A 40,391-nucleotide genomic window follows, 5' to 3' on the forward strand; every position below is an offset into this window, starting at 1 on the left:
GGCTGCACACCTACAATCACCACCGCGGACACACCGCGCTGAAGGGCCAACCACCCGCCAGCCGCGTCCCCAACCTCACGAGGCAATACACCTAGTAGTCGGATTCCGTGCACAGGACATCCTCGACGGGTTTCCCACCGAGCTGGGTGATGCCCCGCGCGGTGAGGGAGGCAAGGATGCTGCTGCGCTCCGCGGCGGTGTGGCACACGATCCTGCTGGGGGCCTCGGCCCCGAGCAGGTCGATGCCGTTTCGGAACATGATTTCGTTGCTGCCGCCCGAGAACTTGGCGATCTTCATCGGGTCCCGGGTGATCGCCCCCGCGTTGTAGTTGTGGTGCGCGGGGTTGATGGCGCCGTAATGGTCGCTGTTGTAGGCGTAGTAGTCGCTGCGCTGCATGAGTACGCTCGGGTCGTCCCAGATCAGTCGGCCCCCGCCCGGGGAGCTGGGCGTCTTCTTGACCCGCAGGAACACGCTGTTGGCGCCGCCGGTCATCTTGTCGGCCTGCTCGCTCAAGCCCAGTCCCCCGCCGATGCCCATCACGGCCCGCTTCTCCGTGGAGGCCAGGACCCCGACGCCGAGGAGACTGGCGAGATCGCCGCCGTTGAGGTTGTGGCTCAGTGACCGGCCCTTGAATGCGCTCTGGATCTCCGCCTTCTTGCCGGTCACATCGAAGCGGGACCAGGTCAGCCACTTCCCTCCGGTGGAGGGCGTCGGCTCGTAGCCCGGGCTGGCCGCGAGTTCCGCGCCGCTGGAGAACCCGGAGGCCTTCGCGACGGCGTCACGGACGACCTCGACCTTCATCGGCAGCACCTTGTGGGATGCCTCCAGGTGGATTCTCTTCATGGCCGTCTGCAGCGCGTCGCTGTCGAGCCCCATGAGGGACTCCATGCGCTGGTGCACGATCTCCTGGACCTGGAGATCCTGGAGTCCCTGGGCCGTCTCCATGGCGGCCTTCATGCCGGCGGAGCCCTCCAGCCCCTGGGCCTGGATGTTGTTAGCCAGGTACGTCCACTCGCCCTCGGCCGCGGTCATGGGCTTGTTCATCAGGTGCAGTTGTTCCAGCCGATCCACGAGGTCCTTGCCGTGGCCGGCGCCCGCAGGGGCGTGGACTTCAAGCTGTCCCCGCAGCGAGAACTCTGTGTTCGCCGGGTCATTGTCCTTGTAGGGACGGTAGACGGCCTTCCAGCCGTCGCCCATGTCGATCTCGTACTCCGTGCCTTTGGCGGAAGAGCGGCTGACACCGTCCCAGGACGTCTGCCCGGTGGCCGGGTCGAGGTTCGCCTGGATCCTGCTGGCCTTGCGGACCGTCGCGGCGAGCGTGCCGGGCTCCGGATCCCCGTCGGGCACCGGTATCTGCTTGGTGACCATCTTGGTCGCGGTGACCTCGTAGGCGTCCATCCACGGCATGACCGACCCGCCGTTGTCGATCTTGTCCTTCACGACGTCCAGCTGGTCCATGTAGTGCTGGGCCATGGCTTTCTCGTCGTCGCTGATCGAAGGGTCGTTGAGGACGGCGGAGACCGCGTCGACGGCCGCCTGGTGCTTGGCGATCGACGCGTCCGACATCGGCAGGCTGCCCTTGAGCTTGTGCTGCACGGAGGTGATTGCGGTCTTGGTCAGCTCGGCCAGCTTCTTCTCCTTGTCGAGGTCGAGGCGTTCCTTGACCTCTTCCTCGACCTGGATCTCTTCCATGTGCGTGCCGGGGATGCTCAGCGCGTCGAGGAGCTTCTCCTCGGCCTCCTCGGATATGTGCGTAAGCAGCACCTCCCGCGGGCCGTCCGGCGAGTCGTAGGCGACCAGGGTTGCTTCGGAGTTGATGAAGTCGTCCCCGCCCACCAGAATCGGCGTCCCGGTGGGCTCGCCCACCGGAGGCGCCGCTGGCACCGGGGTCAGCGGGGGGTCTGTCTCCTCCTCTTCCTCGTCGACCTCCTCGATGTCCTCGGCCTGGAGCAGCACGTCTTCCTCCGCCGAAGGCTCCTCACCGCTGCTCTGCAGCTCCCCCTCGGCGGACGCCTCCTGGGCCTCTTCCTCAGACGGCGCGGCGGCCGCAACAGGCTCGGGCTCGGATTCGGTGCCCAGGAGCCCATCGAGCTCTGCCAGCGGGTCCTCGTCGACAGGAGGTTCCGCAGGGGAAGCCGGCTCGACAACGGGCTCAGGCAGCTCGGGCACCTCGAACGCCGCCTCCCCCGAAGCCCCCGCGGACACGCCCGCCAGGTCGGTCCCCTCACCTGCTGTCGGCGCGCCGGTGATGTCCAACGGGGCGGCAGGGGCCTCGGCGAGCGCGGTGGGGCTGACCGCGTAACTCTGGTGGCTCGACTTCGATCCGGTTCCCATCAGCTACCACCGCCGTGCTTGAGGGAGGCGCCGGAGGGCAGGCCCAGCTGCTGGACGAAGAAGTCGGAGAAGTTCTCGCGCAAGTTGTTCTTCCTCTCTACGGCGTGGTCCAGGAACGCCGTGGCGATCTGGTCATGCGTGACCTGGGATTGCGGGATCTTCAGGGCTTTGGCCGCTCGGCTGCGCATCTGCGGGACCCAGGCCACACCGGTTTTGGCGCCCTCGTACGCGGTGGAGTGCAGGACGGAGCGCAGCTGTGCGTCCGGCATGGACTCGAACTTCTTGATCACCGGGTGTGCGGCGGCTGGATTGATCTTGACGCCGTTAGCAAGGCCGCCCGAGAGCGCCGCCTGATAGAGCTTCTGGTGGATGGGAGTGACCCCGTTGGGGTCGTAATTGACCGAGAGCTTGTCCGCACCGAAGAACTTGTACGACTGGCCGTGATCGATTTGCACCAGTCCTCCAGATGGCGTCTGGAGCCAGTTGTCCTGGTAGCCGTCGTGATCGCTGATGAGCCACGAACCCACGTGAGACCGCACGATGGTGTCCACCTGGGTCTGTGTCCACTGGCTCGGGCTGGAGGTGAACGGTTTGGCGCCCTGAAGCAGCGGCTGGACCGAGCCGGCTGTGCCGTCCTTGGTCTTGTGGTGGTAGACGGGCACCGACGGGACGCCGCTCAAGGCCAGGATTTGGGATGCGGCGGCCTCGGTGTGGCCCAGTGCGCCGCCATGGTTGTGATCGGCCTTGAACATCCACGGCGATCCGTCCGGGGCGGCATGGATGGTCTTGGCGTGTATCCCTCCGAGGTGGGACGCCGTCGTGCCGGCGCCGAAGGTCCAGCTGGCGACCTCCTTGGCGTCGACGCGGGCCGGCAGGTCCTGGTTGGTCGCCTTGGCATGCTGGACGGCAGCCATCATGGCCTGGACGTTGGCGTTGAACGAGCCCGGCTTCGGTGCCTTCACCGGCTTCGCCGCAGGCGCGGCCGGCTTCGCCGCCGAGCCGGTGCCCTTCGGCGGCAGATTGCTCGCCAGAGCCTGGACAGCCTCGTCCGACGCCAATCCGCCATCGGGCTTCGTCGAAGGGGCCGCGGCGGCTGCCGCCTTGGCGGCCTTGGCCGCCTCCTTCTTCGCGACGTCCGCGTTGACCTTGTCCTTGATGGCCTGCTGGTCGTACTTCTTGTTGAAGCTCGCGGCTATGTAGTTCTGGACCTGGGCACGCGTGGCCTTGGCGTTGTTGTCCATGCCCAGCTCGCCCGCGACGGTGCGCAGGTCGTCGAGCTTCTGCTTCGCGGCCCACGACTTGAAGTCGCTGGTCAGATCACCGGGGTGAAGGTACTTCCCCGGTCCGAGAGCCGGGTGCTCTGCGTACGGGGCGTCGCTGGCACCGCCTTGCTGGGTGTAGGCGTACCAGGCGTTCACGTCCGTCTGCATGTCCCGGACGTCGCCGGCGTTCTTCGCCCACGCGGCGATCGCCTGCGGCGCGCCCGGGTCGCCCGCCGGCGGCAGGTTCAGCGGCTGGTCGCCACCCGGAGCCATCGCGACGTGGGCGGCGTAGCCGGCGTCGAGGTTCGCCAGCTGCTCCTGCCGCTTGACCGCCAGAGCCTTGAGCGACTCCACTTCGCTCTCGGGTGTGCTCGGCCGCATCAGCGCCACGAGCTGGTGACCACCGAGGTGCATCGCCTCGGTCTCGCTCAGCTGCCCCGAAGCGAGAGCCTCCTGCACCAGGGGCTGGACGTCCTTCGCGTGCACGTGCGTGTGGTTGAGAGCTTCGTCGACCGCCGACTTGGCCTCGGCCTTGGCCTTGGTCAGGTCCGCGCCGAGCTCGGGACAGTCGGCCGACGCCAGCTTCTGCTCAGCCGCGAGCATCGTGTGCAGGGCCTCGGCCCTCTGTTCCTGCGATTGAGGCCCGTAGGTCTTCTTCGCCTCGTTCCAGGCGTCGATCGACGCGGTCACCGCATGGGCGGAAGAGGCGACCTCGTCCGGCGTGGCCTTCCAGGCGCCGCCGCTGACGGGCGGCTCGGTGCCCTCAATCTCGTGCAGGTCGGCGAGCGTCATTCCGCCGACCGTCTTGCCGGCGAGCAGCTCGTTGTACCGGTCGAGTGCGGCGGCCTGGATCTTGGCCTTGGACGGAATGTCGCCCGGGTATGCCGGGTCGAGCCAGTGGACCAGGGGGTGCTGGCCCTTGCCGGACAGGCCCACCAGCGCGGGGTGCTCGAAGCCCTTGGCCTCGGCGATCTCGCGCAGGTCGTCCTCGTCGAGCGAGTTCAGATAGGCCAGCGTCTGCGCCTTCAGCGCCTTGGTGTGGGCCTCGATCTCCTCGTCGGAGGCGCCCGCCTCCTTCAGCTTCTCGATGGCCTCCTGAGCCTGCTCGACCTGGCCGACGAAGAGGTCGTACCGCTCGACGGGATCCGTCGGGACCTCGTCTTCGGGGTCGACGCCGAACGGCGGGTCGGCGATCTCCTCCATGAGGTTCATCGCCACCAGGAGGTCGGCCTTGGCCTGGACCTCCTCGTCGGACATCGGCTCCGCGGGCGCCTCGGCAACCACGTCGTCCGCTTCGGACGCCGTGGTGGGCCCGACCGCGTAGGAGGCGTGCGAGGACTTGCTGCCGGTGCCCATCAGCCGTCACCCCTCGGCGGGAGCGCAGGGATGACCTCGGCGAGCAGTCCGTCCAGAACAAGGTCGGCTGCGTGCGTGAGGTCGAGCGCACCCTCCGGAACGTCGGCGGGCTCGAGCGAGCACGCGCCCCCGGACTGCGCGATCCAGCGCTCGATGTCCTCGCTGCTGGTGGTCTCGCCCAGGCGCTCGCGCCACGGATCGGCCTGCTCGTAGACAAGGGGGACCCAGCGCACGACCCGCTCGGCCGGCTGCCGGCCCTCGTCGAGGCCGAGCACGGCGACGGGGTCAACGGGGAGGCCGAGTGCGGGGTGCCAGACGAGCAGGATCCACAGGCGCCAGGCCGGAGCGGCCGGTGACGGCTCCGCCGTCTCGGCATCGGTGGGGTTGGGTTCAGTCGTCACGGAGGCTCCTCCCGAAGGTGCTTTCACCTGCTACAGGTGTGGGAGGAGCCGCCGGTGTGACAGTGCGGGCGAAGAAGTTTCAGCGGCTGGGCAGGAGCGAGGCCATGTACTGGACGGTCGCGGCGAAGGCGTCCTCGGTCCGGGCGTGGACGTCTTCGCGCCCGTTGGCGGTCATGACCGCGCCGTGCAGGGCGTATTGATGGGGGTTCTGGGAGATCAGGGTCAGCCTGGGGCCGAAGATCTGGGCCATCTCGGCGATGCGGTTGGCCCGGGACAGGCCGGTGAGGATGACCGGCATGTCGTCGGGGAGGTTCTCGGCCAGGAAGTGCAGGCCGGGCCGCTCCCAGCTGTCCCAGTCGGCGTTGTCGCGGACGGTCTGCACGTTGATGGCGATGCCGGCCGGCTGGGTGTCCTCGATCCAGGAGAGGTAGCGCTGGAGGTCCTCGAGCCGGAACCAGTACACGTTCGGCACGACGTTCACGCCGGCCTCGGCGAACTCCTGCGCGAGAAGCAGCGATCGGCGCATGTTGAGCAGGTGCTCGGTGCGCGGCCAGTCCCCGTAGATGCTGTAGTTGCACGAGAGGACCAGGTCCCACTCCTGCTCCGCGATCCGCTCGACGAGCCTGTCGCGGCCGCGGCGGGTCCAGAAGGCCTCGACGAGCGGGTCCTCGCCGTAGCCGACCAGCACGGCCTTCTGGTGGTCCCCGAGGGCGAGGGCCTGGCGGGCGGTCTGCTCGGTGAACCGCTTGTAGAGCGTGTGGGTGTCGGGCGAGAACACGCGCCGCAGACCGACTCCGTAGGCAGGCCAGTTCAGGCTGGCGTCGAGCTTGGTGACCGCGGAGCCGTCGGTCATGGGGATGAAGGCAGGCAGGCCGTCGGGCAGCGTGCTGTCGACGGTGATGTCGTCGAAGGTCAGGGTGCCGCCGACGTCCGCCATCCACCCGGCTATGTCCGTCCGGCTCCCGCACCGGATCGGGCACTTGCGGGTCACGCACGCATTCGCCGGAGCGTCCGCCTCGGCCGCCGAGCACCCGCAGAACCGGCAGTCGGAGTTCTGGCCGGTGCACAGGGGCTCGACGGCCGCCGGGCCGCCCCGGCCGTCGGGCCCGGCGTAGAAGGCGCAGCTGTTGCAGTCGCAGCCTCGGCCCGGAAGGGGCACGCCGACGGTCGGGATGGGCAGGGAGACACTGGTCATGCTGCTTCGCTTCCTTCGGTGGTTGCATCGTGGTCCGTCGCGCCGTCGGCGGTGGCGCCTTCGAGGTGGTCGTGGAGCTCGCGCAGGGCAAGGCGCAGGGAGCCGCGGTCGTACCGCGCGATCTCCTTGCCGGCCCGGACCTCGGCCAGCAGCCCGCGGATTCCGTCCAGGGCGGTACGGATCGTGTTCGACTCCACCGCCGGACGACTCGGGGCGGTGTCGGCCGGCGTCGCTTCTGCGGCGGCTTCCGCTGGCGCCGTCGGCTGCATCGGATGGCCCAGCTCAGCGATCTCTGCGCCTTCATCCGCGCCGAGGGCCGACGGAACAGCAGCGTCATCGCCTTCGTCGGTCTCCTCCTGGTCCTCAGCGCGGGTGGGGACCCGGGTGAGCTTCGCCCGGCGGTCGGCGTTCGCCGCGTCCTGCCGTTCCTCGGCTTCGGTGATGATCTCTTCTGGTCCGAGCTCGGGCTCCTCCAGGCCGACGTTCACGGCGGTCGGGAGCAGGTGGAGCCGCTTGGAGGACTTCAAGGCTGCCCAGATGCCCTCGGCAGCCTGTGCCCGGCCGTTGCGGAGCTCAGCGAATCTGATCCTCGTGTTCAGGCGGATCGCGGCTTCGTCCATCTCCTCGGTGAGGTCACGCGGCAGCGCGCGGAAGGCCCGTACGAGTTCACTGGCCTTGCGCTCGTTGAGCTGCAGCCCCAGGCGGTCCAGCACCTCGCTCCAGGGGGCGGCGCAGGAACTGTCGGTGCCGCGGATCTTCTCCAGGGCAAGGAAGCGTTCGGCCGGGTCGGGGATCGCGTAGACCTCTTGCGGCACGGGCTTGCCGGCCTTGAGGAGCTTGCCGACGAGGATGGCGCACCGCTGGTACAGCAACGCGGCGGCCTGCTCCCCGGGCCGGAGGGGCTCGCGGGCGAAGTTCTCGACGAAGCGCCACATGTGACGCTCCTCCTCGGACAACGGGCCCGGGCAGACCACGGCCGGCAGCGCCTGGAAGTGCGGGTTCTCCGGCCGGTTGACGGCGCCCCAGCGCATCGCGCGCAGGCGGCGCTCCCCGGTGACCAGGCGGATTGTCGGCGCCTTGCCGTCGACGAGGATCTCCTCGGCCAGGACCGGCTCCAGGAGGCCGATGACGGACATGGAGGAGATCAGGTCGGCGAGTTCGGACGGTGGCAGGGTGTCGGAGGGGTTGCGGGCGTGGGGCTCAGTGAAGGGGGCGCCCTGGCCACGTAGCGGCAGCATCTCGAATCGCCGCTGCCGCAGCTTGACGCTGCGGTGCAGGATCTCGGTGAGCCGGATCATGCTCCCGCCGTCCGGCGGAGCCTCGAACGAGGTACTGGTCATGGCGCTGCTTCCTTCAGGGCCGCGGGGAGCGGCCGGTCACTTCGTGGCGAGGTAGAGGTCGGTGGGGGCGGGCCGGGTGGCCGGAGTGCCGCGCAGCAGCGGGGTGAAGATCGGGGCGAAGGGCCCGTGTTCCTGGAGCTGCTGCAGGGTGGTGACGCCGATGTTGATGTCGCCCTTGAGCCGGCTGAGGCGGACGTCCGCACCGGCGCGCGTGTAGAGGTCCTCGGTGCGCGCGGCCAGCCGTTGCGGGCGCCGGTCCGGCTCCCCGGCCTTCGGCGGCGCCGCGTCGAGAACCACCAGGACCCGGGGAAAGACCGGGTAGTTGTACATCCACGCCGGCCTGGTCGCGTTCGGGGTGCGTCGCGTGCGATCCGCGCTCTGCGGGACGTACTCGTACAGCCGGCCGTACGCCTGCAGCTTCGCGGCGAGCCGCGCGGAGGTCATCGTGGCGCGGTCGAGTTCGACGAAGAAGCTGAGCATGGTGCGCCGCCCGTTCTCCACGTGCACGTAGTTGAGGACGGCGTCGCTGATGACGTGGTCGTCCTCGAAGCGTCGTTGGCCGTCGCGGATCCGGTTGGCGACTTCGGGGGTCCAGTCCAGCGGCCCGCACTCGTGCCCCAGCCGACGCGCCCACTCGACGAAGGCGACCCCGACCTCGTTCACCGCGAGCGTGTGCGCCTGCCGGGCGCCAGCGACGGACTCGGGCGTCACCCGGTACGGCCGCGCGGGCAGTTCGCCGGCCTCCTCCACGGACTCGGCGCCGGCTTCGGTGAGGAACCACAAGAACGGCTGGCTCTGCACCCGCCCGCGGCCGCCTGGCCCTTGGGCCCGGATCCGGTCGACCAGTCCGGCCTGGAGCAGCTCGGCGAGCTGCCAGCGCAGGTACACGGGGCGGGCCGGCCGCTTCTCGGGCAGGGTCAGCAGCACGTGCAGCTGGTGGGTGGAGAGCACCCGGTGCTGGTACAGCAACTCCAGGACCTCGCCGCCGATCGCGTGGAAGCTGCGCGTGGGTGACACGAAGCTACGCGTGGGCGCAGCCGCGGCGGCCGCCTCGACAGGGGGCAGAGTCATCCGAGCCTCGACTGGTTCTGGTGGGGGTTGATCGGGTGGACGTTGCTGGGGGCTTCCTCGGCCGGGTCCGGCTCCGCGCCGCTGATGACGGTGCCTTCCCTGTCGTGGACGCGCGGCCTTGCCGCCCCGCTGCCGGACACGGTGGCGTCGACCGGTCCGTCCGGGCCCTCGGGGTCGGGCGGTGCGGCCTCGTCGAAGTCGGGCTCGTCCGGCGGCAGATCGGCGCCGGCCGGTTCGTCGTCGTCCGGCGGAACGGGGAGGGTGACGATGAACCGGCGCAGCCGCGAGTCCAGGCGGCGCAGGTCGGTGAGGATGTCGCGGACCGAGCGCCGCTGCAGGTTCTCGTCGATGGCCCGCGCCAGCCGCTCCTCGTTCTGCGGCCGGTAGTAGTCGCCGTACAAGTCCTCCACCGAGGCGCCGCGAACCCGGAACGGGTCGGTCGAACCCGACTCGAGCGTCACGGACATCACGTAGCTGTACCGGTTGAGCTGGACGACCGTGTCAGGGGCGACCTTCTTGCCCCAGCGGCGGGTGACCAGCGTCGCCTCGTCGACGTCGGACGCGGTCGTCGACAGGATGGACAGGTTCTGCAGCAGGCCCTGCCTGGTAGTGGCGCTCAACCGCTGCGCCATCTGCGTCATGGCGAGCAACTTCACGTTGTACTTGCGCAGCTGCTCGGTGATCTGGGCGAGGGTGCCCTTCGATGCGCCGTCCACGCTGGTCAGCTCGTCGATAAAGGTGTAGAAGTCGCGCCGCTGGTCGGGCGGGGTGTCCCGCCGCGAGAGGCCGGCCCGGAAGAGGTCGTAGATCAGCAGGGAGCTGATGATGCGGTCGACGTCGCCGGTGCCGGCGGGGCAGACAAAGACGATCTTCCCGGTGTCCATGGCGTGCCGGATGTCGTACGTCGACCGGCTCGACCCGAGGAACGCCTTGATCGCGTTGGAGGAGGACAGCCGCTCGATGATGTTCGTGACGACCGGGATGGCTTCCTTGCTGTAGCCCGGGAAGACGTTCTCCCAGAAGTCCCGGATGTCCTTGGGCAGGTACTGCAGCACGTTGGTCCGCCAGACGGCGTCCGTGAGGATCGTGCGGATCTGGAAGACGGTGGGCGCCAGGTCGGGCCGGCCGGCGCGGCAGACGTGCCACGACAGGTACACCAAGGACTCGACCGCGCGCGTGAGGATGGTCTTCGCACGGCCGGCCGAGTCGGACCAGTTCAACGCCGCGGCGAAGCCGGTGACGATGTACTGGACGATGTCGGGGATCTCGGACTCGCGCCGGCGCTCCATCGACAGCGGGTTCCAGGAGCCGACCATCTTGTCGAGCTCGGGGCTCGTGAGGTCGATCTCCCAAATCCGGTCGGCCAGTTCCTTGTGCGCCAGGTACGGCCGGGCGCGGGTCCAGCCGTCACCATGGGGATCAAGGAAGAGGACGCCGAACCCGCCGTGGGCGATCGCGATCGCCTGCACGAGCGACATCTCGGTCTTTCCGAAGCCGGACTTGCCGAGGAACAGGGCGAAGAGCAGGTACTTCAGCGGGACACCGGCGAGGCGCTCCCCGCCGCCGGACTTCGCCACCCACCCGAGAGGCAGCAGACCGCGCTGTCCCGTCCACGTCGGCAGCGCTGCGGGCGGCGGCGGGACTACTCCGCCCGAGCGGGCGATGTTCGGGGCCATGTTGTGCTTGGTGGGCGGCTTGAGCAGCCCGGCGATCTCCTGGGCGGTCACCCAGGAGTGCCGGCGCGGTACGAAGAGCCCGGTCTCGAAGCGGCGGTCGAACCTGCCCCGGTAGATCCAGTGGTCCGCCCGGACGCGGGTGACTCCGAGGTGGAGACCGACGGGGCGCAGGTGGTTGTCGCCGGACCACGGCTCCAGGGCGGCGAGGACCTGGTCCAGCAGCATCCGGGCCCGGTACTCGTCGCGAGCGCAGGTGCGCGCGAGCAGCTGCATGGAGAAGACGGGCTCGGCCCCGGGGACGAGCTTGCCCATGGCGGCCTTCATGTCCGTGATGCGGTAGGTGGTGCGCTGTTGGTGGTGTTGCCGCTGCCGTGCGCCGCCACCCTGGTTGCCTTTCATCTCGGTGGCGATCTCGGACATCACCGCGCCGAGGTCGAAGCCGAACCGGTTGGTGCGCTGCTGGGGCATGCCGGGTATGGCCGGCCCGTCGGAAGGGTTGCGGCGGGCCTGTGCCAGCAGGCGCCGGCGGCGGCTGCTGACACGGTTCGGGGAAACGGGCACGAGGTCCAGGACGACGTCGGCGCTCTCACCGAGGTCCTCGCGGACGTCGGCTACCGCGTTGGCCAGGGCCTCGAGCGGATCCGGGGTGAGCGGCACTTCGCGCAGGGCGAGGTGGTCGGGGAGGGCCAGGGCGAGCTCGGCGCGGGCGTAGTGCATCTCCCGGGTGGCCGGCCTGCCGCGGCCGTCTGTTTCCGGCTTGGCGAGGTCGACCGGTTGGGCGACGGTCGTGTCTGGTGCGATGGTCATGATCTACCTGTCTGTGGTGAGCGTAGGGGCGTCAGGAGCCGAGCCGGATCTGCGGCCGTTCGCGCGCAGCCCGGCCGTCGGCTTCCACCGGCCGCATCTCCACCTGGGCGTAGCCCTGATGGCGCAGTACCGACATCGCTCGGTCCGGGCCCTCGACCCTCATGGACAGCGATCCGTTGGAGCAGGTGAAGCGGACACGGAGGGCGCTGGTGCGGGTCGAGGAGACGAGCCAGCGCGACACGCTCTTGTGCGCGCGGGCCATCTGGTGTCCGAAGCGGATGACCTCTTCAGGCTTCGGGTCGAAGCCCGTGGTCGGCAGCACCTCCAGAGTCGTTCGCTTGGCCATCGGGCCGCGGGACAGGGCCCAGCGGACTGCGGCAGCGCCGCCGCCGGCAGCAAGAGCGAGCAGCGCGACCCACCAGGCGTTGGCCATCACCGAGTCCGCCAGCCGCTCGGCGTGACCCGGAAGGTCCCCGATGAAGCCGATCGCGCCGTCGACGAGGTCGTTCGTGGTCATCGCCCACCGCCCGAGAACGAGGCGCGCGGCGGCGCCGCGGCGGCCGGAGCGGGCACGGGGGGAGTCGGGAGCACGGCGGCACCTCCAAAGAGCAAACGGGCCTTTCACCTGCTACAGGTGTCGGGATCCGGCTCGGTGTGACACTCCGCTCCGAATTTCTTCGCGGTGTTGCGTCGGTCGGCGTCACGGCCCCTTGGAGGGGCACGTGACGCCGGCTGAAGGGTCAGATGTCGACGCCGTGACCGCGGAGGTAGGCCAGCGGGTCGATGTCCGATCCGTACTCCGGTCCGGTGCGGATCTCGAAGTGGAGGTGCGGACCGCTGACGTTGCCCGTGGCCCCGGAGTATCCGATCCGGTCGCCGCCCTTCACCTTCTGGCCCACGGAGACGTTCAGCGAGGACTGGTGCGCATACTGCGAGTACTTGCCGTCCCCGTGCTTGATCACCACCTGGTAGCCGTACGCGCTGTTCCAGCCGGCCGTCACCACGGTGCCCGGGCCCACCGCGCGGATCGCGGTCCCTGTGGGCACCGGGAAGTCGATCCCGGTGTGGTAGCCGCTCGACCACATCGACCCCGAGACCCGGTAGCCGGTGCCGATGTGCTTGTCGGCGACCGGGGTGACCCACGAGCCCGAGGTGCTGCCCGAGCCGGGCTCGGTGTAGATGGGCCGCTTCATGATCAAAATCCGGCCTTTCCAGAACGAGAGGGGCTTGATCCGGACGCGGGCACCGGTATGCGGCGCGTCGATCACCTCCCCGCCGCCGATGAACATGGCGACGTGCTCCGGGCTGGAGGCGCTGCCGCCCGAGAAGAGCAGGTCGCCGGGACGCAGGTCCTTCTGCGAGTTCACCTTGGTTCCGATGTCGACCTGGTCGTACGTGACCCTGGGGAGGTTCACGCCGACCTTGCTCCAGGCGTACTTGACCAGGCTGGAGCAGTCGCACCCGTTGGAGCCCTGAAACGGGGGCTTGCAGTTCCCGCCCAGGACGTAGGGGGTGTTGTAGGCCTCCTTGGCGCCCGCCACGACCTTGGCCAGACCACCGGACGTCTTGCCGTCCATCGGTGCGGACCACCGCTCAGCCCGGTCCCGGATCTCGCGGACGTACTTGCGCGTCTCCTCGTACGGCGGGATCCCGCCGTACTTCTTCACGTTGTTCCCGCCGGCGTTGTAGGCGGCGAGCATGTTGTCGACGACGTCACCGGGCACGCTGCGGATCTCATCAGCGAGCTTGCAGTCGTAGGCCACCATCGACGGAACCGCGTCCTCAGGGTCCAGCGGGTCCGCACCACCCTTGTTGTTGGCGTCGATGCCTTCGGTCGCCCAGGTGGAGGGGATGAACTGCGCGATGCCCAACGCGCCGGCTCCGCCGTCGGGCGGGTTCTTGCGAAAGTTGGACTCCTGGTAGAGCTGGGCGGCGATCAGCGAGGGAGTGACCTCCGCACAGCCGTACCTCGACACGGCATCGAGGATGATGGGGCGCAGCCAGTCGGGTATCTCTTTGGTGTCCGACAGGCCGCCGCCGAATCCCGCGTTCTCCAGTGCGTCGCTCGTGTTGTCCTCACCGATCGCCGACGACAGGGCCAGCACGGCGCTGATGATCAGGCCGAGTCCGAGCAGGGAGGAGACAAGGCCCGCGATCAGCACCCGTCGAAGGACCTTGGACTCGCCCTGCTCAGACATTGGGCAGCCCCACGACACGCCAGCTGCCGTCGGCGCCGCGGCGCAGCTTGAGTGCCACCTGCTCTTCGGACTCGGTGACAGGCCCCTTGGCCGGCGACTCCTTCAGCTTGTAGATCACGCGCGCGAAGCTGGAGTCCTCGCTGGGGGCAGGCGCTCCGTCCGGCAGCGACACCCGCAGAACCGTCACGGTCACCTGGACCTGGCGGTCCTTCCAGCTCAGCCACTGCTGCGTGCCGGCGCTGCCGCTGGTGTGGGTGCGCAGGTCCTCGGCGAGGTCCCCGGCGGCGTAGGCGGCGGCACGCCTGGATGCGTCGTCGAACGAAGAGTCCCGGCCCGGCCGGGCGTCGTGGCTGGCCCATGCCGTCGTGAAAGCCCGGGCCACCTCGTCGACCGGCGCTGGAACCGGCGCCGGGTCCGGGTCCGGGGAGGGTACGTCATGAGACCCGGACGGTTCGGCATTGGGCGAGGCCTCGGCTGGGGGTGTGTTGTCCTTGCCGTTCCCGACCGCTGCGCTGGATGGCGCGTTCGTACGCGGAGCCGATCCGGAGCTGGCGGGACTCTCACCTCCACCGAGCCCGAGGAGCAGGGCGACACCAACAGCTGCCAAGACAGCCGCAGCCACGAACAGCGCGATCGTCCCGCGCTGAGCACGTACACGCGCGGCATCGGTTTTGGGCATGGAGGTCCCCCGTGAGGTGGTTCTGGTGCGGTGATCTGGGCGGCCGGGACCTTGGAGGTCCCGGCTGCGCCCCGGCTACGGCCGGGGCCTGGGCGGGCCGGGCGGCCGGGTGGCTCGCCGGATGGCCCGAGGCGGACCAGACGGCTTGGCCGGCGGTGTCGGTGGTGCAGGGGTGGGCGGGGTCGGCATCTTCGGCACCGCCGCCGGCCCGGCGGCCGGGGGCTTCACCGAACCTGGCGTCTTCGTCCCGGCTGTCGTGGTCGCGGGCTTGCCGGGTGTCTTGGCTCCAGCCGCCGTCGGCGCGCCCCCAGGAGCCTTCGGCGCGATGGCGCCGGCTCGCGGGCCGGGAGGAGTCGCGGCCCTGGGGTTCGACTGGATCTTTGCCAGGCCGAGGTTGACCTGCGCCTTCGTGCCCTGCTTCGCGACGAACTTGCCAGCCGTGACGACGTTGCGCTTGTACTCGGCGCCGAAGTCCTTGGCCTCCTGGACCTTCTTGTCGATGGTGCGTTCCTTGACGGCCTTGAGCTGGTCGCGCACCTGCCCGGCCCGGGCGGTGGCCGCAGCGGCGCCCCGCTTGGTCGCGGCGACGCCACGGGGAATGCCCACCGGCGCGCCGACGGTGGCCATGAAGGCGAACTTCGTTGCCTTCGCGCCGTACTTGGCGGTGGCGGCGGCCGCTTTGCCAGTGGCCATGGTGGCCCTGCCGCCCCGGGTCTGGGACATCTTGTTCGCGGCGGCCGTGGCCAACCGCTTCTGCAGGGTCTGCTTGGCCGCCTGCTGTGCCGCGACCTTTGCGGCCGCGCTCGCGCCGCCGGTGCCCACGGCTGCGGCGGCGTTTGTGGCGAGCCGGGCCGCGGTCCGCAGTCGGCTGGCCTTGCGGTTGGCCTGCGGCGAGCCGACCCAGGCGTTCTTGGCGGCCTTCAGGCCCTGGCCGACGGGCCTGCTCACGCGCCGGGCCTCGCCGCGGGCCTCGCCCCACATCTGCTTCAGGCCGGGGGCCGTCTCGGCATAGCGACCGGGGCTGTTGAACACCGAGCGGCGGGATCCGCCGACGCGGGCGTTGACGAGCTTGCGGTTGAGGTTGACCGCGATGCTCTGCGCGGTCTGCTTGATGCGCTTGTGGCCGGCCAGACCGGCGACGGCGGTGACGTCGATGACGATGAATTTGACGGCGAGGACGTCGCCGGTGTCCGCGTCGATGAGGGCCAGGACGATCAGGATGAAGATCGCCAGGAAGAGGATGGAGATGATGACGCCGAGGACTGCCTTGGTGATCGCGGAGAACCAGCGCCACAGGGTGGCGCGGCCGCCGCCGGGCAGGATGCCTGCGGTGAGGGCCCAGTGGCCGCGGATCGCCTCGAAGGCCAGCCAGCCCTGCGCGGTGAGGAACGTGCCGGTGACCAGGATCATGAGGATGGCCACGATCACGGCGGCGATCGCGACGAACAGAGCGGAGAAGGCGAGGTCGGCGGAGGCCCGCTTGGCCTTGGGCTTCACGTCCCCGCACGCGGCCTCGAACTTCTTCGAGTTCTCGGTGAGCTGCCCGATGAAGTTCGTGTCGTAGATCGAGTCCATCATCGCGGCGTCCCAGTAGTTCATCCCGAGCTGGTCGAGGTTGAACTCGGCGAGCTTGAACTCGCGGAACGCCTTGTCGCACTGTCCGTCGAAGGTCTGCCCGTACACCATGAGCTGGTTGGGCTTGACGATGAACGCCTCCACGAGGGCGTCAGTGATCGGCTTCGCCACGTTGTTGGGGTCGGCGCTGCCCTTGGCGCTCGCCGGGTCGTCGGCCAGCACGATGGAGGCGACTTCCAGAGTGAAGTCCTTCGACTTCCCCACCAGGCCCCCCTCCGAGAGCAGCATGGTGGAGCCCTGCGGCTGCGCCTGGTCGTGCTGGCCGAGCAGCACCTGGGCCGGCGAGACGAGCACGGTGGTGGTCAGTGCGGCGACGACGAGGGAGACCCCGATCTCGGCGAAGCCTCGTGAGCGCTCCTTGAAGAGGATCAGCCAGCCGCAGTAGAAGCCGGCGAACGTCAGGAACAGGCCGGGGAGCCCCAACCTGTCGATGACCTGGTTCTTGATGGTGCTGGAGATGTCCTCGACGGGGCCGACCATGACCTTGGCCAGTCCGAAGTTCAGAGCCCACTTGATCAGCCAGCAGGTGAAGCCGATGACCCACTTCGAGACGCCGAAGAGCAGCTGGGCGACGATGTTCCAGATCTTGAGGTCGATGTCCTTCCAGCCACCGGTATCCGTTTTGACGGTGTAGGAGCTGATCGGGACGCCGTCCTTGTCGGTGACGTTGAACGGCTGGAGCAAGCCGTCGCTGCCGTCCTTCGGCTTCTGGTTCAGGTTCTTGCCGGCCGGGCCCGCAGCCGGCGCGGAGGTGCTGGGCGAAGGCGACGGGTCTGCCGTGGCCGCAGGGGCCAGCACCACGGTGAACAGGGCCACCAGGACGGCGATCAGCCCGAGGCGCCGCTTGATCCCCCTTCGCTGTATGCGGCTCATGCGAGGGCTCCGTCCGCCTCAGCGAACTCCACAGCCTCGTCGTCCTCCTCGGCGCCCTGCCCCGGCGTCGTAGTGATCGCGGCGGCGGCGTTCTCGTCCGCCGGGATCAGCACCTTGATCCCCGCGATCCGCTTGCGGAGGTCGCGGTAGAGGCCCTCGCCGGCCCGCAGGGCGCGCTCGGTCTCGCTGACGTTGAGCGGGGAGAGGTTCTCGGTGATGACCTTGAGCATCTCCTCGTCAGCCGGGTCGAGATCGAGGAACTCAAGGCACCTGGCGGCCAGCGCCTTGCCGCGGTGACGGAAGACGAAGATGTGGGACAACAGCGCCCGGATCTTGTCGCCGATCTCCGACTTCGGGCCGATGTCATACGGGTCGTGCGAGCCTGCGAAAGCGCCGGCGTTGTGCTTGCGGCCGTCGGCGATGAGCTCGAGCAGCAGGTTGGAGCCCTCCGCGGACGAGGTGAGCCACCAGCACTCGTCGAGGAAGACACCGGCGAACTCGTTCGGGTCGGCGAACGCGATCTCCCGGCAGAGCGCCGTCATCAGGTACATCAGCCGCCAACCGAAGCGCTTTTCGACCTCCAGGCTCGGGAGGCGGTGCTCGGAGAGCTCCTCCTTGGTGGGCAGGCCCAGGCGGTCGACGGCGAAGACGATGCTGTCGGCGTCGGTGATCCGTACGACCGGCAGCGTGGGGTCGAAGATGACGCGGCCGAGGTCCTTCTTCGCCAGCGACCGCAGCTTGCGCACGAGTTCGGAGGCGGCGGCGCGGACCGCGTTGTCGTTCGGCTCCTCCGGGTCGGGCGTGCGGGCCCGGTCGGCGAGCGTGTCCATCAGCGCGGTCATGCTGGGCTTGGGCCCGAGCCGGGTGGCCTCGATCGCCTCGGCGAGGGTGATGCCCTCGATGCTCATCGAGCCGATGTCCAGGAGCGGGGTGAGGAAGGACTCGGTGTAGCGGGCGGCGCGCGGGCCGCGGAAGACGCGCAGGGGGTCGAGGGAGACGCCGGCGTTCTCGTCGACGTTGATGATCTGGGTCGTGCCGGGGCAGGCGTTCGCGAATCGTGACCACTCCTGCTGCGGGGTGCGGTCGATGACAAGGGCGCGGCCGCGGGAGTTCCTCTGGCCGGCGCGGTGGCCGGTGGTGAGGATCGAGTACATCGCGCACTTCATCGCGACGGACTTTCCGGAGCCGAGCTCGCCGACGAACGCGGCGGATGCCGAGGCGTTGACGCGGGGGCCGTGGGAGAAGTCCACGAGCACGGGGCGGACGCCGCCGCCGTTGAGCTGGAGGCCGAAGAGGCTGCCGGAGTCGTCGCCCAGGCCAGCGCCGCAGAACGGCATCGACATGGCGAAGTCCCGGGCGAGCAGGAACTGGGTGTAGTCGAGCATCGGGCCCGGTGTCTTGGTGCCGGGCAGCATGCCGTGGAACAGCGCGACCTGGTCGCCGGTGGGCCTCACGAGCGTGTAGTCGTTGCCGCCGAAGTGGTTGGCCAGCGACGTCGCCTTCTCGTCGGCCTCCTCGGGGGTGGTTCCCCACACGCAGGTGGCGACGGTGGCGCGGATCTCGACCTCGGTGCTGGAGGCGGTGAGCCGGTCGCGGTACTCGTCCAGGGCGAAGGACGCCTTGTCGAGGGAGGCCGGCACCCCGGAGGTCTCCCCGTCGTATTCGCCGCGCTGATGCGCGAGCTCGCGCTGCTGACGGCGGCTCTTCGGCTCTGCCTTCGAGCCGGACTCGACGTGCAGCCGGACGGCCCAGTCCACGGGGAAGTTGAACTCGTCCAAGGCCGCCAGGTACTCGCTGCCGGGGAAGCGGAAGGCTTCGGGCATCTCGCTGAGCACGCAGAACGCCTGGTAGGAGTCGCCGTGTTCGCTGGTGGCGCGCAGGTAGCGGCGCTTGAAGGGGTTGGTCGGGCCCTTGGAGGCCCGGGTGCCGCGGCCGCCCTCGTCCAGGATCACCTGGGTGTGGGCGGTCACCGTGTGCCCGCGGCCGCGCAGGGCGCGCGGTGCGCCGTCCTCGGGAAGGAGCGGCTCGCTCAGGCCTCGGCGGGCGCTGTGCCCGTAGATCCACAGGATCTCCGCCTCGGTGGCCGGCCGCATCTTGATGCCGGAGGGCCAGCCGGCCGCCAGGCGGTTGGCCTGCTCCAGGCGCTGGCGCTCCTCGGCGAGGGAGATCGGGGCGACGGGCAGGCCGAGCGCGCCCATGACCTCGACCTGGAGGGAGGACAGGACCGCCCGGCTGCTCTGCTTGAAGTCGAGGTGGGGCAGGGGGACGGCGAGGAAGTCGACGCGGCCGGTGAGTTCGAGGTCCTGGAGCTGGTCGAGGACCTTCAGCGCCAGGTCGACGTACTCGGGGGAGGCGTCGAGGTCGACGCCGGCGGTCATGCGGGTGACGACCGACGCGGCGTCGACGCTCGGGCACAGGCTGAGCAGGAGGGCCTCGCCCCGAAGGGATTTGAAGAGGGCTTCCAGGGAGTCCAGCCGCTCACGCTTCGTGGACTTGCTGGCGTGGGTGTAGTTCTCGGTGTCGACGCGCCACACCGCCCACACGGTGGCGGCGGTGGTCCAGATGAGGTGGCCGCTGATGTGCCGGACGGGGAGACGCATGGGTTCTTCCTTCTGTGCTGGTGGTGATGACGAGGCGGTTGGTCACTGCTCGTCGAGGGAGGCCAACAGGGCCTGAAGCCCGGTCTTGGGTTCCGCCCGTGCCGCCGCGGCCGCGGCTGGCACCGGTGCCGGGCGGGCTGTGCGCCTGGCCACGGGAGCGGGCGCCGGGACGGGCTGGGCGGCGGCCGCTGGGGCGGGCCGCTCGGCGGACCGGACGCGCACCGTGCAGGTGGCGGTCGCCAGTCGCGGTCGAGCGACCCGCTGCGGCTTGCCGGCCAGGCGTCCCTGGGCCGGAGTGGAGGAGTAGATGAGCAGGCTGCGCACGGCGCGTGCCGGGTCCCGGCCGTCGAGCCGCGCGTACCGCAGCACCCAGGCCAGGCCCCAGGGGATCAGTGCCATGAGGATGAAGTTCATGGCGCCGAAGTGGGCCCACAGGTCCCGGGTCATGACGAGGAGCCCGAAGCTGATCACCATGGTCATGACCTGGGTGATCGTGTAGGGCCCTCCCGGGAGCCGGCCGGCTCCCGGGAGCTTGCCGATGACCAGCGGGTGCTTACGGGCTCGCGTGTACGAGTGCCCGATCAGCTCCTCCTCCGAGGCGCTCACGAGACCCGCCAGCCCTCACCCGCCAGAGCGGGGGCGTCGCCGGTGACGTGGACGACGGACACCGACGCTGCGGTGTCGTCGATCTCGGAGCCGACCTTGGTCTTGAGGACGTTGAGGTTGCTGATGCCCCAGAGCACGAGGGCGGCCAGGACGAAGGCGACGAGGGTGCCGACGAAGGACCGGGTCTTCCACCAGGCCATCAGCACGGCGATGATCGCCATGAGGGCGGCCACGGCGAGGACCAGCGTGCGGACCTGCCCCGTCTTGGTGTTGGCCCAGTCGAGGACGTCGCCGGCGAGGACGACGTGGTCGGGGTTGGCTGCTGCCAGAGTGCGCATGAACGATTCCTCTTTCTCAGGAGTTCGACGGCGACGGCGAGTCAGATGCCGTGGCTGCGTCGGGGCTTGGGGTGGTGGTGTGCGGCGCCGCCGAGGGCGGGCTGCTCGCGCGGATCGCCGGGGCGTCGTCGACGGACGCGACCTCCCAGCGGCCGGCGCGGGACTTGAGGGTGAGCGCGTAGTTCAGCGAGACCGGGCTGCCGGCCTGGTCCGTGGCATCGACCTGGACCAGCTGGTGCAGCACCGTGCCGTCGGCCGGCACCTTCTGCTGGCCCGAGCCGGACGAGTCGTCCTGGACGCCGGTCACCTTCACCGCGGCGTACGGTGCGGGGCTGATCGGCTGGAGCCGCGTGCCGGGCGAGGTGTAGCGGTCGAGCTCGGTCGTACCGGTCAGGTAAGCGGCCAGGAATCCGCGGGCGGTCTCGACCGACGGGTCCGCGCTGCTCGACCCGCGGTCGGTCTCGTACGCCAGGCCGCCCGGCTTGAGCGGGGCCGGTGCGGCCACCTGCGCCGGCAGCGACGTCGCCGCGTAGCCGGCGGTGGCGCCCTGCTCCGTGCCGCCGGCGCCGGCCGGGCCGGTGGCCTGGATACCGACACGGAAGTACTGGACGCCCAGCCGCGTGGACTTGCCCTTGTCGTCGTGGGCGGTGACGTCGGCGGCGACGGTGACGGACCAGTAGCCGGGCTGGACCTCGCGGGAGGCGATCACAGTGGACTGCGTGGCTGTGCGGGTTCCGGGCTTGACCGCGAGCGCGACGGAGCCGGAGTAGTACGGCGCCAGGTCCCGCTCGGTGCCCTGGCCAGCCTGCAGATAGGCGGAGACGAACAGTTCGGCGAAGCCGGCCGGCCCGACCGGCGACGCAGGCGACGCCGCGGCGGCCGGTTTGGCCGCGCCCTGAGCGGGAGCGGACGAGGAGAGGAACGCGAGCGCGCCGAGGACCGGGCCGGAGACCACGAGCGCCCAGACACCGACACGGACCAGCCGGGAGAGCCCGGCCATCTGGGCCGTGCTCGTCGTCCACCCGGTCTCATCCGGCTCGCCCGCCGGCGTCGCCTGGGGCTCGTCGACCTCCTCGTCCCAGGCCTCCGCCTCGACGAGCTGCTTCTTGGCCGCCTTGCGCGGCCGGCGCTGCCGCTTCACGACGCCGTCCGCAGGGCCTGGACGGTCAGGACCGTCGAGATGCGCTCCTTGAGCTGGTCCGGCGTGCGCTGCAGCAGCACATCCCACGACGCCAGAGAGGCCTCCGACTCCTTGTCGAGGAAGGCGCGCATCTGCTCATGCAGGTCACGGTCCATCGGCCGGCTCACCAGCGCGGCAGCGATCTTGGTCAGCTCGCGCGAAGCACGGGCCACACGGGCCTCGTCGGCGTCGAGGAGCTGTCGGCCGGTGCCGGCCGGGGACATCCTGGTCACGTCGGTTCTCCCGGAGTCGAGAAGGGGCAGGGACGGGGGTGTTCAGGTGGGGCGGAGCCGATCTGGCGGCCCTCTCGCCTGCTACAGGTGTTGAGAAAGCTCGCGGTGTGACAGTGGGGCCGAGGTTTTTTCGAGCGACTTCTGCGGCGCCCGATCCGAGGGGCGCCGGGCGCTCTCAGGCCGCGGCGTGGTACTGCGCGAGGTCCGACTTCGCGCGCAGCGTGCGCACGGCACGGCTGGCGTGCTGCCGCAGCAGGTCTCCCTCGTGGCCCATGGACCGGGTGGTCATGTGGCGCTGGTCGGGGCGCTGCGAGGTGGACAGGTAGTACCGGGCGATGCGCTGAGCCTCGAGCTCCTTCAGCGCTCCGACCTCCACCGCCCACAGCAGCAGGTCGAGGACCTCCGTCCGCGTCTCGTGACGCGACAGGGCCGGCTCGTCGACGTCGACGAGCTCCATCTGCGCGGCCCGCACAAGGAGATCGGCGAGCTCGACCGTGTGGTGCGGGGTGTCGGGGTCCTCGCTGGCGACGACGTGCGCGTACCGGGTGTGGGACTCGGCTTCGGCCAAGGGCGCGACGCCGGCGGCGAACTCCTGGACGTCCTCCACGTCGTCGAGGCAGACGGCCAGGGTGCGGCGGGTCAGCTGCAGGGTGTCGAGCGCGAGGTTGTTGAAGATCCGCCGCGGCCGCCGGTCGAGCGGGTAGGTGCGGACGACCTCGAAGGCGGCGCCGAGCACCGTCGCACAGACGTCGTCCCACGGAAGGCCGTAGGACCTCCGCTGCGTCTTCGCCATCAAGACCGCCTTGGGCAGCAGAACCCGCACCGCCACCCGCCACGCGAGGTGAGCGTCGAAGCCGGTCCCCCCGGCCCGCTCGACCAGCAGGTGCATCACGCGGTCGTGGCCGTCCAGGTCCCCGCAGCGGTGGTACGCGGAGATCTTGTCGACCACGTCCTGAGGACTGGCCGCTCCGGCGAGGTCCGGGTGCTCCCCGGCCCACGCGGCGACGCGGTCCGCCGCTCGCAGGTCGCGGCAGAGCGCGGCCCAGTCGCGGTTCATCACGGTGAGCGTGTCGTAGCGGGGCGTGGACTCGGAGAAGTTGAGTGCCGGGGTGTGCTGGGTGGTGGCCACGTCCGTGTCCGTCCTTTCGCGCCATCTGGTCTCGATGGCGCTCACACTCCCGACGGGCCCCTTGACCGCCGTCTGACCGCGATTGCGGCCTGACGAGGTCAAGGGGAAACCGGCCTTGCCCACCTGGGTGGCCCAGCTGGGCAAGGGGGCCGTGGTCAAGGGGTGGGCGGAGTGGTCAAGGGGGATGGACGTCCGCACAGCGGGGTGGATGGGTGCGCCCCACTTCCACCGAGGAGGGGATGGAGACCACTCCCACTGGCAGTGGATGGAGTGCGGCGCATCGGCCCCGCTCCATCCACTGGAGTGGATGGAGCACACCGAGTGGGTGGACCATGACCCGCCGCATGGCGTTCGGGTCCACCACCCGCACTCCGGCCACTCGGTGGGCCACCGCCCCCCATCCATCCATCGCGATGGACGCCACCGCGAACTCGGACTGAATCCCCCGGGCCGCCATCGCCTCCGGACGGCGTCCTGTACGACTCCGGCGCGCGCTCGGGAGGAAGCCCTGTCCGGGCGCACCGCCCATCCGCTGGCTGGCCGGCGTCTTTCGGGTCGGCTTCCGCTGGCGTCGGTGTAGCCCTCAGCGTCATCGGGTGAGGCAGGGTGAGCGGCCGCCGGGTTTCCCCTTGCCCCGGGCCGAGGTCAAGGGGAAACAGCAGGTGCCCCGGCCCATGGTCAAGGGGTGGAGGCGAGGCCGGTCAAGGGGGGAGCAGCTCGTGCGGTGAACCTGGTCAAGGGGTGGATCGGAGAGAAGGGGGCATCGCCCGAAGGTGTTCGCCGGCGGACACCCTGGGGTGGTGACACGCTCCGCTCCACCACGACCGGTCCGTGCCTCGGGCTGACGGTGCTCTTCCGTCTATCGCCCGTCCCTCATCAGTGGGTTGAGAGTGGGTGCCACCGGTGTAGTGCATCGGGGCATCGAGTGGAGCCCACCGTGTGGATGGACCATGGCCGATCCATCGGGTGTTGCCCATCGAGTGGAGTGGGCCGGTGGGCGCCACTCGGTGGCGGAGGCCGGGCTCCACTCCACTGAGTGGGCTCCACCATGTACGCGGTGGAGCCCACTCAGTGCGCGGCGCCGGCGATGGATGGTGGGCTTCGCGAGTGGGCCGGGGTGGAGGAGGTAGTCGCACTGGCCCCGGTGGCGTCCATTCATCGGGTGGCCGCCACCCCCGGCCCTACTCCGCGCCGGCGTTTTCCGGTGCCGCAGCGATGGGCGATGCACAGTGAGGTTTCCCCTTGACCCGGACTGCGTGTCAAGGAGGAACGCGGGCGGCCGGGGAGGCCGGTCAAGGGGGCCCTCAGGCCCGGGTCCGGTTCATGGGCGTCGGCCACGCCTGCGCCCCGTTTTCCGGGAACGGCCGCTGAAGCAGCGGCGAGGTGGGTGGCCGAGCTGCCCCATCGGCGCGCAGTGGAGCGTGCTCCAGTGGAGGGGATCCGGCCCCACCCGGCAGTGGCGAGCCTCGACGGGGCGGAGTGCGCGGCTCATGATGCGGCCCACTCCATCCGGCGGGTCCGACACCGGACACAGAGGCCGACGGAGCCGAGCGCCGGACGGGTGCATCCACTGCCGTCCCACCCCGCGCACACCTCGGGGTGTTCCGACGGGGATGGACCGCCGGCACGTCCACCCTCGTGCTCCTCTCGGCACGGCCTGCATCGGGGGGCGGCCGAGGCGGCGGGGTTCAGCACCAGGACGGCGCAGCCGCACTCAGGGCACCGGCCCCGCGGAACTGCAGGAGTGGACCGCGGGACGGGAACCCGAGCGGGGGTAGGGCGGACGATGGCGAGAGTGGAGGCGTCGGACTGCGCGGTGCCCTGGCGCCGGTCGCGGACAATCTCCTCGCACACTGAGCACCGGCGGCCACTGCTCCACAGGACGCCGGCCTCGCAGTCGAAGATGCCGCAGCCCCAGTGGGGCAGACCGACGCCGAGAATCCACCGGCCGGGGTCGCGGATCTCGTCGGTGAAGGTGCGGCATACCCGCGTCTCCAGGCGCTGCCGAAGCCGGGCGTCATCGATGCCGGAACGCAGCTGGCTGCCGACTTCCCGGGCGATGCGCCGCTGCATGTAGACGCTGGTCTGCCGATATAGCCGGTGCACCGGCTCGAGGACGGCGTGCACCCGGGCGCTGATGGTCAGCCCGGGCCCGCCGTAGGCGCCTGCGCGGTTGGTCAAGGGGGTGCCCGAGGGCTCGGTCAAGGGGGTGGTCAAGGGGGTCTGGTGGTCATCCGCGCGCAGCGCGAGCCCACCTTCGCCGGTGCCGTGCTGCGGCTGCGCACCGCGGTTTTCCACACCTTCACCTACCTGTACCTCGCCTACGGCGGGTGAGAAGAGGGCGCGCTCGTCATCAGGTCGGTCAGTCCTAGGTTCTTCCATAGTCGCGAGTGATCCCGCACCAGCCGACGAACCCGATCCCTCACCAGGACCAGAGGTGGAGGAGGGCGCGACGCCCGTGGAGGACGGCTGTCCACAGGCCGCGTCCTGAGCGGCGGCCGGGATGTCGTGAGCGACGAAGTGGTGGCGGCCGCGTAGGCCCGCCCGCCGCTCCACGGTGATCCACCGCGTCGCCTCCAGCTCGTCGACGATCTCGCCGGCGGCCGCGGTGGTGAGCGGCTGACCGGCCCGCTGGCCGCTGTGGTGGTGCAGCGCCCCTGCGATCTCCGACTCGGTGAGCGGGATCTTCTGGGCCTGGGCATAGGCGATGAGCGCGTACGCGCGCAGCTGGCGCGGGGTGAGGTCCTCGGAGGCGGCCACCGGGATCCACACGAACCGCTCCGTCGCGGACAGCGGTCGGGTACGGCGCACCGCCGAAGTGCCGTTCCCGCCAGGCAGGGAACGCCGGGTCGAGGACAGCTCGACGACGCCGTCGGGTCCGGGGCGCATCAGCTGCGTCATCCCGCGCTCGACGGAGGACTTCGACAGGCCGAGGTACTCCGCGATGGTCACGGTCGCCGCCGTGCACCCTTCCGGACGCGACGCCAGCGCGGCGATCTTCACGTAGACGGTCACCGCGACGTCGGCGTAGTGCGGGTTGGCGACGAGGCGCAGGGGCACCTTCACCCGCTGGCGGCGCTGCGGGCGCGCCTGGTCGCCCGTCGGCGGCGGGCTACTGGGAACTGCTGCTGTGCGGGGCACGCTTCTCCTGGCGCACCGGTGCCGCGGGGCGGCGAGTCGGGTGCGCTGGGTCTCGACGGCGTCCGGCAAGGACGCGCGGTCTGGGGTCTGGCCAGAGGCACTCGGGCGGAAGCTGAAGGAACAGGTCCTTCAGCTGCTACGGGTGTTGAAAAAGCCGACGGTGTGACAGTCCGGCCGAGAAAATCCCTGGCGAGCGTGTGACCTGCGGGTCAAGGGGGTGTCCGGGGCGGCGGCAGACCCCCTTGACCAGCCACCTGGCCGGGGCCGTGAAGGCCCGTCTGACAGGCGTGGGAAGCGAGGTGGTCAAGGGGTGCCGGCTGCGCCTGGTCAAGGGCCGGCCGCCGGAACGCGCTGCGGCGCGGCCGGCCCAGGCCGGCGCGCCGACTGCGAAAGCGGGTACGCAGCGTGGCGCTGACGTCACGGACGGGCGAAAAGTAGCCGCGATCGGCGTGCTTAGGTGGCGTCCGAGCTGACAAAGGACATGGGTGTACTGCAAGATGGACCCCGTTCTCCCGGGTCGCCCCGGGAAACGACAAACCCCCTCGGGGGGATTGCTGCTGGAGGGCAGTGATTGCCGGACCATTCGGTCTGGCCCTCGCTCAAGCTGGGCCGCTAACCCAGGACTGAGCGGTGACGGCCGGCAGAGGAGCTGCTAACTCCGAAGCCGGCGGAGAGGGGCGAGGAGCAGCCTTTGCTAGAGGCGCCCGCCCGGAAGACCTACGACATCCTCAACTCCCCCTTCCAGGGGGCTTTCGTGTTTCTGGGCCCGGACGCGCCGGGCAGCGCCCACGGCAGCTCCGCGTCCGGCGCGGTGGATCGCGCCGGGGCCTGTGCGGTGCTGGTCATGGGAAAACCGCCTTCTTGGTTCGCCGGGCTCGGCGCTGTGCGCCGGGGGCCCGAGGTGAGGCGTGTTGGATCAAGCGAAAGTCACCCTATCCCCTGACACCCGCCGTGCACACGCACTCGGCGCGTTGTCCAACCGACCTCGAAAAGTGCGACCAAAGGGCGCAGTTGACTCGGATGGGAGCTAACTGGCGCTTCCCGTACGGATGGTCACGCGATCTGCCCGTACTACTGTCAAAAGGTATGAAGTTGGGCGCTCATCCGTAAAACCAACTCTTCGAATCTCGAAGACCGTGGTGCCGACCTTGGACTTGAGGAGCGAGCACTCCTCGGTGGTGGCCGGCCTCGCGTCCCAGTTGCTGGCGTGGCTGTCCTCGCGCCGCAGCGGGCCAACCGTGAACGGCGCGACGGTGGCGGCTTCGGCCGCGGTCACCGAGAGCGCGGCCGGGGTGAAGAGGGTCTGCAGTGCCCATGGAGTGCCGGCCTGCAGCAGTACCGCCTGCCGGACGGACAGGGCGGCGTCCGGTGTGACGGCCAGAGCCTCGACCGCTGCGACATCAGTGCCGGGATCCCCGCGTCTGATGTCGTCGTGGCCGCTGTCGCCGGGATTCGTCGGCCGGAGCAGCCCGTCCTCGTGCAGTCGGACCTGTATGGCGGAGGCCGGCTGCAGTACCCGACTGCGGCGGCGCGGCGCCGTCTCGACCAGGCCCTCCTTCTCGAGGAGTCGTAGGGCCTGGGCCACGGTGTTCGGTGCGACGCCGAGCTTCTCACCCAACTCGCGCTGACCGGGGAGCTGCTCGCCCGGGGCCAGCTTGCCGCTCAGGATGTCGGCGCGCAGTGCGGCCGCGACCTGCTCGTGCGGGTGATGGGACGTCATGGGCATGGGCACATCTTGCCGCACCCGCCAGAGCGCACGGCTCATCCGCTGGACCTTCTTCCTTGACGTGATCGCCAACAGCATGCATCATCTGACGCATCTGCATTAAGGCAGTTAAGGCAGATGGCGCGTGGAAAAGCAAGCGACCCCCGGGGCTGGTCCCCCCGGAGGCCGCGAACGCGCCTCACCACCCACCAGAGCGTCACAGGAGATGAGAACGCGTGAACACCATGATGGCAGCCCGCCCGCCGGCCTCCCGCGCCATCCCGGGCACGGCCGAGGCCAGCATCGCCCAGTTCGTCGCCGCGACCGATCCGCTCGACAGCCTCGTCGCCAGCGGCTTCCTCGACCGGCAGGACGGCCACTACGTCGCGCAGGAGCTGCGCACCCCGCAGCTGCGCCAGACGATGAAGTACTCGGTCTGCCTCACCGCCGACCCGGACGTCGGCCACTTCTACCAGGAGGACGGAGAGCCAGACACCGATTGGCGCCGGCGCCGCGCCCAGACCGTACGCGACCACTGCGCTGTGTGCCCGGTGCGCGCCGCGTGCGCCGAGCTCGCCCTCCGCGAGGGCGACACCGTCGGCATCCGCGGCGGGCTGACCCCCGAGAAGCTCAAGCGCCGGCTCGTCATGGAGCGCGACCGGCTCGACCAGGCCCTTGCCGAGGACCAGCGCGCCGCCCAGAGGCAGCAGGCCCGCATCGCCGCGGCGCGCGAGGTGCAGCGGCTCGCCGGCCAGTACCTCGGCACCTCCGGGAAGCCCGAGAAGCGCCTGGAGAACATCGAGAACGTCCGCAAGGCCGCACGTCACCGCGACGAGCTCGTCGCCGACCACCGCCGCTCCGCCGGCTGGACGGCCGCCGCATGAACCCCGCCGGCGACGCCCACGCCCTCAACCGCGCCCTGGTCAGCGCGCTCGCCCGCCGTGACGACGTCCTCTTACTCCCCGTCCTCGTACCGGCCGGCGCCGACATACCGCCCGTCAACCCGCTCACCGCGTTGCTCCTGGTCCTGCTCCGCCAGGCCACCGCCGAGCGCGACGCCTACAGGGACTGGATCACCCAGGACCCGATCCCGCCCAGCGACGACCCGCTGCGCGCCCGGGCCGCCGAAGCGGCCAGCAACCTCGCCCGGAGGGACTCCCCGTGACACCCGACCTCGCCCCCCACGGCGCGGCTCTCGCCGAACTCCTCGGCAGCTGGCAGTTCGTCCTCGGGGCGCTCGTCCTCACCCTCGGCCCGGCGATCGCCCTGCGCCGACGCCGCATGGCCCTGGCCGCGCTCACCGACGTCGAGCGCGCCGCGGCAGCCGACCGGCGCGGACGCCGGGTCGAGGACCTACTCACCGTCGTCATCGCCGCAGCCGCGGCCGCCCTGTCGGCCACCGGTCTGCGCCGGGTCGGACACCACCAGATGGGCCTGGACGCCCCGTTCGACCTCCTGCCCTTCGTCGCACTCGACGTCGCGGCGATGGTCTGCGGCCGTCGAGCCCGCCGCCGTGCCCGCGACGGCGACGGATCGGGTCTGTCCGGCGCTCTCTTCTGGATCCTCGCCGGCATCAGCTCGGTCTTCTCCGCGTCAGAAGCCGACTCCCTCCTCGGCGGCGCGGTCCGCGCGGTGTGGCCGGTCCTGGCGGCTGTGCTCTGGGAGATCGGCTCGCTCGAGGAGCGCCGCGCCGCCCGCACCAAGGGGGGACGCCCCGACCGCCGCATCGCGCTGGTGCGCCTGCTCCACCCCGTCGAGGCCTTCCGCGTCGCACTGCTGCTCGCCGCCCGCCAGGACCTGGCCCAGGAGGAGGCCACCGCCGAGGTCCGCATCTCCCGGGCTGCCTACCGCTGGTACCGGCTGCGCCGTGCCCAGGACGCGGTCAAGAGGGCCGGCGGGATGACCCGCTGGGCATACCGCCTCGCCGAGATGCATGCCGATGGCCGCGCCCAGGATGCCAGCGAACGAGCGGGATGCTCCGACCCCGCCATCCTGAGGTGCGTCGTCGCCCGGCTGCAGTTGCGCGTACGCCAGTCCGACATCGCCGGGATGAACCTGCGCAATCCCGTCGCGTTCGAGGGCATCCTCAACACCCTGATCGGCACCATCCCGGCCATCCCATCCCAGACGGCCGACCCCCATGCCGCCCCGTCATTCCACTCCCGCGACGAGGAAGACCGGCAGGTCAAGGCCGGGATGGGCGAGGGAGACGAGCCAGGGGAGGACACCGGCGACGAGGACACCGCCTCGCCGGACCCGGACGCCGACGCCGGGCAGGATGATGACGCGGCTGCCGGGCGGAAGACAGACGAGGAAGTCATGGCCGCCTTCGTCGAGACCGTCCCACGCAAGGATGACGGCACGTTCGCCTGGGGCATCAACAAGATCTCTGCCGCCCTCGGCATCGGGAACGGCCGGGCCAAGAAGTTCCTGGACACCCAGTCCGAATGGCTGCCCAAGGCGCTGGCCGCCCATCCCGTCGCGCACGGCGCCGACGGCGAAGAGCCCGACCACTTCGACCAGGCCCTCGCCCTCGCCAACGAGTCGCCGCAGCCAGCCGCCCACGCCCAAGACCCCCAGCCCGCCCCGGCGCCGGCGGGCCAGCAGCAGCTCGAAGAGCTTCTCCGCCTCGACCCGACCGCGGGTGACCACTTCGAGGAGCACGACAGCGGCCTCCTCGTCCCCGCCGCCGGCAGCCGACCCTGACGCCCCGCTCCGCAGGGCGCCCCCGCAGGGCTGCCCGCGAGCACGACCGTGAGGACCACACATGTCCACCACCTTCGACCAGCACGTCACCGAGGCCCTCGCCCTCATCGCCCCGGCCCGCCGCTCGCTGACCTCCGCCTGGCCGGCCCGATCCGCCGGAGCCCCGCACCACGGGCGGCCCCGCCTCGCCCTCGTGCGGCGCCCCGCCTCCCACGAGGGGAGCGAGCAGTGAGCACGACACCCTCCACCCGCGGCCGTACCAGCCAGGCAAACACCGCCACCCCCGAGAGCGAACCGCCCCAGACCCCGGAGACGGGCGACGGCATGCCGGACGACGAGACGCGGCTGCGCCGCCTCCTGTCCCGCATCGGCGTCCGACCGCTCGGCCACGCCGAGCAGCCCGTCGAGGAGGAGCCCGAGCCGGGCGCGGCCCGCCCCGACCGGGACCTGGAATCCGCCGGTTCCACCCGTCGGATCTCGATGTCGCCCGGCGGACGGCTGCCCGTTCCCGGCCAGACCATCGACCTCACGGACCTCCCCGAGCAGCAGGACCCGACCGACGAGCCGAAGCCCGCCGAAGACCAGGACGCCACGGCTGACCCGGCCGGGCTCCCGAAGGCACAGCCCGCGGAAGGGCCTGCGAAGAGCGCGTGGCCGCCTCGTGTCTCCGCGCGCCGGCGCAAGGACGACGACCAGGCCGAGGGCCCGGACGCCGCGGACGCGGACGAAGACCTCCCGGGTCCGGAGGGCGAGGGGCCCGACTGGTTCCGCGTACGGAAGACCGCCGATCCGCAGGCGCCGGATCCGGACCGCCACGAGGTGCACAACCACTACTACGGCACCGGCCAGGAGTCGTCGGCCCCCGCAGGGGAGAGGCCCGGCCTGGTCGGCCCGGGCCGCAACCGCAGCTCCCTCACCGCCTGGTGGGCGTCGCTCACGCCGCTGCAGCGGTTCATCCTCCACAACGGAGCCGCGGCAACCGCCGGCGCCTGGAGCTGGGGCGTCTTCACGGCCCAGTGGAACACCGGCCTGCCTCAATGGACGCTCGCCGTCATGCACGACGCTGCGGCCAGCAGCAACGAGCCGTCCACCCCGTTCATCGTCGGCGGCGGCGTAATCCTGCTCGCCGCGGTCGTCGGCGGCGGCATCTCCGCCTTCGTGGAGAGGTGGCTGTACCGGCTGCCCTCGTTCTGCGCCGCCGTCCGCTTCCTCACCCACATTCCGGTCGCCTCCGCCGGCATCGCCGTCCTGCTGTTCTCCGCCCCCACCTTCTAAGGACACCCGTGACCACCCTGCTCGCCGCCGGGGCCGGAACTAGCGCCCTCGGCCCGATGTCCGCCACCGCCGTCAGCGTCATCCTGATCGTCACGCTCATCTACGGGATCTGGGGCAAGGGGAAGAAGAAGCTGGCCCGAGGACCGGCCCAGGCCATCGGCTTCTTCGCCGAGCTCGCCTTCCTGCGCGCCGGCTCCTGGCCCCACGACCTCGGCACCGCCGTCCAGGACATCCCGCGCCAGATTGCTGCGAACCCCGACCTCGGATCCATCGGCATGACTGCGGTCGTGATCATCCTGCTCGTGCTGTCCGCCTTCGCCCCCATCGTGCCGTTCACCGGCGCCCTGTGGGGGATGCTCACCGCGGCCGCCATGTCCGCAGCACAGGGCTCCATCTGGCGGGCGGTCATCGCCGTCGCCACCGCCGGGCTGTCGCTGGTGGGCGCATGACCGGGAAGCCAGACAAGACGAACCCCGCCAAGCAGGGACGGCGGAAGATCAGGCTGGAGCACATCCCGTTCGTGCGCGAGGTGCCCGTCGTGGTCAGCGCCACCATGGTCGCCCTGCGCTACGTGGGAGCCTGGCTGCGCGACGGCGACCAGGAGAGCGGGGGCTTCCTCGTCCGACTCAGTGCACTCGGCCTCGCCGGCTACGTCGCCCTCTACTTCGCGGAGAAGCACCCAGGGCTCTTGTACGTCTACGGCGCCGCCGGACTCGTCGTCGTCACGACGGTGGCCGTCCGTACCGGGCTGTCGGCCGGCCGCACGGTGAAGGACCTGGAAGAGGCGCACACCACTGCCGAGGAGGAAGCGCCTCAAGGGACCGATACCCTAAACGATCATGAAACGGCGGGGGAGTGGGACCCCGAGGAGACGCAGGCCCAAGCCACTTCGGCCGAAGCTGACGCCGCCTTCGCAGCGTTCGTCGAGCACAGCGTCGCCTTCGCCGTCCGCCAGGGCCGCAAGGGCGTCCACACCGACACTCTCCTCGAACGGATCCACCGGGAGAGGATGCTGACCGACTGGACGGAACCCGTGATCAGACAGAAGTGCAAAGCCCTCGACATCCCCGTCCGAACCCAGATGGGCATCCAGGGGAGGAACTACTTCGGGGTGCACATCGCCGACCTCGAGCAGGCCCTCGGCCGGGCTCTACGGATCCCCGCCCAGCTGGTCCCCGACCTCACCCCGAACGCCCCCGCCGCACCCCCTGCCGAGCCCCCCGCTCCACCCCTTGAAGTCGCCTTCCTTGAGGCTCCTGCGGACAGTGCCTGACCATCCGCCCGGGAGCTCCCCCGGCCGCCGGCCAGAGGGAGCTCCCGGGCGCCCGAAACTCCTCTCGGCCGGCCATCACGCCCCTCCCCCACGGAGGCACCACCAGCCATCTACCGGTGACATCTACGACCGTCTGACCTGCGCATCTATCCCAACGCTAGAAGCATCTACCGCCCCCATCTACCGTTCCCTATCGGCTTGTTCCCATCCCGTAGGGCGCGGCCCTCCGGTACCGTCGAACCACATCCGACAGGACCGGCGGAAGAGGAGCCCGCAGTGCCATGGCGGTACGAGTGCGGCCCGTGCGGGATCACGACCGGGTGGCTGCCGAAGGATCAGGCCGCCGCCAAGCGGGACGAGCACCGGGACACAGTCCACCCCGGCATGATGCCAACGGTCGAGGTGTTCGAGTCCAACGCCAAGTCGATCGCTAAGGATCCGGCCGCCCTGCGCATGTGGGCGGTCATCGCCGGCATCTGCCTACTCGCCTGGATTATTCAGTCCATCAGCTGACGCGCAAGCACTTACGCAGCGCTCTGACGCGCCCAACGCCGGGGCTGCCCGACGCCTTGCGACGAGGAGACGAGTCGACACCTCAACTGTGTGTTGCGTATTGAGAATTCAATGTGTACTGTCATCTTCGCGGAGAAAGTTCCGCCTCTGTGTCACACGCCGCTCGCGCACAACACCTGTAGCAGACGAGCGCACCCACACACCTCCTGGAGCCCAACGTGCCCACGCCCCGCACCCTGACGCTCGGCACCGCCATCACGGCCGCCGCGCTCCTCGCCCTGACCGGCTGCGCCAACGGGCCCGTCAAGCACGGCGAAGTCATCGACAAGCGCGGCTACGCCGGTCACTGGATCCCCGACTACGAGGACGTGTACCGCCAGGACTGCTCGACCATCCGCACCAGTTCGTTCACCACTACCGCCTTCGAGGGCCGCAGCGGCGGCTCCAGCGGCAGCAAGTCCAGCAGCGGCAAGTCCAGCTCGTCGGGCAGCACCGGCAAGAAGAACAACGACACCACCCCCAGCGGCTCCGGCAGCTCGTCCGGCGGTACCCAGCCCGGCAAGTCGCTCACCAACGGAGGCACCTCCGGCACCACCCAGCCCGGCTCCTCCGGCTCGACCACAGGCGGCAGCAGCCAGCCCACCAAGCAGTGCCAGCGCCAGTACGTCGGCCGGAAGCAGACCGGTCAGCACTGGCAGCCGGGCAAGTGGGAGCTCCAGCTCCGCGACGGCGACCGAACCGGCTGGATCACGGTCTCCGAGACCACCTACAACGACACCGATCTCCACGACCACATCTGACCGACCCCGGAGACCCACGAGGAAGATCCGTCATGCCAGACGCACCCAAGTACACGCACTACAGCTTCTACGTGTTGGAACCACACGCTGATCATGCGACCGTCGGGAACGGCCACATCCCGATCGGAGCCATTGCCGAGCGCGTCTACGGCAAGCCGTATAACTCGCTACGCGGATGCCAGCGGGACGACGAGCACATCGGTAATGACAGCGTGAAGCTGTACGAACTCACCTCCGACGACGACTACCTGGAAGCACTCGGAGACCTCGACGACGCCAAGCTGTACCTGGGCTGGGACTCCCGTACCGGCGAGAGCGTCGTCAAGACCGGCATGACTGAGCTGGATTACTGGCTGAGCATCCGCGTCGCCGACGAGAACACGCCAGCCACTGTCGAGGCGAACCCGCCTGACACGCAAGACCTTGAGAACGCCGTGTTCGAGGACCGATTTTTCGCCGATCGCGCTTTCTCTCCCTCGCTGAAATCGGTCCTGGCCGATCTCATCCGGCGCGGCGAGCTCCCGCGCGGTGACTACCTGTTCCGGCACTGGTGGTGAGCGAAACGCAGCGAGGACCGACGCCACGGAGCCCCTGTCAGCCACGACTGGCCCTCCTCCCTGGCGATCCGCTGCCACGCGACCAGTTACCCACCCCCAACACACCCGTCCCGACTACCTCCGATGCGGGGCCACCACCCGGTGGCCCCGCGACACCAGACGCACCCCTTCGTTCTCGGAACCGTCCTCGGAGCCGCCGTCACCCTGCTCGCTCTCGCCCTCAGCCGGCGCCTGACCAGGCGACCGCACTGGCCCCTGGTGCGCCACAGCCTCGGCCTGGCCCACCTCCCAACAGCCACTTCACCAAGCCCACCAGATGAGGACCGATGGCCCGCTGCCCAGCCACACTCCCGACGGATCACACCACCTGCGCCGGCCCCGTCGCCGTGACCGTGCTCGACACGGACAACGCTGGCGTCGATGGATGCGAACATCACGCCGCACGCCTCCTCGCCGTCCTCGCCCGCGGCCGCGTCTTCGCACTGCCCAACGCCCCCGCCGGAGCGGCGCACCGCGTCTTCAAGGCTGCAGCTCCGCAGGGCGTCAGCCTTCACCGCCTAGCCGACGCCATCGTGACCTCGCCTGCAACGACCCGATGAAGCCCGGGCCGACCAGGCCCCGCTAACCCCCCCACCAGTCACCTGAAGGGAACCCTCGTGCCCATCGGCCACCACCCCGAACACACCGTAAAGGCGTACCGGGATGAACGCCCGTCCATCACCCGGCTCATCCTCGAAGCGCGTTGGGCCCACTATCGCCTCACCCACGCTCTGGAATACGACCCCGACAGCGACGCCGTCCCCGCCCTGCGCCGCTTCAACCTCCTGCACGCCGGCGCACTCGTCGACGTCCTCGCCCTGCGCACCCGAGACCCCGACCTCTACGAAGCCGCCCGCGACCACGGCGCCCTCCTCCGCGAGGTCGACGGCCTGGCCCTCGACGACCACCCCCACAACGGTCTCGACCACCTGCGAGCCCAGTACGCCCGACTCCACCAGCACACCCACGGCGACGCATACCGAGCCCCCCAGACCACTGACGACTCTCTGCCACCCAAGCGCCCCTTCCTCCGCTCTGGCCCCCGGCTGGTTCGCCAAATGCTCGACACCTACGCCTGGGCCAACCTCGGCCTCACTTCCCGCTTCCCCGCCGTCGACGTGGCCAGCGAACAACGGCGCCACCTCATGACCCGCGGACTCCTACTCGACTGGGCTGCCACCGCGGCACCGACCGACAGCGCCGCAGCGGTGGCCGCGGCCACCGCCGGCCACGCCCTGCGGGCCTTCGACCGCCGGCCAGCCCTGAACAATCTGCGCGCACGCGCCTACCTCCTGGACGCCTTCGCCGACTTCGACGACCAGCACGAAGACGAGGACCCGCACCCCCACGACTGCGCAGGGCGCTGCGACGGCACCGGCGAAGTCCTCACCGTGCTCACCTGGGAACACCACGGCGACGACACCTACACCGCCGTCCACCAAGAACCGATTCTCTGCATCGGCGCCCCCACCGCCCACGCCCCGGACTGCGCCACCTGCGGCGGACACGGCTTCACCTACACGCCCGGCTACCGCGAGCTCTGCCTCGACGGGCGCATGTCCAACGGCGAGCCCATCGCGGCCACCGCGGCGCCGCAGGGAGCATGACCCCCGCCGCGTCCCAGGCAGCCAGAACAGCCGGCGCCGAGCGGCACGCCCACCTGCGCAAGCTCCGGCCGTCCCAGGGCCGATCCGTTGGACTGTGATTTCTCTCCCCCGACCCGAGGGGGAGAGAAATCTCCCCCCCAGTGCGGCAACTGAGAAGTCTCCCCCCTGACCTGAAAGGAGGGAGATTTCTCCTCCCTTCCCCAGAGATCCCGTCTTTCGCGGGGGGTGATTTCTCTCCCCTCCGGCATTCACGGAGGGGAGAGAAATCACCCCCCGCAAAAGACGGGACTTGGCCACGCAGACCACCGCCAGAGGCCCGCTTGCCCTACAACTTGCCCCACAACATGCCCTACAACTTGCTCTACAGCTTGCCTTTCAACTTGCCCTACAACTTGCCCCCAGGCTGCGCCCTCGACACGGAAACCTGCACTTCAGGGCGACGGTCAAGGGGGTTGGAGTGCGCCGACTACTTCTCTACGAGACCCCCAAGGGCACTGAGGACATCAGCGAAGAGCCACAGGCGAACCACAGGAAGGAGGAAGCCGGCGGGAGCGAGGAGGAAGGGAGACGGAACGGGAGAGCAGCAGGACGGGAGGGGCGAGGGACAGGAGCAGCGAACAGAGAGAGCAGGCGGACCGACAACGGCAAGCAAGACGAAGAGGCCGAGGAGCACAAGAGCCGAAGAGAGAGGAGCAGCAGAAGCACACAACGACAGACGAGACACAGACAGACCACGAAGCACGGAGCCAGACAGGGAGAACGGAAGCGGGAAAGCCAGGGGCCGTCAGCATGAGGCAGAGCCGAGACAGGATCGAGAGGGGCGGGGAGTTGAGCAGGTCGCGACGAGGGCGGCGGAACGCAAGCGGCCCCGCCCAGCGAAACGCTGAGCGGGGCGCGAACAAGGGAGGAGGGGGAGGGGGCGCCGGAAGGGGGCGCGGCGCGCGGGATTAGGAGGCTGTCCGGAGCATCCGCCGTGCGGCCGTCCGGCCGCTGGCGCTGACGCGTTCCGCCGCGTGGAGTCGCAGTGCTCGCGCTCGCACGAACGCGGCGGCGGCCTCAGGGTCGCCACTCGCTGCGCGGGCAAGCAACTCCGTGATCTTGCTGTCGGTCATCAGAGGTCCTTTCGGGGCGCAACGGCGCGAGCTGTTACCGGCAATGCGGCATGGTCTGAGCTTCGGCGGCGGGGTTCGAGAGCGCGTGCGAAGCATCCATGGAGATCTTGAAGCTGAACACAGTAAGGACGATCGCGGAGACACCCAGCAGGACACCCAGGAAGATTTCAGTCCGGCGGCCGATCCTGCGGCCGATCCTGTGGTTCATCATTGCTCCCACTTTCCTAGCTTGTGAGGGTGGCGCGGAGATGTGCGGTCGGATGGGTGCCGCCCCCCGGGGGGCGGCACCCGGCGTTAGAACCAAGTCGCCTCACAGCCGAGGTCGTTTCGGGCAAGGTCCCGAAGCGCGGACAGTTCACCGTGCGTCCCGCACTCAACACATGTGCCGCCGCGCCGGTCCCCGTCAGACTCGAAGTCGCCGATGAGAAGGATGTGCGGACGGGCTATGGGGGTCTTGATGTTGGACACGACCAGGCCGGACTCGGGGCGCGCGGCGGCGCGTGCCGCGAAGTACTCCATGCGCTCCTGGATGTCCTCCAGGTCCTGCTCGGCGAGAATCCAGGTCAGTCGCTCCACGGAGCCGGGCTCGCCGTACGGGAGCCCGGTCGTGGGGCACATCGCCGACTTCTCGGTGACGGGCGTAGCGACCTTCGGCGAACGGCGAAGCAGGGCGAGCATGGAATCTCCCAGGAGTTTGGCGCTGACGGCGACCGGCTGATGTGATTACAGTACACAATGAAACGTGAATATGCAACAGTCAGGTAAGGCGGGCGGCGGGGCGGCCCGGCCCCGGTGGGTGAGGGGGGCCGGGGCCGGGCCTGTGGCGGGCGCGAGCGGCCCTTGGAGGGCGGGGCCGCCCGGCCCTGGTCTGAGGGTCTACTGCCGTCTCGGGGAAGGGCTACAGGGGGATCCGGGCGGATTGCGCGTCCAGCCGTGCCATGAGGCAGTCAGGGCAGAGGTCGGCTCCCCTCTCCGTCTCGTTGCCGCACTCCTCGCCCCATCCGGGGCAGGTGGTGGGTATCTCAGGCTGGCTGTTGCGCTGCGTCATCCTCGGCTCATCTCTACTGGTGCGGGTGGGCCCGGGCACGGGCGGGTGTGGGGGGTGTGGGGGTTCGGCGGCCCCGTGTTGGGGGTTGGGGCCGCCGGGTGGTGGGTGGGGGGTCAGGCGGTCTTGTAGCCGTTGAGCTTCTCGACCAGCTCGGCGCGCATGAAGGCGAGTGCCTGTGCCTTGTCGTCGAGCTTGTTGATCTCGGCCTGGACGGCCTCGGCGCGCTTGCCGTTGAGGAACTTGGTGTACGTGGCCTCGCGCTTGGGGGTGTTCTTGTCGGCCTGGTAGGTGGTGACCAGGCCGGTGACGAGGTCGCGGACCTTCTCGAAGGTGTCCTGGCTGGCGTGCTCGGCCGGGGAGTTGGTCTCGAAGGCCGCGCCCATGATCCGCTTGCGGAACGTCAGCAGCGGCGCGGCCCCGTTGTCCGTGGCGGCGGTCAGGTCGGCCGGGTTGACCAGGTGGCTGCCGACCACGTAGGGCAGGTCCATGTCGCCCAGCTTCGGGGCGTCGGTCCGCTCGTGGCGGTCGGTGGCGCTGCCCTTGCCGAACTGGACGTTCAGCAGACCCTCGGTCTTCGGGAACAGCTCCCAGTTCGGGTGGACCACGACCGTGCCGATCGGGAACACGCCGTCCTGGAGGACGCGGGACAGGTCGTAGACCGCCTCGCCGTTCTCGCCCGTCTCGACCGCGTACGAGTAGGTGTTACCGGCCGGGGTGGTGAACGTCTTGGTACCGGACATGAAGATCCCCTCCAACAGGGTCAGTAGGTGGTTTCTCGGCCGGTTCTTCGTTCCCCCGACCTCGTGATAACTACAGTACACACCGAACTGCGAATACGCAACACCGGAACGGGATCACCCCCACACGCTCAACCAAACCCACCCCCAACTAGAAACCTCACCCCCTCCCCTCACCCTCAACGACCACCCCCACCCCCCACCCGAGCCCGCACCGCCAACCCACCCCGAACCCACCGGAGCCACCCGACCCCACCCCCGCGCAACCCCGGATCTAACACCCCCGCCGACCCCCGACCCGAATCTAACGGCACCCCGGGAACTCCCCACCAACCCAACCAGCGAATCTAACACCCCTCCCGCGCACGGCGATTGAAGCGACCCCGGATCTAACACTCCCGGTCCATCGAATCTAACAACCCGCCAATTCCCTGAACGCGAATCTAACGCCACCCTCACACGCGCCCCGGATCGCCACACACGGCCCCCTGGAGCCTCGCCCCCGCTGTCCCCTTCCCGGACTGCCAACTCCCCTGTAGGCTGCCGTCAGAGCCGCACAAGGGCCGCCCGGCCGAACCGGAGTCACCCCCGGGGCCGGAGAAACGGAAACCCCGTCAATTCCCGCCCCACAACTTGAATTCCGGGGCCCCGAGCCCTTAGAATGATCAGACCGCACAAGAAATCAGGACCACCCGCAGAGAAACGCCACCGGGACAACCTGAAAACCCGTCGAGAAACCACAGAAAAGGCCCGCCAGGACCACGAGGGACCCCCTCTCACCTAGCCAGCCAATCTCTGACCCCAACCCCCGGAAAGAGGAACCGAATTCGAGGCCGAACCACCCGCCGGCCTCCGGCCCGCCCCGCGGGCCGGCTCCACGGCCGGCCCCTTGGCCGGCCGGTCAGCGCTCTGCGCTGACGGTCTGTCAGAGGGCGCTCTGCGCCCTCTGTACCCGCTCCGCGGG

Annotated in this window: 33 protein-coding genes; 11 read left to right on the forward strand and 22 right to left on the reverse strand. The window is 69.9% G+C overall.

From position 1 onward, the window contains the following. Positions 1–91: 91 nt before the first annotated feature. The 19 genes from ACIGO6_RS39485 to ACIGO6_RS39575 all read right to left on the reverse strand — a co-directional run bounded on the left by ACIGO6_RS39485 (position 92) and on the right by ACIGO6_RS39575 (position 27,781). Positions 92–2,335, reverse strand: a complete 2,244-nt coding sequence (locus ACIGO6_RS39485) for a hypothetical protein (protein ID WP_399885274.1) — start codon at positions 2,333–2,335, stop codon at positions 92–94. Then, the gene (locus ACIGO6_RS39490) at positions 2,335–4,953 is read right to left on the reverse strand and encodes a hypothetical protein (protein ID WP_399885276.1); all 2,619 of its coding nucleotides are present in this window, start codon (positions 4,951–4,953) and stop codon (positions 2,335–2,337) included. Before ACIGO6_RS39490 ends, ACIGO6_RS39485 begins: the two co-directional genes overlap by 1 nt. After that, a complete protein-coding gene (locus ACIGO6_RS39495) occupies positions 4,953–5,354 on the reverse strand; it encodes a hypothetical protein (protein ID WP_399885278.1) in 402 nt (133 codons plus the stop codon). Before ACIGO6_RS39495 ends, ACIGO6_RS39490 begins: the two co-directional genes overlap by 1 nt. A 79-nt stretch (positions 5,355–5,433) precedes the next feature. Then, the gene (locus tag ACIGO6_RS39500) at positions 5,434–6,549 is read right to left on the reverse strand and encodes a hypothetical protein (RefSeq protein ID WP_399885280.1); all 1,116 of its coding nucleotides are present in this window, start codon (positions 6,547–6,549) and stop codon (positions 5,434–5,436) included. Further along, the gene (locus ACIGO6_RS39505; protein ID WP_399885282.1) at positions 6,546–7,889 is read right to left on the reverse strand and encodes a ParB N-terminal domain-containing protein; all 1,344 of its coding nucleotides are present in this window, start codon (positions 7,887–7,889) and stop codon (positions 6,546–6,548) included. The genes ACIGO6_RS39500 and ACIGO6_RS39505 overlap by 4 nt, the downstream gene beginning before the upstream one ends. 36 nt (positions 7,890–7,925) lie before the next feature. Beyond that, on the reverse strand, positions 7,926–8,906 hold the full coding sequence (locus ACIGO6_RS39510; protein WP_051852121.1) for a replication-relaxation family protein: 981 nt from the start codon (positions 8,904–8,906) through the stop codon (positions 7,926–7,928). Positions 8,907–8,956: 50 nt separating this feature from the next. Beyond that, positions 8,957–11,443, reverse strand: a complete 2,487-nt coding sequence (locus tag ACIGO6_RS39515; RefSeq protein ID WP_399885286.1) for an ATP/GTP-binding protein — start codon at positions 11,441–11,443, stop codon at positions 8,957–8,959. A gap of 31 nt (positions 11,444–11,474) precedes the next feature. After that, positions 11,475–11,960, reverse strand: a complete 486-nt coding sequence (locus ACIGO6_RS39520; RefSeq protein WP_399885288.1) for a hypothetical protein — start codon at positions 11,958–11,960, stop codon at positions 11,475–11,477. Positions 11,961–12,183: 223 nt separating this feature from the next. Then, a complete protein-coding gene (locus ACIGO6_RS39525) occupies positions 12,184–13,641 on the reverse strand; it encodes a peptidoglycan DD-metalloendopeptidase family protein (RefSeq protein WP_399885290.1) in 1,458 nt (485 codons plus the stop codon). Beyond that, positions 13,634–14,023: a hypothetical protein gene (locus tag ACIGO6_RS39530; RefSeq protein ID WP_051852122.1), complete on the reverse strand. Its 390-nt coding sequence runs from the start codon at positions 14,021–14,023 to the stop codon at positions 13,634–13,636. Before ACIGO6_RS39530 ends, ACIGO6_RS39525 begins: the two co-directional genes overlap by 8 nt. Positions 14,024–14,395: 372 nt before the next feature. After that, on the reverse strand, positions 14,396–16,828 hold the full coding sequence (locus ACIGO6_RS39535; protein ID WP_399885292.1) for a hypothetical protein: 2,433 nt from the start codon (positions 16,826–16,828) through the stop codon (positions 14,396–14,398). Further along, positions 16,825–19,428, reverse strand: coding sequence for an ATP-binding protein (locus ACIGO6_RS39540; protein ID WP_399885294.1), 2,604 nt, complete (start codon positions 19,426–19,428; stop codon positions 16,825–16,827). The genes ACIGO6_RS39535 and ACIGO6_RS39540 overlap by 4 nt, the downstream gene beginning before the upstream one ends. A 42-nt stretch (positions 19,429–19,470) precedes the next feature. Next, complete coding sequence (locus tag ACIGO6_RS39545; protein WP_399885296.1) at positions 19,471–20,034, reverse strand: hypothetical protein; 564 nt, start codon at positions 20,032–20,034, stop codon at positions 19,471–19,473. After that, positions 20,031–20,372, reverse strand: a complete 342-nt coding sequence (locus tag ACIGO6_RS39550; protein ID WP_024126634.1) for a hypothetical protein — start codon at positions 20,370–20,372, stop codon at positions 20,031–20,033. Before ACIGO6_RS39550 ends, ACIGO6_RS39545 begins: the two co-directional genes overlap by 4 nt. A gap of 16 nt (positions 20,373–20,388) precedes the next feature. Beyond that, entirely contained in the window at positions 20,389–21,513 is a 1,125-nt protein-coding gene (locus ACIGO6_RS39555; protein WP_399885298.1) for a conjugal transfer protein, read from the reverse strand. Beyond that, positions 21,510–21,776, reverse strand: coding sequence for a hypothetical protein (locus ACIGO6_RS39560; RefSeq protein WP_031048149.1), 267 nt, complete (start codon positions 21,774–21,776; stop codon positions 21,510–21,512). Before ACIGO6_RS39560 ends, ACIGO6_RS39555 begins: the two co-directional genes overlap by 4 nt. Before the next feature lie 184 nt (positions 21,777–21,960). Continuing rightward, positions 21,961–22,914 (reverse strand): hypothetical protein, encoded by a 954-nt coding sequence (locus tag ACIGO6_RS39565; RefSeq protein WP_399885301.1) that lies wholly within the window; start codon positions 22,912–22,914, stop codon positions 21,961–21,963. Positions 22,915–24,402: 1,488 nt separating this feature from the next. Then, positions 24,403–26,055 (reverse strand): hypothetical protein, encoded by a 1,653-nt coding sequence (locus ACIGO6_RS39570; RefSeq protein WP_399885303.1) that lies wholly within the window; start codon positions 26,053–26,055, stop codon positions 24,403–24,405. 1,027 nt (positions 26,056–27,082) lie between these two features. Then, entirely contained in the window at positions 27,083–27,781 is a 699-nt protein-coding gene (locus tag ACIGO6_RS39575; RefSeq protein WP_399885305.1) for a GntR family transcriptional regulator, read from the reverse strand. A 224-nt stretch (positions 27,782–28,005) separates the two neighbouring features. On the opposite strand from ACIGO6_RS39575, the gene ACIGO6_RS39580 reads away from it, so the two are divergent. From ACIGO6_RS39580 to ACIGO6_RS39630, 11 genes are all read left to right on the forward strand, one after another. Then, positions 28,006–28,644, forward strand: a complete 639-nt coding sequence (locus tag ACIGO6_RS39580; RefSeq protein ID WP_399885331.1) for a WhiB family transcriptional regulator — start codon at positions 28,006–28,008, stop codon at positions 28,642–28,644. Continuing rightward, positions 28,641–28,925: a hypothetical protein gene (locus tag ACIGO6_RS39585; RefSeq protein WP_200402309.1), complete on the forward strand. Its 285-nt coding sequence runs from the start codon at positions 28,641–28,643 to the stop codon at positions 28,923–28,925. The genes ACIGO6_RS39580 and ACIGO6_RS39585 overlap by 4 nt, the downstream gene beginning before the upstream one ends. Further along, positions 28,922–30,466 (forward strand): DUF2637 domain-containing protein, encoded by a 1,545-nt coding sequence (locus tag ACIGO6_RS39590; RefSeq protein WP_399885308.1) that lies wholly within the window; start codon positions 28,922–28,924, stop codon positions 30,464–30,466. Before ACIGO6_RS39585 ends, ACIGO6_RS39590 begins: the two co-directional genes overlap by 4 nt. 61 nt (positions 30,467–30,527) lie before the next feature. Continuing rightward, the gene (locus ACIGO6_RS39595) at positions 30,528–30,698 is read left to right on the forward strand and encodes a hypothetical protein (protein WP_399885310.1); all 171 of its coding nucleotides are present in this window, start codon (positions 30,528–30,530) and stop codon (positions 30,696–30,698) included. Continuing rightward, a complete protein-coding gene (locus ACIGO6_RS39600; RefSeq protein WP_399885313.1) occupies positions 30,695–31,741 on the forward strand; it encodes a hypothetical protein in 1,047 nt (348 codons plus the stop codon). The genes ACIGO6_RS39595 and ACIGO6_RS39600 overlap by 4 nt, the downstream gene beginning before the upstream one ends. An 8-nt stretch (positions 31,742–31,749) precedes the next feature. Continuing rightward, positions 31,750–32,190: a hypothetical protein gene (locus ACIGO6_RS39605; protein WP_030841872.1), complete on the forward strand. Its 441-nt coding sequence runs from the start codon at positions 31,750–31,752 to the stop codon at positions 32,188–32,190. Further along, complete coding sequence (locus ACIGO6_RS39610) at positions 32,187–33,014, forward strand: hypothetical protein (RefSeq protein ID WP_399885315.1); 828 nt, start codon at positions 32,187–32,189, stop codon at positions 33,012–33,014. The genes ACIGO6_RS39605 and ACIGO6_RS39610 overlap by 4 nt, the downstream gene beginning before the upstream one ends. Before the next feature lie 276 nt (positions 33,015–33,290). After that, a complete protein-coding gene (locus ACIGO6_RS39615; RefSeq protein ID WP_399885317.1) occupies positions 33,291–33,527 on the forward strand; it encodes a hypothetical protein in 237 nt (78 codons plus the stop codon). A 218-nt stretch (positions 33,528–33,745) separates the two neighbouring features. After that, positions 33,746–34,327 carry a hypothetical protein gene (locus ACIGO6_RS39620; protein ID WP_399885319.1) on the forward strand — a complete coding sequence of 194 codons (582 nt, stop codon included), beginning with the start codon at positions 33,746–33,748 and terminating at the stop codon, positions 34,325–34,327. A 32-nt stretch (positions 34,328–34,359) separates the two neighbouring features. Continuing rightward, entirely contained in the window at positions 34,360–34,884 is a 525-nt protein-coding gene (locus ACIGO6_RS39625) for a hypothetical protein (RefSeq protein WP_399885321.1), read from the forward strand. Positions 34,885–35,540: 656 nt separating this feature from the next. Beyond that, positions 35,541–36,530 (forward strand): hypothetical protein, encoded by a 990-nt coding sequence (locus tag ACIGO6_RS39630; RefSeq protein WP_399885323.1) that lies wholly within the window; start codon positions 35,541–35,543, stop codon positions 36,528–36,530. Between the two features lie 1,146 nt (positions 36,531–37,676). Here ACIGO6_RS39630 and ACIGO6_RS39635 read toward each other — a convergent pair. The 3 genes from ACIGO6_RS39635 to ACIGO6_RS39645 all read right to left on the reverse strand — a co-directional run bounded on the left by ACIGO6_RS39635 (position 37,677) and on the right by ACIGO6_RS39645 (position 39,430). After that, on the reverse strand, positions 37,677–37,850 hold the full coding sequence (locus ACIGO6_RS39635; RefSeq protein ID WP_399885325.1) for a hypothetical protein: 174 nt from the start codon (positions 37,848–37,850) through the stop codon (positions 37,677–37,679). A gap of 86 nt (positions 37,851–37,936) precedes the next feature. Beyond that, a complete protein-coding gene (locus tag ACIGO6_RS39640) occupies positions 37,937–38,320 on the reverse strand; it encodes a hypothetical protein (protein ID WP_399885326.1) in 384 nt (127 codons plus the stop codon). A gap of 483 nt (positions 38,321–38,803) precedes the next feature. Continuing rightward, on the reverse strand, positions 38,804–39,430 hold the full coding sequence (locus tag ACIGO6_RS39645; protein ID WP_399885328.1) for a hypothetical protein: 627 nt from the start codon (positions 39,428–39,430) through the stop codon (positions 38,804–38,806). Between the last annotated feature and the right edge of the window lie 961 nt (positions 39,431–40,391).

The organism is Streptomyces sp. NPDC053750, from assembly GCF_044544295.1.
Classification (GTDB): domain Bacteria; phylum Actinomycetota; class Actinomycetes; order Streptomycetales; family Streptomycetaceae; genus Streptomyces.

Coding starts and splice junctions, on each gene's coding strand:
- ACIGO6_RS39505 (WP_399885282.1), bottom strand. CDS start 7,889: ATGACCAGTACCTCGTTCGAGGCTCCGCCGGACGGCGGGAGCATGATC.
- ACIGO6_RS39640 (WP_399885326.1), bottom strand. CDS start 38,320: ATGCTCGCCCTGCTTCGCCGTTCGCCGAAGGTCGCTACGCCCGTCACC.
- ACIGO6_RS39520 (WP_399885288.1), bottom strand. CDS start 11,960: ATGACCACGAACGACCTCGTCGACGGCGCGATCGGCTTCATCGGGGAC.
- ACIGO6_RS39500 (WP_399885280.1), bottom strand. CDS start 6,549: ATGACCAGTGTCTCCCTGCCCATCCCGACCGTCGGCGTGCCCCTTCCG.
- ACIGO6_RS39535 (WP_399885292.1), bottom strand. CDS start 16,828: ATGAGCCGCATACAGCGAAGGGGGATCAAGCGGCGCCTCGGGCTGATC.
- ACIGO6_RS39485 (WP_399885274.1), bottom strand. CDS start 2,335: ATGGGAACCGGATCGAAGTCGAGCCACCAGAGTTACGCGGTCAGCCCC.
- ACIGO6_RS39610 (WP_399885315.1), top strand. CDS start 32,187: ATGACCGGGAAGCCAGACAAGACGAACCCCGCCAAGCAGGGACGGCGG.
- ACIGO6_RS39595 (WP_399885310.1), top strand. CDS start 30,528: ATGTCCACCACCTTCGACCAGCACGTCACCGAGGCCCTCGCCCTCATC.
- ACIGO6_RS39550 (WP_024126634.1), bottom strand. CDS start 20,372: ATGCGCACTCTGGCAGCAGCCAACCCCGACCACGTCGTCCTCGCCGGC.
- ACIGO6_RS39635 (WP_399885325.1), bottom strand. CDS start 37,850: ATGAACCACAGGATCGGCCGCAGGATCGGCCGCCGGACTGAAATCTTC.
- ACIGO6_RS39540 (WP_399885294.1), bottom strand. CDS start 19,428: ATGCGTCTCCCCGTCCGGCACATCAGCGGCCACCTCATCTGGACCACC.
- ACIGO6_RS39490 (WP_399885276.1), bottom strand. CDS start 4,953: ATGGGCACCGGCAGCAAGTCCTCGCACGCCTCCTACGCGGTCGGGCCC.
- ACIGO6_RS39645 (WP_399885328.1), bottom strand. CDS start 39,430: ATGTCCGGTACCAAGACGTTCACCACCCCGGCCGGTAACACCTACTCG.
- ACIGO6_RS39580 (WP_399885331.1), top strand. CDS start 28,006: ATGATGGCAGCCCGCCCGCCGGCCTCCCGCGCCATCCCGGGCACGGCC.
- ACIGO6_RS39515 (WP_399885286.1), bottom strand. CDS start 11,443: ATGACCATCGCACCAGACACGACCGTCGCCCAACCGGTCGACCTCGCC.
- ACIGO6_RS39560 (WP_031048149.1), bottom strand. CDS start 21,776: ATGTCCCCGGCCGGCACCGGCCGACAGCTCCTCGACGCCGACGAGGCC.
- ACIGO6_RS39575 (WP_399885305.1), bottom strand. CDS start 27,781: ATGCCCATGACGTCCCATCACCCGCACGAGCAGGTCGCGGCCGCACTG.
- ACIGO6_RS39525 (WP_399885290.1), bottom strand. CDS start 13,641: ATGTCTGAGCAGGGCGAGTCCAAGGTCCTTCGACGGGTGCTGATCGCG.
- ACIGO6_RS39625 (WP_399885321.1), top strand. CDS start 34,360: ATGCCAGACGCACCCAAGTACACGCACTACAGCTTCTACGTGTTGGAA.
- ACIGO6_RS39585 (WP_200402309.1), top strand. CDS start 28,641: ATGAACCCCGCCGGCGACGCCCACGCCCTCAACCGCGCCCTGGTCAGC.